The organism is Escherichia sp. WS2035 (assembly GCF_046487065.1).
Classification (GTDB): domain Bacteria; phylum Pseudomonadota; class Gammaproteobacteria; order Enterobacterales; family Enterobacteriaceae; genus Escherichia; species Escherichia coli.
The window spans coordinates 57,672-115,342 of sequence record NZ_JBJQKD010000016.1 but is presented as its reverse complement, the minus strand read 5'-3'; the positions used below and the strand labels follow the sequence as shown (position 1 = coordinate 115,342).

At 43.0% G+C, this 57,671-nt stretch carries 50 protein-coding genes (1 of these 50 only partly in view); 27 read left to right on the top strand and 23 right to left on the bottom strand.

All coding sequences use genetic code 11. The annotated features are described in order from the left end of the window. Nucleotides 1–108 precede the first annotated feature (108 nt). The 9 genes from ACJHX4_RS21900 to ACJHX4_RS21860 form a co-directional block, all read right to left on the bottom strand. Complete coding sequence (locus ACJHX4_RS21900; RefSeq protein WP_000833773.1) at nucleotides 109–717, bottom strand: hypothetical protein; 609 nt, start codon at nucleotides 715–717, stop codon at nucleotides 109–111. A gap of 155 nt (nucleotides 718–872) precedes the next feature. Continuing rightward, nucleotides 873–1,130, bottom strand: a complete 258-nt coding sequence (locus ACJHX4_RS21895) for a hypothetical protein (protein WP_001290637.1) — start codon at nucleotides 1,128–1,130, stop codon at nucleotides 873–875. Nucleotides 1,131–1,194: 64 nt separating this feature from the next. Beyond that, nucleotides 1,195–1,623 (bottom strand): hypothetical protein, encoded by a 429-nt coding sequence (locus ACJHX4_RS21890; protein WP_001133498.1) that lies wholly within the window; start codon nucleotides 1,621–1,623, stop codon nucleotides 1,195–1,197. 94 nt (nucleotides 1,624–1,717) lie between these two features. Beyond that, the gene (locus ACJHX4_RS21885; protein ID WP_000853477.1) at nucleotides 1,718–2,095 is read right to left on the bottom strand and encodes a hypothetical protein; all 378 of its coding nucleotides are present in this window, start codon (nucleotides 2,093–2,095) and stop codon (nucleotides 1,718–1,720) included. A gap of 409 nt (nucleotides 2,096–2,504) precedes the next feature. Then, complete coding sequence (locus ACJHX4_RS21880) at nucleotides 2,505–3,452, bottom strand: flavin reductase (protein WP_164846946.1); 948 nt, start codon at nucleotides 3,450–3,452, stop codon at nucleotides 2,505–2,507. A 242-nt stretch (nucleotides 3,453–3,694) separates the two neighbouring features. Beyond that, entirely contained in the window at nucleotides 3,695–3,991 is a 297-nt protein-coding gene (locus ACJHX4_RS21875) for a type II toxin-antitoxin system RelE/ParE family toxin (RefSeq protein ID WP_000581857.1), read from the bottom strand. A gap of 49 nt (nucleotides 3,992–4,040) precedes the next feature. Then, the gene (locus ACJHX4_RS21870; RefSeq protein WP_000170638.1) at nucleotides 4,041–4,511 is read right to left on the bottom strand and encodes a hypothetical protein; all 471 of its coding nucleotides are present in this window, start codon (nucleotides 4,509–4,511) and stop codon (nucleotides 4,041–4,043) included. A 434-nt stretch (nucleotides 4,512–4,945) separates the two neighbouring features. After that, entirely contained in the window at nucleotides 4,946–7,336 is a 2,391-nt protein-coding gene (locus ACJHX4_RS21865) for an Ig-like domain-containing protein (protein ID WP_000694550.1), read from the bottom strand. Nucleotides 7,337–7,408: 72 nt separating this feature from the next. Then, nucleotides 7,409–7,576, bottom strand: coding sequence for a hypothetical protein (locus ACJHX4_RS21860; RefSeq protein WP_000803860.1), 168 nt, complete (start codon nucleotides 7,574–7,576; stop codon nucleotides 7,409–7,411). 320 nt (nucleotides 7,577–7,896) lie between these two features. Between ACJHX4_RS21860 and ACJHX4_RS21855 the strand changes: the two genes are divergently transcribed. The 5 genes from ACJHX4_RS21855 (at nucleotide 7,897) to ACJHX4_RS21835 (ending at nucleotide 13,377) form a co-directional block, all read left to right on the top strand. Beyond that, nucleotides 7,897–8,661 carry a hypothetical protein gene (locus ACJHX4_RS21855; RefSeq protein ID WP_000277497.1) on the top strand — a complete coding sequence of 255 codons (765 nt, stop codon included), beginning with the start codon at nucleotides 7,897–7,899 and terminating at the stop codon, nucleotides 8,659–8,661. An 80-nt stretch (nucleotides 8,662–8,741) separates the two neighbouring features. Continuing rightward, complete coding sequence (locus ACJHX4_RS21850) at nucleotides 8,742–9,503, top strand: methyltransferase (protein WP_001167416.1); 762 nt, start codon at nucleotides 8,742–8,744, stop codon at nucleotides 9,501–9,503. Between the two features lie 93 nt (nucleotides 9,504–9,596). Beyond that, nucleotides 9,597–9,860 carry a hypothetical protein gene (locus ACJHX4_RS21845; protein ID WP_000149861.1) on the top strand — a complete coding sequence of 88 codons (264 nt, stop codon included), beginning with the start codon at nucleotides 9,597–9,599 and terminating at the stop codon, nucleotides 9,858–9,860. 44 nt (nucleotides 9,861–9,904) lie between these two features. Continuing rightward, nucleotides 9,905–10,492: a hypothetical protein gene (locus tag ACJHX4_RS21840; RefSeq protein WP_000491822.1), complete on the top strand. Its 588-nt coding sequence runs from the start codon at nucleotides 9,905–9,907 to the stop codon at nucleotides 10,490–10,492. A 464-nt stretch (nucleotides 10,493–10,956) separates the two neighbouring features. Beyond that, nucleotides 10,957–13,377: an Ig-like domain-containing protein gene (locus ACJHX4_RS21835; RefSeq protein ID WP_000681217.1), complete on the top strand. Its 2,421-nt coding sequence runs from the start codon at nucleotides 10,957–10,959 to the stop codon at nucleotides 13,375–13,377. A 1,997-nt stretch (nucleotides 13,378–15,374) separates the two neighbouring features. Here ACJHX4_RS21835 and repHI2 read toward each other — a convergent pair. Further along, nucleotides 15,375–16,463, bottom strand: a complete 1,089-nt coding sequence (repHI2, locus tag ACJHX4_RS21830; protein WP_000159529.1) for an IncHI-type plasmid replication initiator protein RepHI2 — start codon at nucleotides 16,461–16,463, stop codon at nucleotides 15,375–15,377. A 1,107-nt stretch (nucleotides 16,464–17,570) separates the two neighbouring features. Further along, entirely contained in the window at nucleotides 17,571–20,027 is a 2,457-nt protein-coding gene (locus ACJHX4_RS21825) for an Ig-like domain-containing protein (protein ID WP_001572417.1), read from the bottom strand. Nucleotides 20,028–20,521: 494 nt separating this feature from the next. Between ACJHX4_RS21825 and ACJHX4_RS21820 the strand changes: the two genes are divergently transcribed. Together ACJHX4_RS21820 and ACJHX4_RS21815 are read left to right on the top strand one after the other, a co-directional pair. Further along, nucleotides 20,522–21,750, top strand: a protein-coding gene (locus ACJHX4_RS21820) for an IS3 family transposase (protein WP_152919722.1) whose coding sequence is annotated in 2 segments (ribosomal slippage) — nucleotides 20,522–20,837 and nucleotides 20,837–21,750 — 1,230 coding nt in all. Because the reading frame shifts where the segments join, the coding sequence is not laid out codon by codon here. Nucleotides 21,751–21,765: 15 nt separating this feature from the next. Further along, nucleotides 21,766–22,362 carry a hypothetical protein gene (locus ACJHX4_RS21815; RefSeq protein ID WP_046788420.1) on the top strand — a complete coding sequence of 199 codons (597 nt, stop codon included), beginning with the start codon at nucleotides 21,766–21,768 and terminating at the stop codon, nucleotides 22,360–22,362. Between the two features lie 57 nt (nucleotides 22,363–22,419). Here ACJHX4_RS21815 and ACJHX4_RS21810 read toward each other — a convergent pair whose 3' ends face one another. The 4 genes from ACJHX4_RS21810 to ACJHX4_RS21795 all read right to left on the bottom strand — a co-directional run bounded on the left by ACJHX4_RS21810 (nucleotide 22,420) and on the right by ACJHX4_RS21795 (nucleotide 26,467). Further along, nucleotides 22,420–22,701 (bottom strand): hypothetical protein, encoded by a 282-nt coding sequence (locus ACJHX4_RS21810; protein ID WP_000535422.1) that lies wholly within the window; start codon nucleotides 22,699–22,701, stop codon nucleotides 22,420–22,422. 490 nt (nucleotides 22,702–23,191) lie between these two features. After that, on the bottom strand, nucleotides 23,192–23,368 hold the full coding sequence (locus tag ACJHX4_RS21805) for a hypothetical protein (RefSeq protein ID WP_000070863.1): 177 nt from the start codon (nucleotides 23,366–23,368) through the stop codon (nucleotides 23,192–23,194). Next, nucleotides 23,365–25,056 carry a DUF4942 domain-containing protein gene (locus tag ACJHX4_RS21800; protein WP_042634269.1) on the bottom strand — a complete coding sequence of 564 codons (1,692 nt, stop codon included), beginning with the start codon at nucleotides 25,054–25,056 and terminating at the stop codon, nucleotides 23,365–23,367. Before ACJHX4_RS21800 ends, ACJHX4_RS21805 begins: the two co-directional genes overlap by 4 nt. A gap of 247 nt (nucleotides 25,057–25,303) precedes the next feature. Further along, nucleotides 25,304–26,467: a hypothetical protein gene (locus ACJHX4_RS21795; protein WP_000114859.1), complete on the bottom strand. Its 1,164-nt coding sequence runs from the start codon at nucleotides 26,465–26,467 to the stop codon at nucleotides 25,304–25,306. A gap of 369 nt (nucleotides 26,468–26,836) precedes the next feature. Between ACJHX4_RS21795 and ACJHX4_RS21790 the strand changes: the two genes are divergently transcribed. Then, on the top strand, nucleotides 26,837–27,649 hold the full coding sequence (locus tag ACJHX4_RS21790; protein WP_001121575.1) for a DNA adenine methylase: 813 nt from the start codon (nucleotides 26,837–26,839) through the stop codon (nucleotides 27,647–27,649). Between the two features lie 8 nt (nucleotides 27,650–27,657). On the opposite strand, the gene ACJHX4_RS21785 is transcribed toward ACJHX4_RS21790, so the two are convergent. The 4 genes from ACJHX4_RS21785 to ACJHX4_RS21770 all read right to left on the bottom strand — a co-directional run bounded on the left by ACJHX4_RS21785 (nucleotide 27,658) and on the right by ACJHX4_RS21770 (nucleotide 30,733). Beyond that, complete coding sequence (locus ACJHX4_RS21785) at nucleotides 27,658–28,512, bottom strand: hypothetical protein (RefSeq protein ID WP_000970403.1); 855 nt, start codon at nucleotides 28,510–28,512, stop codon at nucleotides 27,658–27,660. A 234-nt stretch (nucleotides 28,513–28,746) separates the two neighbouring features. Further along, nucleotides 28,747–29,463: a zinc finger-like domain-containing protein gene (locus ACJHX4_RS21780; protein ID WP_046788421.1), complete on the bottom strand. Its 717-nt coding sequence runs from the start codon at nucleotides 29,461–29,463 to the stop codon at nucleotides 28,747–28,749. Further along, nucleotides 29,460–29,660, bottom strand: a complete 201-nt coding sequence (locus ACJHX4_RS21775) for a hypothetical protein (RefSeq protein WP_000594931.1) — start codon at nucleotides 29,658–29,660, stop codon at nucleotides 29,460–29,462. The genes ACJHX4_RS21780 and ACJHX4_RS21775 overlap by 4 nt, the downstream gene beginning before the upstream one ends. A gap of 17 nt (nucleotides 29,661–29,677) precedes the next feature. Then, entirely contained in the window at nucleotides 29,678–30,733 is a 1,056-nt protein-coding gene (locus ACJHX4_RS21770) for a hypothetical protein (RefSeq protein WP_001065779.1), read from the bottom strand. A 476-nt stretch (nucleotides 30,734–31,209) separates the two neighbouring features. Here ACJHX4_RS21770 and ACJHX4_RS21765 point away from each other — a divergent pair, with 476 nt between their 5' ends. From ACJHX4_RS21765 to ACJHX4_RS21705, 13 genes are all read left to right on the top strand, one after another. Continuing rightward, on the top strand, nucleotides 31,210–32,085 hold the full coding sequence (locus ACJHX4_RS21765) for a RepB family plasmid replication initiator protein (RefSeq protein WP_000594612.1): 876 nt from the start codon (nucleotides 31,210–31,212) through the stop codon (nucleotides 32,083–32,085). Between the two features lie 1,148 nt (nucleotides 32,086–33,233). After that, nucleotides 33,234–33,587 carry a hypothetical protein gene (locus ACJHX4_RS21760; RefSeq protein ID WP_000423602.1) on the top strand — a complete coding sequence of 118 codons (354 nt, stop codon included), beginning with the start codon at nucleotides 33,234–33,236 and terminating at the stop codon, nucleotides 33,585–33,587. A gap of 17 nt (nucleotides 33,588–33,604) precedes the next feature. After that, complete coding sequence (locus ACJHX4_RS21755; RefSeq protein WP_024152015.1) at nucleotides 33,605–33,955, top strand: type IV conjugative transfer system protein TraL; 351 nt, start codon at nucleotides 33,605–33,607, stop codon at nucleotides 33,953–33,955. Nucleotides 33,956–33,966: 11 nt separating this feature from the next. Continuing rightward, nucleotides 33,967–34,755 (top strand): TraE/TraK family type IV conjugative transfer system protein, encoded by a 789-nt coding sequence (locus tag ACJHX4_RS21750; protein ID WP_000783153.1) that lies wholly within the window; start codon nucleotides 33,967–33,969, stop codon nucleotides 34,753–34,755. Continuing rightward, nucleotides 34,755–36,026, top strand: coding sequence for a type-F conjugative transfer system secretin TraK (locus tag ACJHX4_RS21745; protein WP_000592090.1), 1,272 nt, complete (start codon nucleotides 34,755–34,757; stop codon nucleotides 36,024–36,026). The genes ACJHX4_RS21750 and ACJHX4_RS21745 overlap by 1 nt, the downstream gene beginning before the upstream one ends. A gap of 1 nt (nucleotide 36,027) precedes the next feature. After that, nucleotides 36,028–36,489, top strand: a complete 462-nt coding sequence (gene htdO, locus ACJHX4_RS21740) for a plasmid transfer protein HtdO (RefSeq protein WP_000521240.1) — start codon at nucleotides 36,028–36,030, stop codon at nucleotides 36,487–36,489. Further along, the gene (trhB, locus tag ACJHX4_RS21735; RefSeq protein ID WP_000351841.1) at nucleotides 36,479–37,834 is read left to right on the top strand and encodes an IncHI-type conjugal transfer protein TrhB; all 1,356 of its coding nucleotides are present in this window, start codon (nucleotides 36,479–36,481) and stop codon (nucleotides 37,832–37,834) included. Before htdO ends, trhB begins: the two co-directional genes overlap by 11 nt. A 7-nt stretch (nucleotides 37,835–37,841) precedes the next feature. Then, nucleotides 37,842–38,324, top strand: coding sequence for a hypothetical protein (locus ACJHX4_RS21730; protein ID WP_000377633.1), 483 nt, complete (start codon nucleotides 37,842–37,844; stop codon nucleotides 38,322–38,324). Between the two features lie 118 nt (nucleotides 38,325–38,442). After that, the gene (htdT, locus tag ACJHX4_RS21725) at nucleotides 38,443–39,195 is read left to right on the top strand and encodes a protein-disulfide isomerase HtdT (protein WP_183079335.1); all 753 of its coding nucleotides are present in this window, start codon (nucleotides 38,443–38,445) and stop codon (nucleotides 39,193–39,195) included. Between the two features lie 9 nt (nucleotides 39,196–39,204). Continuing rightward, complete coding sequence (gene trhV / locus ACJHX4_RS21720; RefSeq protein ID WP_001022587.1) at nucleotides 39,205–40,155, top strand: IncHI-type conjugal transfer lipoprotein TrhV; 951 nt, start codon at nucleotides 39,205–39,207, stop codon at nucleotides 40,153–40,155. An 8-nt stretch (nucleotides 40,156–40,163) separates the two neighbouring features. Continuing rightward, a complete protein-coding gene (locus ACJHX4_RS21715) occupies nucleotides 40,164–42,845 on the top strand; it encodes a TraC family protein (RefSeq protein WP_000387412.1) in 2,682 nt (893 codons plus the stop codon). Nucleotides 42,846–46,681: 3,836 nt separating this feature from the next. Continuing rightward, entirely contained in the window at nucleotides 46,682–47,935 is a 1,254-nt protein-coding gene (locus ACJHX4_RS21710; protein WP_032084678.1) for a ParA family protein, read from the top strand. Next, the gene (locus ACJHX4_RS21705; RefSeq protein ID WP_032192066.1) at nucleotides 47,932–48,936 is read left to right on the top strand and encodes a ParB family protein; all 1,005 of its coding nucleotides are present in this window, start codon (nucleotides 47,932–47,934) and stop codon (nucleotides 48,934–48,936) included. The genes ACJHX4_RS21710 and ACJHX4_RS21705 overlap by 4 nt, the downstream gene beginning before the upstream one ends. Nucleotides 48,937–48,997: 61 nt before the next feature. On the opposite strand, the gene ACJHX4_RS21700 is transcribed toward ACJHX4_RS21705, so the two are convergent. From ACJHX4_RS21700 to ACJHX4_RS21685, 4 genes are read right to left on the bottom strand one after another with little or no spacing between them, the layout of a single operon-like run. Then, nucleotides 48,998–49,387: a hypothetical protein gene (locus ACJHX4_RS21700; protein ID WP_001572421.1), complete on the bottom strand. Its 390-nt coding sequence runs from the start codon at nucleotides 49,385–49,387 to the stop codon at nucleotides 48,998–49,000. Then, nucleotides 49,384–49,905 (bottom strand): hypothetical protein, encoded by a 522-nt coding sequence (locus ACJHX4_RS21695; protein ID WP_000598516.1) that lies wholly within the window; start codon nucleotides 49,903–49,905, stop codon nucleotides 49,384–49,386. Before ACJHX4_RS21695 ends, ACJHX4_RS21700 begins: the two co-directional genes overlap by 4 nt. After that, on the bottom strand, nucleotides 49,898–50,734 hold the full coding sequence (locus ACJHX4_RS21690; RefSeq protein ID WP_042634275.1) for a hypothetical protein: 837 nt from the start codon (nucleotides 50,732–50,734) through the stop codon (nucleotides 49,898–49,900). The genes ACJHX4_RS21695 and ACJHX4_RS21690 overlap by 8 nt, the downstream gene beginning before the upstream one ends. Further along, on the bottom strand, nucleotides 50,731–51,678 hold the full coding sequence (locus ACJHX4_RS21685; RefSeq protein WP_046788422.1) for a metallophosphoesterase: 948 nt from the start codon (nucleotides 51,676–51,678) through the stop codon (nucleotides 50,731–50,733). Before ACJHX4_RS21685 ends, ACJHX4_RS21690 begins: the two co-directional genes overlap by 4 nt. Nucleotides 51,679–52,041: 363 nt before the next feature. Between ACJHX4_RS21685 and parM the strand changes: the two genes are divergently transcribed. From parM to rsp, 6 genes are all read left to right on the top strand, one after another. Next, nucleotides 52,042–53,079 carry a plasmid segregation protein ParM domain-containing protein gene (gene parM / locus ACJHX4_RS21680; protein WP_000818955.1) on the top strand — a complete coding sequence of 346 codons (1,038 nt, stop codon included), beginning with the start codon at nucleotides 52,042–52,044 and terminating at the stop codon, nucleotides 53,077–53,079. An 11-nt stretch (nucleotides 53,080–53,090) separates the two neighbouring features. Further along, nucleotides 53,091–53,729, top strand: a complete 639-nt coding sequence (locus ACJHX4_RS21675) for a hypothetical protein (protein WP_001107537.1) — start codon at nucleotides 53,091–53,093, stop codon at nucleotides 53,727–53,729. 403 nt (nucleotides 53,730–54,132) lie between these two features. Further along, nucleotides 54,133–54,585 (top strand): H transfer determinant A, encoded by a 453-nt coding sequence (hdtA, locus tag ACJHX4_RS21670; RefSeq protein ID WP_000952689.1) that lies wholly within the window; start codon nucleotides 54,133–54,135, stop codon nucleotides 54,583–54,585. Beyond that, nucleotides 54,575–55,000 carry a hypothetical protein gene (locus tag ACJHX4_RS21665; RefSeq protein WP_000836980.1) on the top strand — a complete coding sequence of 142 codons (426 nt, stop codon included), beginning with the start codon at nucleotides 54,575–54,577 and terminating at the stop codon, nucleotides 54,998–55,000. The genes hdtA and ACJHX4_RS21665 overlap by 11 nt, the downstream gene beginning before the upstream one ends. Before the next feature lie 8 nt (nucleotides 55,001–55,008). Beyond that, nucleotides 55,009–55,563 carry a hypothetical protein gene (locus tag ACJHX4_RS21660; protein ID WP_000235777.1) on the top strand — a complete coding sequence of 185 codons (555 nt, stop codon included), beginning with the start codon at nucleotides 55,009–55,011 and terminating at the stop codon, nucleotides 55,561–55,563. Nucleotides 55,564–55,682: 119 nt separating this feature from the next. Next, nucleotides 55,683–57,671, top strand: partial view of an IncHI-type conjugal transfer protein RSP gene (gene rsp / locus ACJHX4_RS21655; protein ID WP_001232107.1) — the start only. 2,316 nt of this gene lie beyond the right edge of the window; only the first 1,989 of its 4,305 coding nucleotides appear in the window; its start codon is at nucleotides 55,683–55,685; its stop codon lies off the right edge, out of view.

Here is a 57,671-nt window from a genome sequence, read left to right as displayed (position 1 = left end):
AAATCAGACCGATCTGGTTTGTTGAAGACTTTGCCAAATCATGCAGCACAGCTGGGCTTGCACAGAGCGAGCCGGGCTCCTTTAGCGGAGACACCTTCGCAAGTTGGATTAATCAGCCTCAAGATTCTGGAACTCAATGAGCTTTTGCTCACACTCCTCCCTGCCCCACGATCCCTGCCAGTCACAGATGTCCCGGTACTTACTTTCCAGCTTATCCATCTGTGCGAGATTAGCTGTTGCGAAGTCTGTCCATATGTCATGCCAGCAAGCGTTGTACGTAACGCCAGCTGGTGGACAATACTCCATTGCATCAGCATTAATAATTTCAACGCGAAGATCGGTTGCAAACGAGGCTGCAACGAGGTTAATAACATCCTGTTCTTTTTCGATTACCGTGACATGGGTTACATCGTCTTTCTGAAGAATGGCGTGGAGCACCATACCAAGACCAAGACCATTAATGAGCACCCGCCCGGTGGCTCGCTCTATAAAATCCTGGCAGGTTCGGATCTCCATCGGGGTATTGGACATCACCACATCCCAGCCGTTGGACAAGCGGCGATATCTACCGGGCGGGATAAACTCATCTGTATTACCAGTACACTCGGCACGAAGGGCGAGGGTCAGCGCCTTATCTGTGGTAATTTCGAAAGTGTCCAGTTTCCAAGTTCCGGACTTGCCGTCTTTAACGGGTAAATCAGAAAAGCAGCTCTTCATCGAGGCAACCAAAATTCCAGTAGTTTTGTTACGCTGAACCTACCACAAACCCGCTCTTAATGAAGGCATCAGGAGCGATAGCGATCTTTGAGGCATCGTTTAAAACAGCGGCATCCTGTAACAGACACCCGATATTTTTTTTAATGCCGCAGGTGTTAAAGGTAGCGTTGCAAAGTTGCAACATCTTCAGGGGCAACCTCCACGCAGCTCCTGACACTGTAGTGATTTTCGCCGTTGTAGTCATAAACCCCACCGTCTTCAAAACTCAGCTGTTCAACCTCGCCAGCACACTCGGAAATCAGTGCCGTCTGGCAAGCATTTTTCTCACAATCGCTGACGAGTATACGAACATAGCTTTTCTCATGGTCGCCGTTACGGTTCTGGATCTTTACGATAAAGTGTTTTTCAGACATTTGTGCCTCCAGCTCAGGTTGAGGTTAATTTAGCGTTGCCCCGGTTCACCGGGGCAAGAATAAATCAACCCTTAATGAAATTGTGCCCCCAGGTGTTAGGCTTAAATGCCTGCTCTTTGATATATGTTTTCATTACCTTGCAGGTTTTTTTCAGGGCTTTGGTATTGGCATCGGTTACTGGGATAAAATGGCGAGAATGACGGTTTTCCCGGTACTGCTTATCAGCGTTTGGGTCAATTGCTTCGCTTTGCAGGAGCCCTTCGTGCCTGCCAATTACTATTACGTAGTTCATTTCACCTGAAACACGATCCGTGAGTAATTGAAGGGAAATATCAGCTGCTCGCGTGGCCTGGCTTGCAGATATTTTTGCATGCAAGAAAGCCCCCTTTCTGAATTTGGCCGGAGTTAGCCCTGTAATATCCTCAACACTAAAATTAAGTGAGGAAAGAATTGAAAATAAGTCGCAGCTAATGACTTCAGTATTATTAGGCATTTTACCCGTCCCCGTCCATATTCATGATACGGTAATGATACCAGGTCGATATCATTACCTAATAACTTGGTGAAAGAAAATCTGTAATTTTTAGTTAACTAAAATTAATAGTCTCAATACTGCTCAAGAATTCTTTTTTTACGTCCGGTGTAAAAGGTATACGTTCAATGTATTTATAAAGTGTCGCAAATGTTTTGGGTTCAATGTTTCGGGAGATAATGTCATCAATCGGATCTTCGAACATATTGATAAAGATATCGACATGCTGCTCTCCGCTTTCTGATGCCTTTGAAAGAAGACTGACCACTTCAATGTAGCGATTATCCTGCTCTGCAATGAACAACCAGTGCCCTTCGTTAAAGGCGGGTGCAGCGCTGTAGCGTTTAACAACAATTTCTGAAAGATTATATCCTGCCTGATTCAGCAGATTATTAAAGTTGAGTTGAGTTGAAATCACGTCTAACGTTTTCATAAAACCTCCTTTTCATCTGTACTTATTATACTGTTACCCAACCCCCAGCTAATAACCTCCCAGCAAATTTTCAGAAAAAAAAAACACCGCCTTTTATTTAAGATTGAACACATCCTTTTTAAATACCAACAATGATTATGAAACCACAATGTAAGTGAAGCGCCATTATGGAAAAGTAACTTTTGTGCAGCTCATAAATTTTATTTATTAGTTACGTTCCTTTGTCTTGTGGTCGAAGTTCATCAGGCGAGGCCTAAGAAGAATATGTGTGGTTTCAGCCAATGCGGTGATCGGGCATTATAATTTGGTCGGGCTATTATACGTGGGTAAAGGTAGTGGTAGGGAGAGGATCAGGTTAAATTGCATTTTCCCGGTTGCCTTCCCTGGCCTACCGGTTTCAGGTCAGACGCTAAGACCAGCGGTAATACTTAAAGTAGTCCTCATTTACAGCCAAAAACTCCCTTAAACCGTTCATTAATCCCTTTTCAAACGCTGTAACGATAAACCGGTATCCGTCCAGTGTTTCAATGTAGTAGATCCCGCCCGGTGTTATTCCAACATGCAACACCTCGGCTGTCATCATAAACTGGCCTTCCGGAAAATCATGCGACAGGTATATAAAACCCGTCGTGGCCGGTGCGGGTGTGGCATTCACTAAGACACCGTTAAACTGCTGCCCGTGCCTCGCCGGTACAAGCTCACTTCCCCTGGTTGACTTATCGAGCAGCCCCTTAACATCTTTTTGCTCTTTAGATGAGGTATAGCCCCGCACATCACTCCCATCACCTGGGCGAGAGCCGGTGCCGACATGTGCAAGACGACGGTAAGCGCTGCGCATATTGATGTGGCAGGATGCCCCGGCTCTACCCTGAAGCCTTACGCCAAAATCTTCGCAAAGTAATAAAATCTGACGTAGCTGGTGTTCATACACGGACGCAGAAAGTGAAAGGTTGAAACTGGAAAAGGTCAGTTCTAAAACCTTTTCCCGTTTGTCATTGAAATGTGCTTCCAGCCTGATGATTGGCTTTTCCGACATTGCAAAAGCTTTGTCCGTTGCTCTGTACCGGCATTCATCTCCGAAACATTCTTCAACAACGCTGGCTATAACCGTGTCGTGATCGCCATCTTCCGGAGCTGGCACAAAGATTTCAAATTGTGCCGGTGTCTCCGGCTCCAGCAGAACGGGATATAAACGCGGAGAATTAAGCAATGCGCATTCAGAATTAATGAGCTTAACCCAGGCGCTTTTGTCGTCCGGATCCTTAAGCTGCTGTCCAAGGTTATCGCAAAAGTCTACTATCTGACGGGTATGCTCATCCGTGACTGCACAGATCAGGTTAAGACCATGCGTGGCCATACTCAATTCCCGGGTTCGGGACTGGGAATTGATCGACCAGGGGTTAAGTGAAAGCGAAATAGGGCTTATGGAAGGGACGACCGTCTCATTCTGCAAATCTGTAAGCTGGCAGTTCGCAGTAGGCTTCGGGGAAAGGGTACTAAATATGTAACTTGCCTATTGTTTAGTACTGGCCTGGATATAAAACATCGCGTCCATGCTTGTATCCCGGGATGAAATTGAAAATAGCTTCATTTTTAACCTTAATGGATGAGCGATTTATAGTCATGTGCTGACAAATGGACATTATGTGCGCCATCATTCCATTCAAAGAATAATCGATACTTAGAGTTTACTCGAATGGAGGAATAACGGTTTGACGTCATTCTTAAGCGTTCATAACGCAAGCTGTTGGATAATAACTCCCGCTCACTCTGGACATTATCCAGCGTTTCGAGTCGACACAGAATCGCGTTAATAATTTCAGAAGGAATACCTGCCGTTGTTTTTCCATTACGGAAGAACTTTTCAAGCCGTCTGTCTTTAAATGAATGGATCATAGTTCCTCCGTAATAATTGACCTTAAAATTAAATTAAAAGGGCTTTGAATTAATGAATCCCTAAAATGCGGGCGGCGACTGCCAGCTGCTTATCACTTAACTGACGCTGGTGGGTTAAAGAAGACTTAAGGCTTTCCAGAAAATTATTACTGCTGGATTGCTGGGTGATTGCATCAACCATTTTTTGATGAGATCTGCACCATGCATTGAACGCAGAGTTGTGGGCGTTTTCAGTCCTCAAACGCTCGTTTTGCAAGGATGCTGACACTTTGCGGGCAGCTTGAGCATTAATGCGGTACAGCGCATTCAGCGTGTAAGCAGTGCGGGTCGTTTCGAGGCTGTAACCCGTGGCTTTACAAGCCATACAGCGACTTCTATAAAAATGCTTACGCTCTCCCCGACCATTGCATTTATCGCAAAGAATACGAAAAGTATATTCCGCAGTACCTTTTACAGAATCAACACAGCGGATTTTTGCGCTGGAGATTTCAATTCCACTGCGATCATAATATTTGGTCATAATGTGATTCCTCCGGTTAGTTCTGGAGTAATCATGACAGAATGAATCTACTGGCTAATAACCTGAGAGTAAATATTTTAAAAAAACATTGAGAGAGGGTCTGCAAATTTATACACGAAGGATTCAAATATAATTTTGTTTAAAAAATTAAGAGCATTCTGAAGTAAAAGTGCATCAAAAAGCATTCATGGATAAATCATGTACTGGTGCCAGCCATTTAAACGCGGGCATTGTTCCGGAGTGATTAAACGGTTTAGCATCATAGATTAAAACCAAAAGGAAGGCGTCCTTCCCGTCTCGGGAATATTACTTTCCCGTTTGCAATTTAAGAGCCACTTAATGAGAAAGTAATAATTAAGTCATGCTCAACTCTACATATTACATTGAGGATGGCGTAACAGGGTACGGCATACTACCGCACCCTTCTGAAGAGCTTATGTTTGAGGGAATTCTATAGCAAATGTGGCCGTGCCAGATTGACCACTTACAGCGGGAGTAACGGGATACGTGCGCTCTTCACCATTACCAAGATCCAGTGACAGCGATTTAGTTTCACCAGGCTGGACCGTAACTCCGGCAACCGTAACGCCGAACTGGGCATTTTTCTGAACAGTCAGGGTTCCGTTTAACTGTCCGGTAATGATAGAACCGTCCTGACGCCGCAACACACTGGTTCGGATGATGGCCAGCGGCGTGTTGTCCGTTGCTTTCAGTGCTACGGCTGTGGCCAGCGTCTTGAGATTATCCAGCATAATCAGATTCGCAGGCTGGTAGGTAAAATTAAGCGTTTTAGTGGTCCGGTTACCTGATTCGTCAATAGCCAGTGCCTCCAGATGATACATCTGTCCCGATTCGTCAGTGTTGGGGAAGATTCTGGGGTATTCCGGAATAAAGACATCCTTGGATAACGGCGTGAATGCCAGGGTGACCTTTTCAGAGTTAGGTCCACCAGCGAGCTGAAGCGATGTCAGGGAAGCATCCCCAGAGGCATCAGTAACGCTTATGCGAAGGTTCTCAAGCCCTTTAACCAGTTTTCCTTCTGCGTCTGCGCCATTAAAACTGAACGCGATAACCGGAAGCGTTGAGTCAATTTTCAGCGGTGCATTAAGCGTTTTGGTTCCGGTGTTTCCAACAAGATCCGTGGCAGAGACGCTAACCACCGTATAATCCCCGTCCGGTAGACCAGCGTATGAGAAGGTGGCGTTTTTGGTTTTATAATCGCTTTCACTGACGGTCACAGGCTTCAGCGTGAAAGGTTCCCCCCGGGCATTTTTAAGGGTGGCTTCGAAAACTTTGGTATCCCAGTAGCTGATGTTCCAGGCGTTGACGCGATCATTATCGGTGGCCGTCATAGTGATTGTCTTGGAGGCCTTGTTTACCTGAGCGACATTAACCACCGGTGGGTTGTTATCCCAGATAACCGTAAAATTACCAGCAAGCGCATCGAATATGCTGTCACCATCTTTTCCCGAGTAAAGGTGCAGATACTCAAATCCTTTGTCACTGGTGTAGTTGAAGTTAACCGTCATCTCGCATGAACTTTGTCCGATAGGTATAGTGCAGAACCAGGCTGCATTTTTTACCGTTCTGAACTTTTGCACGTATGGTCGGGGTTCAGCGGTTACCTTTATGCGGCTAATGGTGGCGGTTTTAACGCTGATTGAGGCCTGAGTTAACCACTCACTGGTATCACTCCGGTACATCTCTTTAGCCACTATCTTCGGGGCTATTTCCATCGCCGGGGCTGGAGTGAAGTTGAGGGAGTTATGATGAATTCGTCTTACTCCTCCTGCCAGAGTCTGGAATTCATGATAAGTATCCCCCACATTGGGATATATGTATTTGAAAGTATAAATATTATAAGTGCTATCGGACGTCTGGAAATTCGAGTCCGCCCAGCCATATTTGGAACCGTTAACAGCAGTAAAGTCACTTTTTTTCCTTAATACCCGTACGGAAATAGGGTTCTGGAAGACGGTCATGCCAGACTGATAAGTGACCCATGATCCGGTAGTGGCGTCCTGCACCTGGATGATATCGTCAGGCTTAACCCGATCAATTACGCTTCGGCGGCTTAGTTCGATCCTGTTTCCCGCTTTGTCATAAAGGTAGATCCCCACTTTATATTCAGAGCGGTTTTCCGGTGCCAGGGCATTGCTGCTTGCGTCGGCGACTTGAACGGTTACGCTACCTTCCACTGTATTAATTTCCGCTGGCTTTTTACGCTCCACTCCAGCGGCATCGGTTATGAAATATTCAGCATTAGCAAGCCCGGAACCTTTATCACTCAGTCCATTAAAGACCAGTGCCTGGACGCTGGCGTACTGCATACCGGCTGGTACTGAAGTGAAGATCGCTTCGCTGCCAAAGTTCCACCCGTTTCTCGTATAACTTATGGTACCCGTTGCCGGAGGCGTTCGGTCAATTGCAAGCGGGTAATCCTGCCGGGAGACCTCCTTCCCTTGCAAGTCGGTAATCACCTCTCTGAGGGTGAAGCTATCTTCTCCCATCGCTGGTACGGTCAGAGTCTTGCCGTAATAATCAAAGCCTGTCGAAGATGTGGTACGGTCATCTACGGTAACCAGGCTGCTTTTCGTGCTCCAGATGAGGCTCCCGTCACTTTTCAGCAGACTGAGCGTAATATAACGGTCCAGACCGGAAATAACGGCAACGTCAAAGCTCGTTACCGGATTAATCCATACGGATGCAGGCGATACGGTCTTTTTAACGTTCAGGGTATCTTTAAAGCTGAATTCTGCGATTTCAGCGGAAGCTCCTGCGCTGAAACCTGCAAATGCAATAAGCAGGGCTAGTTTGATTTTCATGGGTTGTCTCCTGATCAGGTTCCCCATGATACTTTTTCAGTGTTCGAGATCTTTTCGGGAAAATAGCTAATTTTAATGTTTTTCTTTTCTGCCCGGCGGGACCTGTTTTGTTCCATTTTTATCAGTGAATGTAATGAGACCGATTCGTCCACTGTTAACAGTGTAAAAGCGAGGTTGAAAGCCAGCTTTGAGAAGGTTTTCAATAGCTGAAAAAAAATCTTTTTTGAGCATTGGTTTCAAGATGGTTTTCCTTTTATGCCCGGTGCCGCCGGGACGGTGGCATTAAATATACGCCATGTAAGTAAATTAATTTTTACCCATTTGATTGTCAATACAAACAAAAAATAAACCATGTTTATTATTTTACCAGCGATGCTATTTTAAAGTCCGTCTAAAATAAAAAACCAAAAAGTTAAATTTGAAGCCATCCTTCCTAAATTCATTTCTTGCGCATATTAGCCCCTGCTTTAAGTATATAATTTTTGAAAAAGTTGTCTGGAGGTTATTAGCTCGTGCATCTGGATTGTTAATATAAAGCCAACACAGAAAAGGAAAACAAAATGTATAAATTAGTATCTCCTCGTGAACTGACTGAGATTATTACCGGTTTACTGCTTAAACCTGAACTCCTTGGTGAGCTGGACTCACCAGAAAAGCATCGGATGTTTATGGCAGATTTAGGCCGGGTGGTGGCAGAACATTGTGGAGGTCTGGTAAACAGCGTCGTCTTGCCAGGAGCTGAAGTTACAGTGCCGGATGGGTTACCGCTTAACGGCCAGCCAGTACGTTATCTCGGAATCAAAGAGAGCATCCCTCACCTCCTTGTAGAGCCTGATGCTTCCTTACCTTCGCTCGCTAAAAACGTCTGGATGTATGCAGATCCTGAAGGCTGGAAAGAACATTTTGGAGCTGAGGAAGACTGCCTTACTCATGAAATGATGCAGCTGTTCCGTAAAGGTATCCAGGCTCTTCAGAAGGAGCATGATACCCCTGAAATTAGCCTCACACTTCAGGACTGGCGCCTGGAGGAGGAAACACTGAGAGAAGAGGACAGTCAGGCCTATCAGGTCAGCGTTACCGGCCAACATAACATCCACTGTGAAGTTGTTAACAAGGAAGGTAACCCCTGTTTTGGTGTCATGTTCGAAATCGATCAGGGTGTGCCTGCCTTACACATCAACACCGGCGGGGATATGTTGCTCCACATTCATTGCGCCCATAACGGACTCGTTCTGACCCCTGATGCAAGCGGTCAGCGATTTGAGAAGGCTCCCGTTGACCGCTTCGCTTATAACAGCCCATCCCTGCTGTTGTCTGCCGACTAACCAAGGCCAAATCTGAATTGTCCTGTTTAAGTAACCAACCCGCTGCCGCCAGGCGGGTAAATCCTCTTAATGGAGTTTTAATGCAAATCTCAACTGAAGTTCTGAACGTCTTATCTCGCTGCCGTGCTGAAGGGAACTTTCTTTTCCTGGCCGACCAGCTCGACCGCAGCATTTATGTTAAGACAAACAAAGTGCTGGAAGCTGCCGGTGGCAAATGGAACCGAAAAGAGCAGGCACATATTTTTACGGCGGATGCAGCTGAGCGTATCGAGCAAATCATTCTGACAGGTTCGGTCGACATCCCACGTGATTTGTTCAATTTCTTCCCTACCCCTGAGAATTTAGTCACAGATATGGTTCTACGCGCTGAACCAGCTGCCGGGGAACGTGTTCTGGAGCCTGAGTTTGGTGATGGCCGCATTCTGAAAGCCTTAAAACTGGCGGCTCCGGATGCATTGATTACCGGGATCGAATTGAACGATGAGCGATTCCTTGCAGTGAAGAACGATAGTGTCCTTAGCACAGGGGCCGAGCTGGTGCATACCGACTTTCTTGGGTACCAGCCCGATGAAACTTTTGATGTTATCGTTATGAATCCACCATTCCTTAAACGCTCTGACGTTAAACATGTCATGCATGCCATCGCAATGCTCGCTAAGCGAGGTCGCTTACAGGCCATTCTGTCAGCTGGGGTATTGTTCCGGGAAGACACACTGACAAAAGCGCTCAGGGAGCGAGTCAAACAACTTGGCGGACAAATTTCGCCTCTTCCGGATGATACATTTAGGGAGTCCGGAACAAAGGTCAAAACAGCCCGCCTTGAAATTGATCTTCGCCGCTAACTGACAAGCAACCGGAAAGAAATCTTAATACGAGTAGCCGGTTAAAGTTACCTGACCGGCTTAACTGACTAAATCAATAAAGAGTGAACAGAAATGACGCATACTGCCGTTTCTCAGGCTAATAGTGCTTTGCAGCTACCCACGCTGGAGCATGTCTACGCACTTCTGAAAGCAAATTGTAAACCTGACCGCTTTGACGGGCGTGACGGACCCGTGTGGGGCCAGGAATACTCGTGGAATCTGGCAAAAGATCGCTTACAGGATCTGGAGAAATACGGTAAGGCATATGTCTCCCGTCATGAAGACCGTATGGGGGAAGGATTTAGTTTTGGTCCTGACCTGTTAATTATTCGCTAACGCTCTTAAGGCCTGATGATATGGTAAGCACAACTGGAAAAAATATGTTTTCAAAGCCTATGACCACTTTCACACCAGAACGTATTGAACAAATTTTGGAATTTTCCGAGGGTAGTAACCCAAGCGAAGCAATGAGTCTTAGAGCTGACGAAGTTGCTGTACTGGCACGTATTGGAAAGGCAGTTATGTCGATTGCGCCTGTTTATCAGTGCGAGTTTTGCCACCATGACGCAACCGGGCAACTTCAGTGGCACTGGGAAGATGTGAACAAAGCTTTTTATGATAAATACGATCCAGACAGACGCGGAAGACGTCGAATCCTCTATACCGCCCCGCCGATGCCTTTAGTTTCGGCTGACCTGCTTAACATGGCTTCATCTGCTATTGAAGACTTGCTCACTAACAAAGACAGAAGTGGTGCGGGAATGTGGAATGACATTCCAGAACAGCTACGACGCGCAGCAGAACTGGTAATGGATAATAGCCGGGCCGCTGAAATAGAAGCGATGCTGATGCGTCTTTATGTAGAATGTGACACCGGTGAGCGCAGAGGCAACGGCAGTCAATCTGGCGTAGCAATGCCTTCGTGGCAAACCGTTGAAGAGGCACGTGTGTTGCTGGGGGTGAAATGATGCAGTTCTCGCCAGGGCAGTTTGTAATTCACAACAAGAAGCGCCTTGCGGAACGAAGGTAGACGTACTGACTGAGGTTCACTCCCCTCTCGACTGGTGGCGTAATACCGCCAGGTTTTGATTCATATATGCCGTCCGTTAACGCATTTATATCTGTCATACCTAATTTATCCTGATTCTTTTTTACACAAAGTAAAAGCATCACTTAATGCGATATGTGGATGCCGATAGTTTCAGGCTAATGTTATAAGTTTTGCAATCGTTGCCAGTTTGGATACCACAGCAATGTCAGATGTAATTCCAAAAAGAAAGATTTACGTCCTGAACGCACAATAAGGTTTGTCGAAAGGCAAATTATAGATTTGTAATTTCGAGCACCATATGGAGAAGTTTTTTATACTTTTACGAACATAGTGACCTTTAGGAAAAGCTTAAAATAACACCAAACCTAAAGGGGAATAAGAATGAAACATCTCGCTTTTATTACTGCTGTAGCCGGACTCGGTATGTCTGTTCAGGCCCCAGCTCAGATATATGAATCGGCCTTTAAGGACACGAACGGTATTGAGATCCACGCCCCGTCTTCTCGTCTTATGCTTAATCCGGCATCACCGGTAACTTTGACACTTATTTCAGGTCTTGATCGTTTCGTTAATGTCAAAGTCACGAAAGACACTGGAACTGTCATTCTTAATACTACGACTACACGGACGGGTGTATCAGACCGACTAACAGCTGCTGACGGTAGTGAGTTCTACGGCAAAAAAGTAACTTTGCCTGCTTTGGGTGAAGGCAAATTTGTCGTTCAGATAAACGTGTTAGATCTCAATCAGAAGCCTGTAGCGACCTATAACTATAACTGGCTAATTGATGTCACCCCTCCAGCGGCAAATGCTCTTACCGCTAATACTGGTTCTGGCTCTACCGCTGGTGACGTGTGGAAGCTTGGATTAGAGGCAACGGGGCAGTATGACTTCACCTCTTCGGGCGTAAGTGATGCAAATGGTATTGATAAGGGCCTAATATATATTTACAGGCAGGACGGTAGCCTCTACAGCACTACACAGATGCAGTATGACGTATCCGGCCAAAAGATGTACCACACTTACTCTAAGAATTCAGTTAAGGGAACCGGAATACCAGACAGCAACCTGGATGAAGACTTTACTGCAAAAGTTGTTATCTTCGATAACGCAGGTAATAGCCGAACGCTGCCAACTCAAAAATTTCGCTACGACAACACGCTGGGTGAGATGACACTGTGGGCCGTTCATGATCCAAATACGTCTTCCAGCGTCGTACCCGGGGTTTCTAATTATCCGGCTTACAAAGCCGGTATGGTCGTTAACGAAAACCCTATTCGATTAGTCTACCGGATCCCAAAATCTAACTACCGTGCTTATTCAGAAGGTGGGCTTCAGTTCATCAATCAATATTCCGCCCCCAAAGAGATAGCTGTAGACAGCACTTATGCTTATGTTGAAATGACTCTTCCCTATGGCTCAATTAATGGGGATATGGCTCGTATGGCGAACTTTGGCCAGTGGGGAGGGTATTATCCGTCATACAGCCTCGTTCTAAACCCATCTGCAAACCAAACGCCTGCATTTGCGGGTACCTGGGTAGATTTCCTCGATGATAAGGGGAACTGGGTTAAGTGGAAGGATTTTGAGAGTGTGGCTTCATCACGACTGCCAATTAAAATTTCCCGACTTCGTTTTAACGTTGAAGCCCGGCCCTTTGCACAGGAGATCGGCGGTAAGGCGACCTGCACCATTCCGGCAGGAAAAACCTCGTGTGAAGCGCCTGAGACGTTTGATATGGCCTTGGGTACCCAGGGCTACAATAGAATCCTTTACTTCGTTCGCAGCATCAGCAATCCCATTTTGCGGTCTGAGCAATGGATTATGACACGCTGGAACAATAAACAACTGCCGGTAATAAACTCGATATCATATGACGAGACTAACAAGCAGCTGGATGTACTGGCGTCACTTGAAGGCGATGGTAACTGGTTCGACTCGGTCTCATTGAGGGAATTTTATCTTTCCGATAAGAACACCGGTACCCGGATGTCACCAACAGGCGTAATCAAATCTCGTATCTCAGGTAACTACACGATTGCTTATGATTTATCCCGTCAGTCTGAAGGAAAATACAACGTTGAGGTCAACATCAGGGACTTCTTCCAGAACCAGACCAATAAAACTTTCGGAGAAATTGCTCTGGATAACACTCCTCCGACAGTGGCCATAACATTCGACGGAAAGCCGGTAAAAGACGATACGGTAGTGTACGGCCTGGAGAACCTCAGGATCGCTCTGGCAGATAATCTGACAACCCCGAGGATAACCCGTCTTCAGCTCGTAGGTGGCCCCACAGCTGATAACGTTGAGCTTACGTGGTCACCGGCAGGCAAAGATACATACATGCCTGAGTATCCGAGGCTGTTCCCAAATTTCGAACCATCTGAAAATTATTCAATTAGCGTAACAGTTGCCGATAGTCAGTCGAATACCAAAACCTATACTCAGAAGTTCAGTTATCTACCGAATAACCTTGTGCAGTTACATAATCTACGCACATTGTCGGTCAGTTCACCTCTCAAAACGACAGATGGCGTACCACTTGCGTACCTGTCCACTAACGTTCTGCGTAAGACAAATGGAGAAATTGCTAAAGGGGTCCAGAACGCAACGCTGACTGTGCGGAAGGATGCAGCCTTCGGTATTAAATTTAATGGGGCACAGGCGGCTCCAGGCGAGTCAGTTGAGGTGCAAATAGATATGGGCCAGGGGGATAATCTTCTGTTACCCGTTTATCCTTCCGAAAATGGGAAAGTTGGCACCTCAGAATTCATGATTCAGATCGACGAGTTGAAGTAACTACCCGGAGCCGACAGTAAAACTGACGGCTTCAATTTTACTGCCCTCCTCGACTCCGATCAGCCAGTACGTCTTCAGAGATTCGCAAGGAAGAACCGAAAGAAAAGTTACTTTAATCGTACGTTTCCAGCGATGCTTTCAAAAGACAATGCATACTCGTTGATTACGACAATGGGAGTGAGTGTCGAACCCCTTGAGTAAGGATACCTGGTAAATATACAGCCCCGGGGATTCTCTTCCTTCAACCGGGGATGACAACGGGAGTGAGTCCGGCAACTCACACCTGTTGTCACTTCTCTGACATATCGTCATACGAGCTTACTCAAGCGCATCCACAAAGATGGGATCGTTTTGAATCTAAACTGGTACTGGTTAGCCAGTCACTTGCATCTACTCCCCCGTCGATATTTAAGTGACAATTGTAGTGATCTGCAATACTGGTGTCTCAGAAACACTGACGACGGTAGAGACTCAATACCCTAACCCCTGACAACAGAAGTGAGCTTAGAGGTGTTACGCTGCTGTCACCTAATGCTTGGGAATTGCCTGACTCACAACCATTGTCATCCGGAGCTACTGATTAACGTTGAACCGCTGGACTTTAATGACAGTGGTAGTGATGGATAGGCTCATTTCCATTGTCGTCATTTTATCGGACAAGCCTCTTCGTCCTACAGGTTTAAGCTGACAATGGTAGTGATTGGATGATCTCACTACTGTTGTCACTCAGTTCTTTGAGCGGACCCTTCCCTCGGTTGGTCGGCATTAACAACGGTAGTGACTCGATTGGCTCACTGCCATTGTCATCGTGTAAATGACGTACCTTATCAGCTCAGCTGAAAGCAATGACAACGGTAGTGACTCTAATTGCTCACTGCCATTGTCGTCGTGTCTATTGAGAGCCTTATCAGTGCACCTGAAAAGCAATGACAACGGTAGTGATTCTAATGGCTCACTACCGTTGTCACCGTGTGTATTGAGAGGATGGTCCACTTAACTGGACGTATATGACAATGGTAGTGACTTTAATAGCTCACTACCATTGTCGGTGTGTGAATTGAGAGGATGAGCAGCTCAGCTGTACGTCCATGACAATGGTAATGACTTAATGAGCTCACTACCGTTGTCACCCTGTTAATTAAGAGGCTCATCTGCTCTTCTGGAAGGCTATGACAACGGAAGTGACTTGCTGGGCTCACTGCCATTGTCGCCGTATGAATTGAGAGGATCATCCGCTCTTCTGGATGGCAATGACAACGGTAATGACTTAATAGGCTCACTACCATTGTCACCCTGTGAATTGAGAGGATGATCTGCTTAACCAGACGGCCATGACAACGGTAGTGACTTTCTGGGCTCAATACCGTTGTCACCCTGTGAGTTAAGAGGTTGACCCGCTCTACTGGACGGCCATGACAACGGTAGTCACTTTCTGGGCTCACTACCGTTGTCGCCATATAGAATGAGAGGAGCATCAGCTCAACTGAACGGCAATGACTACAGTAATGAGCTGGATGAAGCATAACCATTGACATCTGGCCCAACCGGAAGCCGTATTCGCCAATCCAATCGAGATTCACAATGGCCGTGACTCGCCGCATTAAGTTCCGGTGTCCTCCCAAAGCTGAACGCACACTCGGAGGACAATGACAATGCCAGTAAGGTACACATCATTACCATTGTCACTATAGCTACCAGAGAAGCCGGGATTTGAATGTCGATGGTAGTGAGTGGGTCAACTCACTGCCATTGTCACCCCGTTACGATATTTTCCGTTGGATGTACTGGCCAATGAAGTAAAGCGTAGAAACCGGGTGTTAACAGGTGACTCAGGAGAAAGCGTTGAATTTCGCAATCTCGATCTACATAGGGTGGTAGAGAACAATGACAACGGTAATGACTTTTGACTCATTACCGTTGACGTGAAAGAGCGGGCTGGGACTAACGAAAATCGAAGAAGTAATTTAGCACCCGGAGCCTAAACCGCCGGGTTAACTTTAGCTGGCGTTGCTGTTCTTTTTCTGGCTTCGAAGACTACGAATATAGCGCAGTTCTTCAGCGGTTAAATCATGGACGGTAAGAACATCATCGCCGTCAATCGGGTCAGCTGGTGGGCATAACTCACCTTCTAAAACAGAAGACCCTGAGTTCTCTTCTTCATCTTCAACCACTTCTAAAGGAGGCTGAGTATTGTTCAAATTCAGATCGGGATCCCGCTTATGAATCTGGAAGTATACTTTTCCGTCTTTCTTAATTTCGGTGTACTTGAGGTATCCTATCGATGCCAACTCTTCAAGAGCCTTTCTCACGGTAGCATTCTGACTATTTGCTCGTGTTTTGAGGTTCAGACGATTTTTCAGCCGAGTAAGGGATATCGGTATAGGATTTGGCGGTAATGACTCTATGAACGTATAGAGAGCCTGGGCGCTTTCCTTCTTGGCCAACTCCTTAATTGCCTTCAGCTGCATCAAAACCTTATGATCGTATTGATAGAGCTCGAAAATCTTAGGATCAACCTGAAGGACAACCTGATCTGATTCCGGGTCTAACAGGGCAGACTGTACCAGATGCGTTGTATAGACTTTGGACGAGTTATTACTGGTGAACGACAAGGTAACGGATGCTAACCTGCGTAAGGAGGCGTCTATACGTTTTCTGGACGCTGTAGATGAGCGATAATTTTCAGGCGTACATAGCTTGAGGAATTCAGTGAATTTTAAGCTTATCGTGTCATTGTTAATCGGATGATTGGCATAGGTTCGAATGATGCCCATCCACGTCTTAAAATCTACTGACATATTAAGACGCTCACCGACAATTGAAATATTGGTGAACCCCTCGCTCTCCATTAAAGAGAGCGTCTGTAACTCTTTCGTTGCGTCAAAGCCAACCGTTTTATATTCCCGATTTTGACGCCCCACACTCTTTGGTGATGGGACGAACAGCCCGAGCCGCATCAAAGCAATAGACTGCACCGTACGGTTGCTGTTAGGACGCAAAATGATGTCTTTACCTGATTCTTTCTCTCTAACAGAGAAAGCCCTGGTGACCAGGTCCTGCTGCTCAGTATCTTTCTCTTTAGTCATAATAAGTTATCACTGAATGTGTAAACAGATTGGTGAATAGTAAGCCCCAGCGAACTCTATGTCACTGGATGGATCATTGTGATGATCCATATCTGTGCATAAGTTCTACCTAAAAAAACGACTCCACTCATTAAAACTTGGCAAAAACTCTTTGCATACAATGACCTGCAACTCTTATCAACAACGGATCAGATCAAGTTAAAAAGATCTAATGAAAAGTCACTACTATTGTCGCTCTGATCACTACTGATGTCAAAAAACTCATTACCAACGTTATAATAATCACTACTAATGTCAAAATAATCACTACTGTTGTCACTGATCACGTCTCAGGCCTTGTGCCGTCTGGCCTGGAGGCAGCGGGGATCTCTTTTGATCTATCAGGAACACTAAGGTACTAATTATTGGAACTACCTTGTGGAAAATGGGGATAAATAAATGCTTAGTTCTTATACAGGTCTCAACTTGCCTCCCTGATAAAAACTGTCGTCAAAGCTAAATCACAGCCACAGGCATTTTCGGTGGATAAATTTTTGAGAAATAGAAGCATACATGCAGACTCGTGTCGCAAGTAATTGAAAGTAATGATTTATTTAAATAATGCGAGTCACCTTACCTCACAGTGGAAGTTTAAGTCTAACCTCACTACCATTGTCACTTAAAATCATTACCAACGTCGAAATAGTCTCTACCATTGTCTTTTAAGTCACTCCCGTTGTCACTTATGTCGCTACTGTTGTCAGTGACAATGCTCCAGCCCAGTAACCATGCGGCCTACAGCGTACCGGGATCTTCTTTGTACTCTCTGGCACCTTTGGGATCATTTATTGGATCTACATGAGGGATAAAATCTTTTGACGATTTCGTAGTGCAGTTATACCAGCGACTTAGCAAGACAAAAGCTGCAATTTAGTGACGAGTTACTAGTCTGCCCAACAAGAGCAATGCAGAGAAGATATGTGGTGAAATGACCATGGTAGTGAGTCTAATCACTACCATGGTCCGCAGTAAGCGTTACTTACGCAATGAACGTCGGACTGATTTGCAACAACATGGGCTACGGCGCATCAGAAGGCGGCCGTTGTGCTTCAGCAAAACAGCCCTGCTTTATTTTAATTCTTCAATGTTAATCATGAACTCAGATCTGCCAGTAAGGCCGGATACAGCAGGGAAAATAGGAAAGCTACGGCTGTCCCCGAGCCCCAAATCCAGTTGAAGCTCTTTGCTTTCACCTGGCATCGCAGAAACGCCATTTACAGTCACGCCGAATGCAGCGTCCTTACGGACAGTAAGCACTGCGTCCTGAAGCCCTGTAGCGATTGAACCATCCTTTTTACGCAGCTGGCTGGCATACAGAACAGCCAGAGCAGTATTGTCAGATGTTTTGAGAGAAGCATTGACAGCTAAGGTTTTCAGATTCTCTAGCCTGACGAGATTGTTTGGAAGGTAGTTAAATTCGACTGAGCTTTCTTTAACGTTGTTCATCTCATCTTTGGCCTGAACTGTGAGAGTGTATGTTTCGCCTTCATTAAGAGACGGAAAGATCTTGGGATAATTAGGTGCATACAGGTTGTTTCCCAGATTCACCCAAGACAATTCCACCGCATCAGAAACAGGGCCACCGCGAAGAGTCATACGGCTTAAGGATGGTTTAGTTAGAGCATCGGTGAGCTGTATACGGACGTTCTCCAGCCCATATACTGTTACGTTTTTGCTGATCGGTTTTCCTTCGTAGCTAATACTTACAGATGGTGCTGTATTATCAACGACAACTGTTTGATAAGGGAGGTTACCGGTATTGTTGAATGTATCTTGGGCATTAATCACCACGTTATAACTGCCTTCTGGTACCTCTTTCATGTTGAACTCATACGTGTAGTTCCCAGACGCCATATTTCTACCTGTTTGTTTGCCGGTTACGCTTATTTCTGCGTTGTTACGGTTTTTATCTGACAACCAAACTCGATTTACATAAACATGGTCGAAATATGAACCATCTCCAGGTTGATTCACGTAAACCTGGAGAATGTTGGTGGTTTCATTGTAATCAAATCCAGTGACGGAGGGACCCAGTGTATGCCAGGCTATATTCTCCCATATAGGGGCAAAGAAGGTTGCTTCGGTGGTTGACCTTACTTCATAGCCACTATGAAGATAACCGGTAGTGCCATTTATAATATCCTGGGGCAAAGAGACGGTACAGGTTGTTGAGCCAGCTGGAATACTGCATGTTGCTCCGCCAGTGATTTTTTGATCATATGGCCTGGCCTGTACATTGAATCGGATATTAGTAAGTTTTATAGGCATATCAGATGCCTTGAACAGGTTCCAGTTTACGCTGTTGAACCATGTTCCATCAGCCTTTTGTCGTTCTATGGGTGAACTTCCCCAAGCCGGACTCTTTACAGAGGCAGGATCCCAGTTGAGCCAGCTGGCATACTGACCAAGATCTCCTCCAGACCATTGATATGTATTCACAGGTCTATAGTAGTTTCCATCTAAGGCACCCTGTGGCAGCTTAACTTCCACGTAGACATAGGTGGCATCTTCGGAAAGGACCTGTACTCCGCCATAGTTATTGGTAATGCTCATGCCACCATTTCGATATGGCTTCCAGTTAGTTCTTGGGATACGTATAACCAACTTGTAGGGGTTTTCCAGCACTGTAAGGCCTCGTTTAAACGGGACGTATCCCGAAGAAATGCCGGGTACAACACTGGTGCTTACACGTGAGTCATGAACTGCAAATGGCGTAAATTCTCCCATTTGATCGTCATATAAAAACCGCTGGGGAGGAATGTTAAGCGTATTTCCTGCCAGGTCCGTAACGATGAAATTGAAGGTGAATTCTTCATCAAGATCACTTGAGGGCATGCCAGCCTGGGTGTTCATATCTTTAATCCACGGATAGAACGCACGTTTATTGGCTGTGTCATAACTCAGGTTATTGTCGGAGACCACAGAACCATTACTTCGTTTAATGACAAGACGGATCTTGTCAATTCCACTAGCATCCTCAATACCGTCTGCAAATATAGAAAACTGGCCACTACCGCCTCGGCCCAACTCCCAAAGTGGCCCAGAAAGTACCATGTCGTAACCTGCGTTTTGACTCGGATAAATACTCTTATAGCGTGGAGGAGTTGTATCAACGATGAAATGATAAGTAGATGTGCTCACTACAGTCTGGCGAATATCCAGAGTTTCATTGACTACAGTAAAGGTCCCTTCTCCGAGCGCCGGTAGAACCATATCCTTTCCATAGTATTCTGTTCCATCGGCAGCAACGATACGATCTGCAACGCTCGTTTTGGTCGAGACGGAGGAATACATAACCTTTTTATCGCTGTCTCGTGTGACCGTCACTCGCTCGTACCGATCAAGACCCGATATCAAGTTCAGAGTCAAAACACCAGCGGGATTAAGATATGTTTGTGTTGCAGGTTTGATATTCCGAACAGCCTTATTGGTATCTGTAAATGAGTAGCTAAATACCTGAGCATGTGCCGAAGATACAGTAGCAAGGGCAGTTGCAACCATGCAGCCAATTAGAGTTTTACGCATATGATGCTCCGGGAATAGGTTATAGCCTTATTCTACGGATTCAGCCTACAAGGTCCGGTCGGATAAAGTGATAATTTGCCTGTTAAAAGAGACATCAAGTGAGAAAGCAACCAACGTACAGAATGCAAAATGGCGGCAGTGCATCTGGATGACGCAAAAGTAACTTTTTGTATCCACTTTTTTGGATTTTAGCCTTCAAAATGAGTATTCAACCAATCATAAAAGTAACTTTTGATAGACGCTGCTCCTTTATGTTTGCCAATTGTGCTGATATGTTTGTAAATTCAAGGAAGCGAGATTTTAAAAGCATCTGTTGAGTCAAATTTATGTAAAATAACAGGGAAACCATCACTTCTAGGTTGAGGAAACCCAATGTTATACATGCTCTTATGCTGTTTTCTGATAGACTGGCCCCCTGAATCTCCAGACAACCAATATCACTTAAATAAGTGATAGTCTTAATACTAGTTTTTAGACTAGTCATTGGAGAGCAGATGATTGATGTCTTAGGACCGGAGAAACGCAGACGGCGTACTACACAGGAAAAGATCGCTATTGTTCAGCAGAGCTTTGAACCGGGAATGACGGTCTCCCTTGTTGCCCGGCAACACGGTGTGGCAGCCAGCCAGTTATTTCTCTGGCGCAAGCAATACCAGGAGGGAAGTCTTACTGCTGTGGCCGCAGGAGAACAGGTCGTTCCTGCCTCTGAACTTGCTGCTGCCATGAAGCAGATTAAAGAACTCCAGCGCCTGCTCGGCAAAAAAACGATGGAAAATGAACTCCTTAAAGAAGCCGTTGAATACGGGCGTGCAAAAAAGTGGATAGCGCACGCGCCCTTATTGCCCGGGGATGGGGAGTAAGCTTAGTCAGCCGTTGTCTCCGGGTGTCGCGTGCGCAGTTGCACGTCATTCTCAGACGAACCGATGACTGGAAAGATGGTCGCCGCAGCCGTCACTCAGATGATACGGATGTGCTTCTCCGTATACACCATGTTATCGGAGAGCTGCCCACGTATGGTTATCGTCGGGTATGGGCGCTGCTTCGCAGACAGGCCGAACTTGATGGTATGCCTGCTATCAATGCCAAACGTGTTTACCGGATCATGCGCCAGAATGCGCTGTTGCTTGAGCGAAAAACCGCTGTACCGCCATCGAAACGGGCACATACTGGCAAAGTGGCCGTGAAAGAAAGCAATCAACGATGGTGCTCTGACGGGTTCGAGTTCCGCTGTGATAACGGAGAAAAACTGCGAGTCACGTTCGCGCTGGACTGCTGTGACCGTGAGGCACTGCACTGGGCAGTCACTACGGGCGGCTTCGACAGTGAAACAGTACAGGACGTAATGCTGGGAGCGGTGGAACGCCGCTTCGGCAACGAGCTTCCGGCGTCTCCAGTAGAGTGGCTGACGGATAATGGTTCATGCTACCGGGCTAATGAAACACGGCAGTTTGCCCGGATGTTGGGGCTTGAACCGAAGAACACGGCGGTGCGGAGTCCGGAGAGTAACGGCATAGCAGAGAGCTTCGTGAAAACGATAAAGCGTGACTACATCAGTATCATGCCTAAACCAGACGGGTTAACGGCAGCAAAGAACCTTGCAGAGGCGTTCGAGCATTATAACGAATGGCATCCGCATAGTGCACTGGGTTATCGCTCGCCACGGGAATATCTACGGCAGCGGGCCAGTAATGGGTTAAGTGATAACAGGTGTCTGGAAATATAGGGGCAAATCCATCTGATGCTCAACAGTACATTCGTTATGTTCAGAGCAATGTCTGCAATAAGTAAAGGATCCGCTAAAGAAAACCGGTCTGAAATATCGCTGATAGTCCTAGCAACACTTGGAATCGCATCACCATTCATTGTCGCAATGATTACTATTAATGAAAGTATGACATCTAAAACAGTAACAGATTTTTCTTTGGGTGCTCAGTGGTACGGAATGGTTTCAGCGGTAGCGCTAATGGGGTTATATGCTCGACGCGTTTGGAAAGAGAAGAAGTCCTTATTTACTGGCGCTTTCCTGGCCTCTTCCTTAATGGCCTTTATTTTTACTGACAGCCTTGTTTTCGTATCCCAGAAGGACACCGGCGTTCTGGCTACTTTCGTACTCGATAAAAACGCTGGAGATATTGATTGTAGTCGCCCGGCTATGATTGTCCATTACAGTAAAGGTGTTCCAACGGACTGGCGTTGCCCAACCAGTATCATGTTGATGGCGTATTCTTCATATCCTTTTTTACCCTGGCCTGAGTATAGCCATGGTACCAGCCAGTCTCTTACGGTTGTTATTGATACATTTATGGAAAACGCTGTTAATCTCAGCCAAAAATAAAAAATAAACCTCACTAGTGAGAGGTTTTATAAACCTGAGCCACCAATCTAATTAACTCTATATTTTTGTTTTAGCTTTTTTAAAGATAGACTTACCGAATAAAACAGCAATTATAGAGCAAAGGCCTGGCGTTAGGACAAAAGCTAATAATGCACTGCCAAAACTTGTCATTTCAGGCACCAGGAACCAGCTGATAGGCCACGTCAGGGCTGGTAAATTTAGCGGATCATAAAGCGCATGTAGAGCGCTTAACACACAGTAAAGTGCTAAAAAGCAAACTAGATAAACAACGATCCACATTTTAATTTGCTCAGCAATTTCAAATTTTGGACTGCCCATGCTTTACCTCAGTGGCTGAATATTGATGGTTAATATCTTTAATCACCCGTAAGCACTTAGTGCATACCTTAGTTCGATTTGTCTGCTTGTCCAGAGTGTATTTAACTTCAAGTTGACCTCCAGCATTAAGCAAAGTGAGCATCTCATCTTCTAACACGCTTCGGTAAATGGTCTTGGCCGAGAGTGTGCCCGGTAACGAGTACTCAACATAATTGTTTGAAACTCTTACCGATTTAGGGATTTTACCACTGAGCTGGGTTTCATTCGTTGAAGGCATTACAGTTACTTTAATCACAGTTGCCGGTGATCAGAAATCCTGATAACGCACTTTATGAATTTTATCAGCTCTAAGGCCTAACCACACATTTCCGGCGATAAGAACAATAAGCAATCCATAAACTGATCGTCGAATGTTACGCCTTTTAATCACAATGTCCCCCATCCCTCAAATATCATTCTAAATAACTGCACCAGGATATCATGAGCGTAATTAATAGAATTCTTCATAACCGGGGTTTTCAGTTGAGTTTGCGGACTCTTTACTTTGCGGTTTCTCACCCTCTAGTTGAGTATCCCTGACAGGCTTGGATTTACCCATGCTCCTCTGAAAGGTATCCATAACAAACTCAATATCTTCTTCTGGCAGGCTGGTGGGTTGGTTGCTCATAGGACTTCCTCTTGTTGAATACGTTCGGCGTACAGGATGCGAACCGAAACGGTCGTGTTTTCAAACTCGTTCTCAAAAACGTCCATCCATTCCGTCCGGAATTCTTCCCCCAAAAGGTTATCGAGCCCCTGAAGAGATAATGGAAGAACGGCTGCTAGAGATCCCCCGGCTGCGAGATGAGATGCAGCTGCCTGGAGATGCAGCCTGGCCCGGTTATCGGCAAAAGGTGGGTTCATCACGACATAATCAAACTTCTTCTGTTGATTAGACTTAGACCATGTGAGGAAGTCAGCTTCTGTCGTATCGTATCCCTTAGCCCGGGAGATAAGGCAATTCAAAGTATCAAGCTCGATGCCAGTAACGATCACACCGGCAGGGAATGATTTAAGCAAATCCGCATGGCCAATATTAGGCTCCAGGAGGGTATCCCCTTCCCCTGCACCAAGCAGGGAAGATACATATTCGCTGATTCGGCAAGATGAAGGGTAAAACTGATGCGATACAATATCAGGCATCTCCCCTATCTGGCCGATGTAACGAATAACCTCACACGGATCATAGGAAAATGTCACATCGTATTTTGTTACTGTTGCCCCTAAGAACCGAAGGGTGTCAGCGGCAACACTCGAAGATTTGCGTTCGGCGAGAGACCCTAAAGATGTCCAGCAACTCCATTTATTGTCCCCGTCATTTTTAAACATCAGTTCAGAAAGCTGCATCCGGGTATCAAAGTCGATGCACTGCTTAAGTACAGGGAATGCCTCCAAAGATTTCTTGCTATGAGCCATACGGTCGGCAGGTAATGCCAGCGGTACGATAGCTGATAAAATATTGTTAAGCCGCTCGGCGATATCAGGGTGGACGTCAATATGCATTGATCCATTTTTGTAAACCCTGAAACGAATACTGTTGCCATCGATGCAGATCCATTTTCTGAACCCCTCATGTTCGACCAACGCCTCAACCAATGATTTGGTGTTATGGATCGCCTTCACCTGTTCGCCACGGAAGAATGCGCATATAACGCGGAGCTCGCTCAGCGGTGAAATGCCAGACTCTTTAAAATCCACCCTTAATTTCTGCCAGGGGTATTTAGACGGCTCGCAAACTCCGGTAGTGATCATGCGGGTGGAGAACCCAAAAGCTTTGTTTGTCTTGTGACTGCGGCTCAGAGACTGGAAGACGTCGTAAACCCTTTCTTTAATAAATTGATTGCGGTCATTAAGCAAAGCAACGACTGTGCCCACTACAGCGTCAGCTGTGAAATCAGGGATCACCTGAGGCGGCATAATATAACGGTCGGCCGTAAACTGCTTATCCCATTCGTTACGTTTGGCATCCGACATGATAGGCAAAACATCAGTGAGTGCCATAACGCATTTCCAGTATTCTGATCTCAGAGCGTTTTCTGCGAACAAAGCATCCGCTTCTGAGATGCTGTGGTTGTAGCCTGAGAGATAAGAATAAAGTTTCTGGTGATTGTGGGTTTTGAACTGGACAGCCATGAGTTTCAACAAGCAGAGTTCATCATTATAGGACTCAACAAGATCCGCGATAATGCCGAGCTCTTTGCGCATATCTGGAAGAAATGTTTCAGGAGAGCTAACCACCAGGCTATGAGAGGTTGTTAAAGCCAGTACGCTGTGACCTGCATTATCGGGTTTAGCTTCAGAATCAAGAGATGACATTTTACCGGTCCTTTAGAAAAAACTTTTACCAGGATAGCAACGTCGCTCAGTAACCTAATAGGTTCAGTGACACGAAAAAGTTTTTTATGTCTCTGAATAAAACTTAAAGATGTCAACTCATAGAAAGAAGCAAAAAAAAAGCCCCGCATAAACGGGGCAAGAACGATACATGGAGGTTTAAAAAAGGCGGGCAAAAAGCCTGAATCCTTAATGACTCTGACAAAACCAGCACTTTGCCAAAAGTAAATTATTCTGCGTCCGGCTGTGGGTCAGTATCCTGATCGGTCTCTTCCCCTGCCTTCTTAGCATTTTTTTTACGTGGGTATTTTGGCTTCTCACCATTAAGTTTTGCCTGACGATTCTCCGCACGGCGAAGCTGCTTGTTCTCTGATTCTGTGATCTCTTTTGAAAGATTTCTCAACATCTCCAGAGTACTGCGGTTCAACGTAATGTTGATTTCTTCGTCAGCACTTGAATCTGTCAGCTCCGGCAATTCAATATCCCCCAGTTTCTGTAATAAGCTGGTGGTGATGAGTTTGACGCCTTCTACGGCTTTTGTGGCAATAACCGGCGGAATCCGTGCTGGCTTGAAGTCTGAAGGTCTGACTCGTACCTGACCATGTTGGGTTTTTTTCACCGTGATGCCATTCGCATCGGCCTGCTCAAGTTCTGCGATCATCTTCTTGATACGTGAAATTGCTTCTGTTTCGCCGAGCTCATCGATCAGTGAAAGCACGTTAACATACGAAATAGCGTCAGCATGAATCCATTTCTTGATAACAACAGAACAGGTTGTCAGGCGGATAAGAGAACTGATGGTCGTCGGGCTTTTATTTTCACGTTGAGCAATTCGTTCGAGTGACCAGCCAGCAAGAGAATGTAGGCGACGATAGGACTCGCCAAGCGCAACAGGAGAAAGCGCAAGACCACGGTTACCATCAATGGTCGCGAGCTCACAGCCAATTTCATCTTCTTTAATCTCAACGCAAAGGATTGTGATGTCATGATCTTCATCACATGCCATCATTGCGGCTTTTAAACGGCAGTGCCCCTGGCGAACAAAAGGTACCCCATCAATGACACGTACTCGGATAGGGTCTACATAGTCACCTCGAATGTAGGCATTCTTGATGTTGTAGATGTGTTCTTCAACCTCAGGGAGCTTATAGTAATCGTCACCCATTCCCATTTCGCGGGAGTTGAAGCCTGGCGTGACCTGAATTACTGAAGGGTGGATAGCCCATGCTTTCTGGTCACTTACTTCAGTACAAAGTTCAGGGTTTGCATCACGGAACTGTTTAAGCCCAGTGACGTAACGGCCTGTGCCAGTAACTACTGAAAAGGCAACATGGGCCGTTTTAAAGACCTTGTCATTAGCTTGCTGTGTAGGTTCTGTCAGTAAAACACTCATAGGGGCTCCGTTACATTTTTCTGCTTACTTTCTGCGTAGCGGGGATACTACCGAAAAAAAAATTCATAATTTTTCGCAAAAAAGGTACTTTTTGAGCCTATTCTGATTTTTTACAAAAAAAGGTGGCTCCCCATTACTTGTGATGGCATAAAAATCGCTTCATAAACAAATACATAAATCCAAAACATAAAGTTCAGGTATAAGTGAGGAAAAATCTTATAAATCCGAAATGCTGAAAGTCAAAACTGTGCGTCTTAAACAACTTTTTTTTGCTCCCTAAGTTATTAGTTAAAGCCCGTGGTTAGGTACGATACCAGCACCTAAATTTCTCTCTCAGGTATAGACACTTTGACTCGACATCTCAGACACATGCCGATAATCAAATGGGCTGGTGGAAAAACGAAACTGATGCCTTTCATCAGCCATCACTACCCACACGATCATAGTTGCCGGTGGGTAGAACCCTTTATAGGCGGTGGTGCCGTTTTTCTGAACATGTTTGCACAAAATGCATTGCTTGCAGATAGCAATCCAGACTTGATCAACCTATACAGGACTATTCAAAGACAGAAAACTAACTTTATAAATCAGGTCCAAAACTTGGCGGATAAAACCTTTGTCGAAAAGGACTACTATGAGATGAGGGACCGTTTCAACAAAACCTGTATTTCTGGTCAATCGCTTCAAAGAGCGGCTTTGTTTTACTCCCTGAATCGCCTGGGCTATAACGGTATGTGCCGCTATAACTCAGAAAGAATCTATTCAGTGCCGTGGGGGAAACATACAGAACTGAAGCTTGACCTCAATAAAATAGACTACCTTTCATTTCGTCTTTCAGGTATTGAACTGATCACCGCTGGTTTTGAGGAGACTCTGGCCGCAACCGGTGAAGGAGATCAGATTTACTGTGATCCGCCATATGACAAAACAAGCAAAACTAGTTTTGTCAGTTACGATGGTAAACCGTTCAGCCAAAGCGACCACGTGCTGTTAGCAAATATGCTCGTTGACGCTCACAGAAAAGGCGCTGCTGTTGCGATATCAAATAGCCTGACATCATTCACTTTGGGCCTCTATGAAGAGCGTGGATTCGTCATACACAGACTCAGCGCTTACCGATCCGTAGGAAGTAAGCCGAATACACGGAAAACGGAAACAGAAATACTGGCCGTGCTGAAATAGAGTAAATTCTAATCAACTAGGCTAATCCATTCCTCAAAAGTTAATACCTCAGGGTAAGTTCGTTGAACATAAGGTATAAACTGAAGCTCTTCTATTCTCCGGTCGCCCCTCTTTCCTTCGCAAATAAATGAAATGAGTCCTTGCTGAGAAAGGCCAGTAAGGACGCTCATAAGTCTTATATTTAGACTTTTAAGCTGTAAGTCGTTATTAATGTCCTCCACTTTATGAGAGCTCTGGCCTGAACGTTTAAGATACTCGTAAACCATGAAATTCGAATTTCGTCGTTTTAACAATTTTTCGGTTATGCATTCCTGAATGAAGTCGCCAAGAGCATCTAAAAGCGGACTGAGAACTACCGGGAAAGTTAATGTGTAACTTTGAGAAGTTTTAGACAAAGTGAATGAGTTTAGAAAGCTAAAGTTTAGTCTCTTTTTTGAATATGGAACATAAGCGACAAGAGTAGTCGACATAACAGTAAGTAAAGCTTCAAGATGGTTCACTGTTATTAAAGTGGTTTTATCTGTATTTCTAAGATTATGGAAATCAATAAACGCTACTCTTGAACGGCTAAGCCAATCTTGTACTTTAATGTCGATAGAAAATTGCGAGATATGATTTGAACATTCATTTTGGGTGATAGGGCATGCAGACGAAAGATGGTTATGGATTATCATGCATAGCACAAAAAAAGGAAAACGGCAGGCTGTGGGGCATTGAAAACCGGTTAAAGAAAGCTTAGACGTTTCATATGCGCTTACCGGAAAAGTAACTTTTCTTAACGTTGGCTTTGACGATGTTCTTGCATTTTTACAAATGAAACCGAGACCCAGATCATTGTGCATTTTAAAGTCCATCTCCATCATCACCTTTTAGCCTTAACTGTATGGTATTGGTATACAAAAAATTAAAATTATAATTAATAAGATTATCATTTTTTTACAATAGAAAAGGTTCTGATAGAGGGGAATTTAAATGTAAAAGATTTATACTCGCAGATCTTTATGAGGGATAAAACCCATTGCGTAAGCAACAATATTACGTGAGTGAGTCCTAACGACAGTTAAAGTCTTGGCTCTATATTTAAGCAGCAAAAACATTTAACTGTCTTGGAGTTTATTTAACTTAAAAACTGTTATTGCAGCATAATTTTTCGAATCAAATTCATAGAATTTTCTGACTTTTCCAGTCAAATGATAACGTTCACCCAATAAAATGTGATCCTGTTTATCGGCCGTTAAAGCGATCCCGTCATTTCTAACTTTACCAGTAAATGTAAAAAAATAACTCCCTTTACTTTTTGCGTACGCGGCCCTGACTTCAGTAAATGTTAGTTCAATGCTTATGACCTGGCCGATATTGTAGCTATGTTTTAAAATTTCTTGTTCATTTTCCGGAGTTTCAGACAACATCACATCAAAAGTTGTAAATAAACAATCCAGCTGGCGTTCTGTCAAGAAACGGTTATTGTCTAATTGCGCCAATATACTATTAGAAAACTTAGTGTTAGCCTTTTTTGCTTTCTCAATAAGGACGTGGTTTCTGGATTTCCATGCTTCGAGTGTTGGGTTAACACGCAGTTCCGGAATGTTATCGAGAAAGGTAATTGGCTCTAGTGCCACTAATTTTTCAATAATGGGTCCAACTGTTTGTACCCCATGACACTTTTCACATAAATCAGCCCCTTTGTGGCCTGTGCCCGCACATTCGTTACATTCTCTTTCGATAGGTGCATAATAATTTCCATCTCCGTTAAGTGATACATTCACTGAGGCTGGTACCATATGACCATCAAGAGTAAAGAAAAGAGATTTCATTTTCGAAACACCTCCAAACGTGCCTCTACGATTGCTACAGCTTCTTTCACAGTTTTTTCATAGTGGTCATGCCCTTCAGGAAATTGATCAAAACGTTTACCGTGTTCTAACTCTTCCATGTTGCGTTTAAGGACTTCATGAGTTAGAAGCAAATCACTATAATTATCGATAAGAGTCAGCTTTATAGGTTTAATCACTCAACTAATCCTCGTTTTTAATATTCCTTAAGGAGATCTCGAATTTCCAGAAGCTCTTCTAATTTTGGTTTAGAAACAATGATTGCTGTATTTTCGTCGTTAAGTAAAGACAATAAAATATTTAGCTTTTCATCATTCAAGATTATTTGAACACCATCATTGGAAAATATTACATTATTACTATTAACATTTTTGAACAAGTGTGCACTATCTCTACCAAATTTTAGTTCTGTTTGAGTATTCGTTATAGATTCCGTATGTGTACTTTCCACAAGCTCAAGAAATTCAGATTTTAGCCGTTCTGTTTTCTTATGCGAGAGGCGCTTAATACCCAAAGTCTTACGAGTGACTGCCGAATTTTTCTTTTCTGGTCCGCCTTTATTTAAGGTGTCTGGTCCTGCTCCAGCTGCATTGTGTTCAGGTATGCCTACAATTTTGCTCGTTGTAGTCTCAATATTCTTAACGCCAGGTAAGAAACCTTCTATATGTTTTAAAACCATTTTGTGATCGTTGGAATATTTTAACATTATTTCAATGGCGAGCGTTTTTTTGATTAGATTTAGGCTAATCAAACGTTGAAGCTCTAATGGCATATCAAGGATTTTTAGCATATTACGAATTGCGGTAGTTGATCGTTGATATCGCATTGCTAGTTCTTCAACCGAATACCCGAGACTAACAGCATGAGCTAATGCATGAGCTTGCCCAACCGGATTTAGCCCATTGCTTCTGTTACCATCGAGGTTCTCAAGGTATTCTTCAATTTCGTTTTTATAATCGATTAGGATAACAGATAATTTTGGAATATTAGCACCTTCAGAAATTGCTAATTTTAAGCCATGAAAACGAGTATGACCTTGACGAACTAAATATTTACCTTTTCTTTTTACGACCTTGATCATATCAACCTGCCTTCCTTCCTTAAAGGCTTGTTTGATTGACACAATCATCGACTTGACAGGTTCTTGTTCGTAACACAAATCTCCGATTACCGCCTCTCGGGGATTAAATCCCTTTTCAATTTCAACTAGATTAGTATCCACTTCAATGACTGTATGTTTGCTGTTGTTCATATCTTCCTCCTGTTTACTACATGATACATGAACCTCAAATTTGCCAAATAGGGCTGATACATCTAAAAGGTAAACTCAAAAAATTTGCTTAATAAAATTAAAATAAAAACTGTCTTGAATAAAACAATGATAGTAGACCCTCGTTCATTTCCGTTTGCGATCTGTAGATATTGTTAAAGGAGCGCTATTCCTTGTTTTATATGGACTTATCATTGTTTTCAACAGGATAGATCAATTCTTTAGATCACTAAAGATCAATAGAGTTCAAGTAAAGATCACGGCATCTTTAACTCATTGATTATAGTGACTTTATGAAAGGATCCGGCATTCGGATGCATGCGAAAAGCATTTGAATGAATAAGGAAGGCATTTACTGGAATGCTTATGGCATTTAGGTTAATGCGTAAAAAGCATTTGCAAGAATATGTTATAAACAGTTTGCCAAATGAAAATCTTATCACCGACGAGTTAAGTTAATGATTAAAAACAACGAGTTAATCCATCCTTTTGACGTAACCAGTAATGAATCAGGTAAGACTTATCAACTGACGCCTAACTCGTCCAAGTCGGTTCAGCCCGTGGCCCTGTTGAGATTGAGTGTATTTACCCCTGTCGGCACAAAAGAAAACCGCGACCGAAACTTTGAAGTTGATGCCTCTGATGAGCTTTCGTGTATGGAAATTGCAAGATCGGAGGGTTATGACGACATCAAGATAACTGGTGTCAAACTATCTATGTCTACCGACTTTAAGTGCTGGCTCGGGATCATCATGGCTTTCAGTAAATATGGTTTTACTTCCGAGAAGATTACCCTGACTTTTAACGAGTTTGCGAAGATGTGTGGTATCAGTTCAACAAACATCAACAAACGAACTCGTGCGCGCTTTAAAGAGTCATTAATGAACCTTGCATCGGTAGTGCTTGCCTTCTCAGACTCTCGGAGTGGTCGGTTCACAGTAACGCATCTGGTGCAGAAGGCTATGATTGATCCAAAAAGCGATACTGTTGAGTTGGTTGGGGATCCTTCTATGTGGGAACTGTATCGTTACGACCATAAGACATTGTTAAGCCTTCAGGTTCTATACATTTTGGCTAAAAAAGAAGCTGCGCAATCTCTCTATATTTATTTTGAAGCAATGCCAGCTGGTACGTTGTTCGTTAATATGAAACGGTTGAGGGAAAGGTTGCTTCTTACAACCCCTATTCGTACGCAAAACCAGATAATTCGTAAAGCAATGCGGGAACTTGAATCTATCGGATATCTCGATTATCAAGAAGTTAAGAAAGGTCGCGACATACAATTTCAGATCTTCAAAAGAAGCCCTAAGCTGGCCCTCGCCAAACAAGGTTGAAAGCTACCAGGTATGCACTGGTTATAACATGCTGAAAAATAAGTTATTTATCAGTGCTATGCTTAGTGCTTCTTTTACTACTGGTCTTACATCTCGGCTTAATGTGCAAAAAAGTAACTTTTCAAACGAACTCCTGACTATTCATCTGTATGCCTTTCTGGCTCAAGCGTACATGCTAGCCCATTCATTAAATGCCGTGGAGCAAGATGGTTTCGTGCGCACTCTATTCACGTGAATGCCTTTTGTGGATTACGCCTCTTACATTCATACAAATGCTTTTGATGTCGGTATCCCAAAAAATCATTCATTGAAATGCTTTTGTTTGCCACTGTATCCCGAGCATAGCTATGCAGTGGTATAAAAAGGCATTTTGGTGAATGGCATTAGGTCGAATGACACACAGTACAGCTTTGTTAAGAGCGAGAATGGTCCAAGACATCTATGACATTGGGCATCAGAAGGACTATGTGTTTGATATGAGATCAAAAAAATATCAGAAGCATCACAACTCCAATGGCATTCAAAGAAATGCCTTTGTTTTGTTAGTACACCAAACAACCCAAAATTCATGCAGTTATATCAAAGACTCATTCGCAAAAGGACTCAGCCAGAAAGCATTTGCTTAAATAGCATTGGCCAAAAGCATTCGAATGAATGATGTTCATATGGACAAGACAAAGTCCCACTCACGCCCAGAGGTGTAAAAGGCATTTAGATGAATGACGCACCGGCCGAGGATTGTATGTAGTTTCTCCAACTGATAGTTGCCGAACCAGGGAGCACAGTGATATGCGGCCTTCTCAGAATCAAGAGATAGATATTAAGGGAACAAAAAAGATTAGATATGAAGCTTAGTTACCTGCCCGATATCTAGTTAGAGCTTTTCAAACCATCAAAAGTGACTTTTATGCTTGAGGAGTCTCATCAGCTTCAGGATTGAGCTTAACGTAATCTTACCCCCTCCCCTCTTTCAAACTTTTACTAAGCGTTCACTGGTACTTTTCAAAGATTATGCTTTAGGCCCCTTTGCTTAAAAATTCACCAATCGCTAAACGTTAAAAAAAGGGGGTTTATGCGAACGGAAGGATCGGAATAAAAAAGTATTATTCATTCGCGTTTACGTGAACTCAAATCTACACGGAGTAATTATGGAACTTTCTTTAAATATTGGCCTTAGTGAAAAGAAATCTAACACGGCTGCACTTTTTAAAACAAAAAGCGCAAAAGTGATTTTGTTTGTTCTGCTGACCGTGCTTTTTTGCGGTCTGGCATATGCGGGTTCAGATGATGGGGCACTGGGAGATATTTGGTCATACATGAGTGAAAGTATGACTGGAGCTCCGGGCAAAATTCTGGCAGCCGCGATGTTGATCTCAAGCGTATATTTCTCTGTCCTTAAGCCTAACCCGGGCCTGGCACTGGTTTCATTATTCATGATGCTGGTAATGGCCAACGGCGAGAAAATTATCAGCACCTTTATGGATGCTGGCGTACCGCTGTAATTTATTGTTAATCATGCATGAGGGGGTTCATCCCCCTCTCTGGATTTTTAATGAGTAAGCAGAACGACGTTCCTCAGCATACCTATAGATTCCCTTTCAGGATCAACATGCCTCTACTGATTTTGTTTTGGGATGCAAAAAAAATAGGGCTTGCATTCATTCTGGTTGCATTTGGGAATATCTTCGAATGCTTCGGGTTTTCTGTTGTAGTAGCGGTTGTATATTGGATTGCGTATAACAAAGCAGCTGAGTCAGGAATAAGAGGATTGCTAAAACACAGACTCTGGTGGCTCGGTTTTTTGCCAGGTAAAGCAGTTTTTAGTAGCCGTTATTTCAACGATCCATTTATCAGAGATTTGTATTCTTGATGGAGCTATGAATGAAAATGCTAAGTGGCATTAACATCCCTTTTTTCAAAAAATCTAAAAAGGATGAAAACGGTGATCTTGAACAGTCATACGTAAAGAAAGATGAAAGTGCTAAGGGACGTTTTTTGGACATTAAAAAACGATTTAGCCCACAAGCTGAAGCGTCAGGTGCTGGAATTACATACAGCGCCCTGATTAATCGTGATACAAAACTTATCCGCATTAATACTGTTTCAATAGCCGTCATTGGGTTATTGGTTGCAAAGATTCTTTTTTTCACTGACCCAGTGACGATTGTTACCCCTCCAAACATGAATGAAGAGATCACGGTTGTTGGTAACAAAGCATCGGAATCTTATAAAACACAATGGGCTCTCTTTTTTAGTACCCTTTTAGGGAATATTAATCCAACTAATATTTCCTTTGTGACGGCCTATGTCCTCGATGCCCTTTCACCTGAACTACAGGCTAAAACGAGTGAGTCTTTACAGGAGCAGATAAATATCATGCAGGCTCGTGGTGTTGAGCAGACCTTTAAGCCTAATGATATTTACTTTGATCCAAAAAATGACATGGTCTATGTCTGGGGTACCAAAACGACTCGACTTGTAAATGTTCCGGACAAAACTGAATCATCGAAATGGACTTATGAATGGGTTCTCGGGATGAAAAATGGTCGCCCAAGAATTGCATATGTAAATCAATATTCCGGAACACCGAATATTAAAAAAATTACGATAAACGGCAAAGAGCAACTGGCAACGCTGGATAATCCGCCACCGTCTACAGGTAACAAGTGATGATTAAAAAAAAGGGCTTAGGGTTCAACGCAATTACCGCATTGATCATGCTCACGACTTCGAACTGCGTAATCGCTGAAGAATACCAATTGCCAGCAACAATTAATAACCCGGTTGTAATGCCAGTTGGTGCTGACGGATTTCAGAATGGAGCTGCAAAAGCCATTATTCCGGGTCAAGCTGGTTCTGAACAGTCAGGTGCACAAACAAACCTTAGTGAAGCCGGTAATGCGCAGGGACAAAAACCTACAACTGATCTCCCTACCGTGCAACTTTCCCCAGCCAGCAATGCTTCGCCTGCGGTAAGCGCTATTACTGGAGCATTATCAAATAATCCTAGTCTCCCCGGATTTGACGCACAGACCCGCTCTGGTGCAATTGATAGCTATGGGAGACCAACAGGTACCTCTTCCCAGCAGAATGCAACCAATGCGACCGCCACGTCAAAAGCCGATGAACTTTATGTCGAAGCTCGTAACCGATATAAAGAAGTTCAGCGTGTAAATGTGCCGCCTGGTGGGAATGTGGTACTGCCAGTTTCACGAGGACTTCAAAACAGAATATCGACCAGCTTCAAGAATGCTTCTGTCAGCACTTCTACCCCTGCTGAAGAGGCAAGCATATTTGTTAATGGTGGCGATGTCTTTATTTCAACTAATACCGATAAACCAATCGGGATTATGTTGTCGGAAGATCAGGTACCTGAATCGACCTATAACCTGACCCTGGTACCGCTTGATGTTCCCGGTGCGATGATTTCAGTTACTACATCTTTAAGCCCATCTATGCAAGCCAAACGTGAAACCTCATTGGATAAGCAAAACTATGAGGAAATGTTGGCCCGCTCCCAGTCAGAAGAACTGGCTCCATCGGATCCAAAACAAGACGATCATAAACAAAGAATCATTGATTTATTGACTCCTGTGGCTCTTGGTGAGGTCCCTTCAGGATTCAGTTTACAACAGGACCGACTTTCTCGTATTCCTGCGTCAGAGCAGTCCCCATGTAACTTTAATATGTATGCAAAGCTCGGTCAGAGACTGGTTGGCTCACGTGAACTTATTGATGTAATTCTTGTGAAAAACGATAAACCATACGGTCAAATCGTTGCTGATCAGCAGTGTATGGCAGAAGGCGTTATTGCAAGTGCTTTATTTGATAAAGCATACCTGCAACCGGGAGAAGAAACAGAGCTTTACATAGTCCGGGATAAATTGTTCAAGGAACGCGAGGCCCGGGTTACAACCAGACCAAGTCTAATCAGAAAATAATATGGGAAAAGTTACTTTGCCTGCTCTGCTTGGGGCCACCGTGATTGGTTTTGTCGTATTTGCTTTAACCAGCTTTTACTACAGGTCAGAATATATACCAAAAAGGAGTGTATTAATCGTTCCGGACGCACCCATTAGTATCGAAGATGGCAGTAACGCTTTTCCCGTTCAGACAGTAATAATGAACGATCCAACTCTTATTGATAAATTTGTAGGAGAGGACAATATTAATGAGGAGAATGCTTTTGACTATCACAAAAGTAACGTTTTGGAACCTAATTACAAACATGAAATATCTAGAACGAGCCAGATAGATAAAGCTGAAATGAATCATCCATCTGTTCGTGAAAACTGGGCCAGAGCAGGTGATCCCTATATCGTTCCTCAGATGTCTGACAGCGAACGAAATCTAAAAATTAAACGATTCCAGAAACCTACAAGTGGAGCTAATCATGGACATTAAAAAGGCCTGGGAAAATAAGACCGTCAGACTTTCTGTTATTGGCGCTCTGCTGGTAGTGATTGTTTATATTATTAGCCAGTCTATTTTTTCCACACCAGTTAAGAAAGAAAAGAAAACACAGAAAAAAGACATGCAGACCAATTTGTTGTTAGATGATTCGCAAATGAACAAATTGAGTAATGAAGAAAGCCAGAAAGTATATAAGGAAATGGTTAAGCAAAACCGACTTGATCAAAATGCGGCGAAAGAGGACCGCGAAAAAGCAGAAAAAGCCCAACAGGAAACTAAAGCCCAAGTTGCAAGTTTAACTTCTCAACTTCAGCAACTGTCTCAGCAAATTAATGATATGCAGACTAATCGAAACGGCAATCGTAACTTGGATGCTGGTAGTTCGCGTAAAACGATTAATGAGCAGGCACCGGCAGCTCCTTATCAGCTTAATGCTAATGCGCCGATTAATGGCGTAAACCCTAATTACGCGTCTATCACACCTACGCGTAATAGCCCGATGAGAACAATCACACAAAGTTCCATTAAGACTAATGGTACCGATGGTGTCATTCAGGTTATGCCCGTGTCTGAAAACAGAATCAAGGAAGGCAGAGAGGTCATTGCAGGAGATAAAGCGCCTACTCGGACTGTACGAGGTGATGGTACTGCGCCAGTTGATAGCAAAGCGCGGCATGCTGCCCGAAAAGATGAAATGTTTCTTCCGGCAACATCTATTATCACTGGTGTTCTGATTACCGGGCTTGAAGCGCCTACAAGCCTTTCTTCCAAATCAGAACCAATGCCAGTAACAATGCGTATTAAAAAAGATGTCATCATGCCCAATAATTTCACCATGGATTTGCGTGACTGTAACCTTCTGGGTTCAGCTGTTGGTGATTTGGCGTCACAGCGTGCTTACATACGTGCCACTTCTATCTCTTGTGTTAATTCAAAAGGGAAAGCTTTTGACGTAAAACTGGAAGCATATGCTGTAAGTGAAAATGACGGAAAAAATGGGATCCGAGGCACGCTTATCAGCCGAAATGGTAACGCAATTGCAGGAGCTGCATTTGCCGGTGGACTTTCTTCACTTGCCGGTAGCTTAAGCCCCAGTAAGGTATCTTCACTTAACATCGACCCTAATTCACAGGCTCAGTATCAGTCCCCTAATTTTGGTGCACTTGGGGCATTAGCCGGGGCTGGTGCAGCTCAAGGTGGCCTTAATCGACTCGTCGATTACTACACCGCAATTGCAGAACAACAGTGGCCAATCGTAGAAATTAGCCCTGGCCGAGCTATTACATTTGTCGTTCAGACCGGAACTACAATTCCAACGAATCTGACCAGTCGCTGAGGTTTAAATGGATAGTTTAGAAAAAAAAGAATCGACTGAATCAGCTGGACCTGAAATCACTAAAAAAATGGTGCGAGAAAGGACAACAAAAAAAATTACCTTCGAAATTGATATTGAAAAAATATTGAAGTATTTATTTTTCTTCGCCTTTGCCGTTTTGGTCATTATTTATGGTTATAAAGGCTTTATGAATGTTTACGATTACTTCAATAAACAATCACAGCCTTCGTACAAGATTGCAGTGCTTGACATGCCTGAATTACGTAAGGAATTTTTCAAGCATCACGGAGGCCGTACTGCTGACAATGATAGAACTCAATTCGAAGAATATTTCAGAACATTAATGAAGATCTACCGTGACCGTGGCTATTTAATTATTGATGCAACGCTTGCCGTTACTGTACCGGATAGTGTTGAAATCGTCACTTATATGGAACTTGAAGATAGCTCTGAAGCGGTACAATCAAGTTCTTATAATGCAAAGAAGTAGAGGGCACCCAATAGTGAAAAAGTTACTTTTCCCTTTAATGGCGGCTTTCGCCATTATGGCGAATACGGTCACTTATGCTTCAGAGCAGGTCCTAACTAATAGTGATGCTGCTGCGTTAATGGCAAAGGCAAAGGAAGGCGGCGTTTCACCCAGTCAGATCTCGGGTGCGTTATCAAAAATGAAAGGATATAAACCTAAGGATGCCATATACATTCCTTCTGGTGGGCTATACCTCTTTCAGGACGAGCGTTCGCAGCTAATGGCAGTAACGACCGATGGCCGATACTCCCTTACTGGGGGAAGCCTTGTTGATGTAATTAAACGTAAACCTGTTCTGACTGTAGAAGAAATCAGAAATTCCTATTTTATTAGTCTTGATGAGGCCCCCTTCCCTCTGGAAACTGTAGCGTCCATTCATCTGGGAAATTCAAAGCTTAAGAGACAAGCAGCCATTTTCTTAACACTTGATTGTGACGGTTGCATGGAACTTGTTAAGAAATTTTATGCAGATCGGGACAAGTATCGGATAGATATTGTTTTAGTTCCCTCACCCGGTGAGCCAAAAGAAGAGCTTAGAAGGCTCTGGTGTAGTAAAGAAAAAGGAAAAATAAACAACCTCGATATTCTTCGTTGGCTAATGGGAAGCAAATCCGACATTGAAAAAAGATTGCTCTCTCAAAAAGAAGCAGAAGAATGTCCGGCGGAACCTTTGGTAGCGTCATTGATGCTCGCAGGAATTTATAAATTGCAGGGTGTACCTTCAGTTGTCAGACAGGATGGTTTGGCTGGTAATGGCATTCCAAAAGATTTCGACTACTGGTTGAACCAAAGCGTTGAACCTCTCTTAAAAAATCCATTTGAGACAAATTAAGGCTAGTTTATGAACATCAAAAGATTGGTACTCAGTGCTCTGGTTGTAGGTACATCCTCATATCTTACGGGGTGCTCCATCGGGAGTTCCGAATCCGAATGTCCAGGCATTGAAAAGGGCGTTATCTGTAAAGGTCCTCGCGAAGTTATGGAGTTAACTAATAATCGAGATGATCTGTCTGCACTTGCGGGGGAAGAGTCGGAATCGGGAAAGGAGAAATCGGCTGTCAATGACAGCCGTTATCCAACTGAAATTAGCCCTCCAGGGGAAGTCAAATATCCACAGTCTACAACCCTTAAAAATCAGCCTGTGGCTTATTCAAAAACCGAAATTAAGCCAGTTGGTCAGTTACCTGTCATGTACGATAAAACTTTAAAAATGGGTGCCCCTACTTCATCCATTGGACCACGGCCTATTTCTGGTGTACCGGTTAATTCAAACGTAAGGATGACTAGCAGTTATAGCACTGCCTCTTCAGCTGGTAACCCTTTCGTTCATCCGGCTGCGGAAGTCGTTAAACAAACAAGCTATCCGGTTTCTGCTGGAAATGCACCACGCTACGTTGCACCTAATTCTGATATCAGCCCTGGCAAGGATATGTACTCTCTTTACAATGGCCAGCCCGTTAACCCTACTCTCAACACTGGGCAGATCCAGCAATACCGTTCGCAAGGTTATAAACAAGCTGTAGTGGCTCCTGAACCACTTGCTGTTCTGCAACAGGGGAAAGTAATGAGAATTACTTTTGCACCTTATACCGATGATAACGATGCGCTTAATCTTCCCGGCTACGTTTATGTCAACGTAAAACCGCAAACATGGATTGCTGGCAAGAATTCGACCTCAAACCCAGCTCGCATAGTTCCTTTAGAAGTACAGGATGCGGCCCGGGAAAATATGCAGCAGCAACAAAAAGCAACTAAAGCTGTCTCTTCGAACGGCATTGTTAGACAACTGTAAGGTCAAATATGGAAGCTATCAATAATTACAATAGCGGTTTAAATCGCCATCAATTAGGTGGGTTTATCCCTGTTTACGATCAATTAGCAGGGACTCACTATTTTTTGATTGATGGCAACAGATTAGGGTTTATGTTTATCTGTAATCCATCACCTGGAGTTTTTGATAATCAGCAAGATGTTCTTGCTGAAATGTTCAAAATGGATTTTCCTACAGATACTGTCTGTCAAATATCTCTGACTGCATTGCCAGACTTGACTTTACAGCTTAGTGCTTGGTCAGCTGTGCGAGGTGGGCGTATGACTGGGAACGATAAGCTTAAAGCAGATCTGCTTAATGGTTATCAGTTGGACTACTACGACAGAAGTATGCATAAGCCTTTAAAACCTGATCATGATAACCTTATGTTGAGGGATTTTCAGGTATGGATCTCGCTATCGATTCCTTTACAGTCTGCCCTTCCTACCGAGCTGGAACATTCGCGTATCGATTCACTTTACTCTGAACTTGTAAGTAAGTTAATTACGATTGGACTGCATCCGTTTAAGGTCGATGCAGAAAACTGGCTCTATTGTATAGATAAGGTCGTAAACCCCGGAAAGAACTCTCGGTGGGCTGAAGGTTTTATAGACGTTAACACTATGAAAAGGCTTAATGAACAAGTTAACGTTCCCGGCCGTAAGTATACAGTCACAGAAAATCATTTCTCATCAGTCACACAAAGTGACGACGAATCTGAGCATCGTTACTTCAAACAACTTTCCGTTGTAAAGTTTCCTGAATACGTCAATTTCGGTTGTATGTATGAGTTAGTAGTTAACTGGATGCATGGACGTAAGACAATTTTCAGCCCATTTATGATCACTCAGACTGTTCAGTTTGCCGATCCGCTCAAGTTGTCAAAAGAAAACGTCCGCTACAAAGCAATCACTAATAAACAGGCAAGTATACCTTCAGTTGTCACATTCTGCCCTCGCCTGCGGGATATGGATAATGACTACATGGCCGTAACTCGCGAGCTTGAGGATGGCGCAAAGCTTTTAAGAGGGTATCTTACTTTCACTGTTATGGGTAGTAATGCCAATTCTGTGCAGACAGCAGCTAACGATCTCAAATCCTTTTACCTCGAAAGCCGGGTCAAAGTAGCAGATGATTCCTTTATCGTTTTCCCGTCATTTATGTCATGTCTGCCAATGTGCAATGACCCAAAGACAATTTTCGACCTTGACCGATCCGAAGTAGTGAGCAACACCGGAGCGGCTCATATGACGCCGATCTTTGGGCCCTGGAAAGGTAATACAGATAGACCAGTACTGAGTTTAGTTTCTCGTGAAGGTCAACTCATGGGACTTGATATTTTCAAGACTTCTGCAAGCTATAACATGGTTATTGGTGCAACGTCAGGTGCAGGCAAGTCATTCTGGACAGCATATCTAATCAATAACTATCTTGGAGCTGGACCGCGATCTAATAACCTCGTTCATTATCGCTCAACATTTAAGCATTTTTTAGAAAACGAATACCCAGATGATGATCCTGATGGTGCTCAAGTTTTTGTAGTGGACGTGGGGCGTTCTTACCAGGGGATTGCGGAACAATATACAAACAGTCAATTTATTGATTTCGGTAAAACCCCTGACTTCACCCTAAATCCCTTTGCCTTCCTAACTGACATCACTGTTAACGACGATGTATTTAACGAAGCACCTGAATTTACCGGTGAATCAACTTCAAACGATGCAGAAAAAGACAAAGTTGCTCAGACCATAATGGTTCTGAATCAGCTAAAAATTATGGCTTCAGAGAAAGGCCTTATCGATGATTATCAACAATCAGTGATGCTTCAGCTTATTGCAGAAGAGTACCAGGAATCCAGAAAATCAGGTCGGACCGGTTCAATAACCGGCTTTGCTCTGCGTTGCAAGAAGCATGAAGACAAACGTATAAAGGATATTGGGGAGCAACTCGGAGCATGGTGCGAAGGTGGAATTTATGGGCACCGGTTTACCGATACGTTGCCTCCAATCAACTTCGACAGCAGATTTATTGTTTTGGAACTGGAGGAGCTAAAAGGCACCCCCCACCTTCAGACAGTTGTTTTAATGTCTATCATTCAGGCTGCTCAGCATGCAATGTTCATCAAAAAAGATGGGCGTCGTCGCTTGTTCATCCTAGATGAAGCTTGGGAGTACATTCGTCCTGATAATTCATCAGGTGCCGGAAATCAATCAAACCAATTCTTCTCTTCCTTCCTCGAAGCGGCATGGCGTAGGTTCAGGAAAACAAACTGCGCTGGCATCTGTATCACACAGTCGTTTGAAGATTATTTTACTTCTTCTGTTGGCCGGGCCCTGACTGCTAACTCGCCTTGGAAGATAATCATGAAACAAGAAAAAGAAAGCATTGAAGCAATGAAGGCTAATAAATATTTTTCTACTTCAGATGCAGAATATGAACGAATGAAAAATATTCGTACAGTCAAAAAGGTGTTTTCAGAGATGTTAGTCAGGTTCGAAAACTTCCAAGAGATCTGTCGGTTATACGTAGACCGGAAAATGGAGCTTTGTTTTACTACGGATAGTGCTGACAGGAGTAAATTATGGGAAATTCAAAGCCGCGAGAATTGTAGCTATGGCGAGGCAATAGAAATTCTCTATGCTCAAGAAGTAGCAGCGGGTTTGGCCGCGTAGAGTAAATATCTTCAAGCAAAAACAATTAAACCAGATGTCTCATAAGAATCTGGTTTTTTATTGTATGCCTTAAGTAAACAAATGAGGTTATGACTTAATGAGTTCATCACTGTGCTGCAAATTTTGGTTTTATAATTAATATGGCTTAAAAACAGTGACATAATTACAAATCGCATTTAGGTTGTGTACGCATTAAGTAAACAAAATTTATAACATCAATACTGACTTTATAAGATGAAATTCACGTAAATTACATTTTTGTTTACCAAAGGTAATCAAAGGAGCGCGGCATTATTAGTGAAAACAGATCACTGGTGTCATATTGCATACAAAACTTAATATCCTTTAATCATTCTTCTAAAAGTTTAATATTAACGCTTTGGTTTATGAAAATTTATCCAATTTGCTCACCGAAGACTTTTAACTTATTTAACCCCCTTTATCGCCAATCTGTGATTTTCTAATGTTAGCCTACAGTTCTAGGGCCCTTGCTCCCATGATGCGAATCCTTCCACCTAATAAAGATTAACGCCTCATTCCTGTATGCCGGTCTTACGACGCCAGTGCACGGACAATTTTTGGTCATCACAAGGCCAGGCGGGAGATTTAATCAGGGCGTGGTGTTCCTTAGCAGCAGCTGCGGCATTGTAAGCCGAAGGCGGAATTAACTCCTTTATCGCCATCTGGGGACGTCATTAGGGGTACCCCTTTTAACTTGCTCAGGACCATTAAGCTAAAATTCCGGATAGTGATTGACGTAAGATTTAGGCTAAGCAGGTAAAGTGATCCCCGCTCCCGGGGTGACCACTTTATACAAAAGGCCGATCGGAAGATTGTCCTTAGGGAAATATTCCTTTAACACAGCACGGGCACTTACTGCCGCTGCCGGATTTAACCCCCTTAATCGCCAAACTGGGGTACTGTCCTGATGCTGGCCTTCAGTTCTGGGCTGGGTGGCTATCACTTCCTCCCATAATGCGAAATGTAACTGCTGATACAGATTAACGTCATATTCCTGCGTGCCGGTCTGCCAACACCAGTGCACGGGCTTTTTTCGGTCATCACATTACCGGGCAGGAGATTTTATCAGGGCGTGGTGTGACTGAGCAGAAGCTGGGGCACTGTCAGCAGCTTGCAGATTTAACCCCCTTAATCGCCAAACTGGGATTCTGGTCTGATATTGACCTTCCGTGCTGGGCGGGGTTCGGTTTGCTAACACTTACTCCCATGATACGAAATGTGCCTGCTGATACAGATTAAAATCACATTACTGCATACCGGTCTGCCGACACCGGTGCATGGGCGATTTCCGACGATCTCAAGAACATATGGGAGATTATATCAGGGAGAGTAGTATGCCTGAGCAGCATCTGAAGGCACTGTCAGCCGCTGTCAGATTTAACCCCCTTAATCGCCAAACTGGTGTTCTGTCCTCATGCAGGCCTTCAGTTCTGAGCTGGGTTGCTATCACTTGCTCCCATAATGCGAAATGTACCTGCTGATACAAATTAACGTCGTATTCCTGTATGCCGGTCTGCCGACACCAGTGCTCGGGCTATTTTCGGTCCTAACAAGACCTGGCGAGAGATTTAATCAGGGCGTGGTGTGACTGAGCAGCAGCTGGGGCACTGTTATCCGCTTGCAGATTTAACCCCCTTAATCGCCACACTGGGGTTCAGTCCTGATAGTGTCCTTCCGTCCTGGGCTCGGTTGCTAACACTTGCTCCCATTGCGCCTGCTGATACAGATTAAAGTCACATTACTGCATACCGATCTGCCGACTCCGGTGCATGGCTTTTTCCGATAATCACAAGGACGGACGGGTGATTTTATCGTTGCATAGTATGTCTGAGCAGCATCAGAAGGCTCTGTCAGCCACTGGCAGATTTAACCCCCTTAATCTCCAAACTGGGATCAGTCCTGATAGTGTCCTTCCGTCCTGGGCAGGGTTGCTAACACTTGCTCCCATGATACGAAATGCGCCAGCTGATACAGATTAACGTCTCATTACTCCATGCCGGTCTGCCGAAACTGGTGCATAGCTTTTTTCGATATTCGCATGAACAGACGCTTGATTTTTTCAGGTTGTAATATACCTGAGCAGCATCTGAAGGCACTTTCAGTCGCTGTCAGATTTAACCCCCTTAATCGCCAATCTGGGATTTTCTGATGTTAACCTACAGTTCAAGGCCCTTGCTCCCATGATGCGAACCTTGCAACCTGATAAAGATTTAAGCTTCATTCCTGTATGCCGGTCTTACGACTCTAGTGCACGGGGACTATTTTCGGTCATAATAAGACCTGGCGGGAGATTTAATCAGGCGTGGTGTGACTGAGCAGAAGCTGGGGCACTGTCAGCCGCTGGCAGATTAAAACCCTTTATTCGCCATCTCAAGACGTCATTATGGGTAGTCCTTTTAACTTTCTAAGGACCATTAAGCTTAAACTCCGTTTAGAGAATGACGTAAGATTTAGGCTAAGCAGGTTAAGTGATCCCCGCTCCCGGGTTGAACACTTTATTCATCGTACGAGCGAAAGATTGTCCTTCGGGAAATATTTCTTATACACCGCTCGGGCACTTACAGCCACTGGCGGATTTAACCCCCTTAATCGCCAAACTGGGGTACTGTCCTGATGCTGGCCTTCAGTTCTGGGCTGGGTGGCTATCACTTGCTCCCCTAATGCGAAATGTGTCTGTTAATACAGATTAACGTCATTTTCCTGCGTGCCGGTCTGCCGACACCAGTGCACGGCCTTTTTTCGGTCATTACATTACCGGGCAGGAGATTTTATCAGGGCGTGGTGTTACTGAGCAGGAGCTGGGGCACTATCAGCAGCTTGCATATTTAACTCCCTTAATCGCCAAACTGGTGTTCTGTCCTCATGCTGGCCTTCAGTTCTGGGCTGGGTTGCTATCTCTTGCTCCCATAATGCGAAATGTATCTGCTGATACAGATTAACGTCATATTCCTGTATGCCGGTCTGCCGACACCAGTGCTTTGGCTATTTTCGGTCATAACAAGACCTGGCGAGAGATTTACTCAGGGCGTGGTGTGACTGAGCAGCAGCTGGGGCACTGTCATCCGCTTGCAAATTTAACCCCCTTAATCGCCAAACTTGGGTTTTGTCCTGATGCTGGCCTTCCGTTCTGGGCGGGGTTGCTATCACTTGCTCCCATCATGCGAAAAGTGCCTGCTGATACAGATTAACGTCATATTCCTTCATGCCGGTCTGCCGACACAAATGCACGGGCTTTTTTCGGTCCTTACAATACCGGGCAGGAGATTTAATCAGGGCGTGGTGTGACTGAGCAGCAGCTAGGACACTGTCAGCCGCTGGCAGATTTAACCCCCTTAATCGCCACACTGGGGTTGCCTCCTGAAGTTGGGTTTCAGTTCTGGGCTAGGTTGCTAACTCTGCTCCCATAATTCGTAGTGGGCCTACTCAAGAGATTAACACCTCATATCTTTAGACTGGACTGACGACAACGATTCACAGTTAGGAAACGTAAATCAGCACACCGGTGAGATAGATTTTAGGGTCTAAGCAAGAAATAGGGTAGGCGTGAAGATTCATTAATGGAGCTCATAACGTCAAAGCGTAGAGAAGTCGACAAGAATCGTGGTTTAAAAAGAATGAGCATTAGGTATGGACTAGAGAGTCTGAGCTCTCATCTGCAAGTTAAGCTCACAAAAAATCATAAAAAAGTAAACAAACATTAGCTTAGGATTGAAACAAAGGATAGAATTGTACGTATAACAATGAAATGGACGCATTATGCGTAAAGTTTACATATATGCGTAAAAGTCGGTTTTCAGTGCAAAAAGGTCATAACCATGAATTTACTTGAAAAGATCGCCCTCGTTGGTCAGCGCATGAAAAGCGAGCAGATTTCTCTTAAGGAATCTCTGATGGCTTCATCAAGAGTATCTGTTTCTGATGATAGTGTTGATGGTGTTGATAGACTGATCTACAACCACTGTTTAAATAAAAAAAATCTCTCTGATTTTTTTGGGAAGTCACGAGTAACGTTCAATAAAATACTTTCGGACTTAGAAGAAAAAGAAGTTGTTGGTGCACCTATTTATCAAAACAAAAATCATCTTTACACCCGCTGGGATGTTCAAAAAATAATGGATGCCCTGGGTTATCCCAAGTACCGCGATCATTACTTTAGCAGAGCTATTGTTACTCAGAATCATAAAGGCGGTACAGGGAAAAGCACTACATCTGTAGCTTTAGCAGTAGCAGCTGCTTTAGATCTACAACTGAATGCACGTGTATTAATGATCGAATGGGACCCACAAGGTTCGATTGGAAGCAGCATGATTCAAAGTGTCTCAGAAGATGATGTCTTCCTTACAGCAATTGATGCAATCCTTGGAATTTATGAAGAAAATTCTGAGTATAAAAAATATTTAGATTCAGGATTCTCTGAAGAAGAAATCATCACTAATATGCCTTTTTCAACGCATCTGCCAAACTTGGACGTGATAACGGCATTTCCGACAGATGCTCGTTTTAAAGATAAATACTGGCAATGTTCTAGAGAAGAACGAACGTCTTTGTTACTACGTTTCAAGGAAGTTATCTTACCGGTACTGAAGCAGAACTATGATTTGATTATTATAGACACTCCACCTGAAGATTCACCTTTGATCTGGGCTGCTGACGAAGCGGCCGATGGGATTCTTGTCGCAGTGTCACCACGTGAATATGATTACGCCTCTACTACAGACTTCATGCTTACAATAAGTGAAAGGTTTAAACAATCACCAAGTAAGGGCGATAATTTAAAATGGTTCAAAGTTCTTGCTGTCAATGTTGATGACAAAAGTCCATATGAAAGAATAGTTTTGGATAAATTAATCAGAACTGTTCAGGACCTTTTGATGTCCGCTAACATAAAAAATTCTGAAGCATTTAAGGCAGCTGCTTCCAAAGGGCGTACAGTGCTTGATATCAAAAAATCAGAGGAACTTTGTTCCGCAAAGCAACTTGATGTCGCAGAAGAATCTGTATTACAGGTATATCAACAATTTATAAATGAAATAAAAAGTTTTTCAGCTAAGCAAGGAGTTAACGCATGAGCGATGAGCAACATATCGGGAATGATAAATCTCGATATTTAAACGCACCAAAGCGGACAGAAGTCGGTCACCGTTCAGGTCTTGCGGGTTTGAAAACAGCACCTCGCATAAAAAAGTTATTCACTCTTCATAAGGGCCGAAGACTTGAAGCGGAACATGTGATTGTTCCAGCCCAGAGAGTGGAGAAGGAGACCTTAGTCCATCCAGCAAACCCACGAAATCAAGAAGCCCTTACAGATTATTCTGTTAGAGATATTCTTAAGCAGATTGAAGAAAGAGGGGTCGATACCGAAGGGATCGCTGTAAAAAGAGATGGGGTTTATTTATTAATAGAAGGAAGTCGCAGACGTTTCTGCTGTATAAAGGCAGAAAAGGATCTCCCCCTGTGGGTACTACCGGATGAACTAACCGAAGATGATATAAATTCAATTATATCCGCAGCACAAACATCTCGAAAATTTTCATATAGAGAAGTTGGGTTTCAATTTATCAAGAAAATGGAAGAAAAGGGATTTTCTACTAATGAAGAACTCGCAGCATATCTTGGGATTAGTCATGTATCGGTAGCCAAAAGAATCCAGGCGGCACGTATTGACGAAACATTGATCTCTTTATTCCCGGATTATGAAGGAATACCGAACTCCTATTATAGTCGCTTGTCTCGTTTACAGAAATATGTGCAAAAAAATCTATTTCCTTTAGATGAAGTAATAGATAATGTTAAAGAGGAAACAAAAGATTTAGACATTGGAGATCTCCAAGTTGCCCAAAAAGTTGTAATGGAGAAAATCACACAATCTGTGGAAAGTGTTTGTGAAAAATCTTATTCCACAAAATGGGAAACAAGTGATCTTATTACTTTTGATAACAAAGATAAGTATGCAAGAATCAGTAAAAACAATACTGGAAGAAAAATTCGCATTGAATTCAATAGGATAAGTGCGGGTTTTATTAAGGAGCTAGAGGAGTTCATAAAAGAAAAATTAAAAGTATCAGAATAAATATTGAACTGCATCTTTATGATGCAGTTCATATGATTTATATTTTTAATTTCTTGTTATATTAATATGGGGTGTGCGCAGGTTCAGACATATAAGGTCTTAGTTCTATATGAACAGAAGCGCCATTCCCATCATTTACTACGTTTAAAGGTGCTTTGCCCGGCAATGACATAGTTGCAACGTCAGGTCCAGAAACAGCAAAATTATTTTCTGCTGAAGGCATTACTGTAAAAATCTTTATAGCAACATTTTCATGTCTAAATAAAGAAATCCCAAAAGTAGAACCAGCTTCGGTATTGCTCACGTCCACAACCACAGGGGTTTTTCCTAGATATTCATTAGTTAGTATGTTTTTTACTAATGCCCCTTCCGGGACAGTATAGATACGGTATGGATATGCTAAAACTGAGTGACAAAAACATAATAAAATAACAATTAATGTTTTTTTCATAGATTATCCTCATTCAAAAATAAAAGATATAACTCTTGAAAATCGTGGTTATTAATTAGGTCCGCTTTTCCGGGAAAATCGTAACTAACAGAAAATAAAAGAGAAAGAGAATCTTTTCCTTTTGCTTTGGGAGAGATTCTGCTAAAAGCACGGTTAATAAACATAAGTTGATCTTCATTGTTGAAGCAAAGTCCAAGCATTCCAACCGTAGGAACTACGAATGTGCTTACGCTGCCTGGGGGCAAAAGTTGCTTACTACGGGCATTGTAAGCACAACGACTACCACCTAGCGTTAGGCCTGAAAGCTCAATAAAACTTCTGGTTCCATTCTTGGCGACAAGCCAAACATCAGTTCCTGAACTTTCGACACGTAAAGTAACTTTTCCGTCAGTAAAGGCCTCACTTTTATTGTATAGAATAGGGTCAAAACCAACTGTCGGGAGTTCTTCGATTTTACTTTCTACTGACTGACAACCAGTCAGTAATGCAAACAATAAAAGTGTGATAACTTTAATCATCCCGCTTCCTTAGATTGTTTTTGGCGCTGGTTATAAAAGATAATGATTCACCGGGGTAGAGAATTGTTTCTTTCGTCCAATAACGATAACCACCGAGGATATCTTTTCTTTTCTCAATATAAACCGGTTCAGAAAATTCTAAATGTTGATATTTCGGAAGAGATAAGATTTTATATTTTACTTGTCCAACTAAGAGGTAATTCTTCTCTTTAGGATTGATGGTTACTGAATTACCAACACTTTGAGGTATGTTAAGTTTTTTTATATTTAGATCAGAATCGTCAGGAACGGACACTTGATCATTAGATGTCTTTCCGGGAAGAGTAAACCCTTTACCCTGATCCGGTCCAAAGATGGCAATTACATCTTTGTTGTTTCTTGTGATCGAAACGATAGCCTGAAGGGGCGTATTAGCAAGGTCATTTATAAACGATATAGTTATACTTGATTTAGGCTCGACCCAAATAATGCTTTTTCCGGATGTGCCTTCGCTTAATGCAATTTTTTCATTTAGTAAGATTTTATTTTTGGCAATGATATTATACTCAAGTTTCGGTATCACCATAAAAAGTGATTCTTTATTTGAAACATTCATGATTTCTAAGAAATTGGTTTTGGTCATGCTGGTCTTTAGAACAGGCCTATATTTACCATTTATAAACCACCTTCCGTTTATAAGCTCCGCTTTAGCAGATATAAGTGAATCACTTTTCTGAGCGGCAGAAGAAAAAGCATCTTTTCTTTGCTCTTTCTCTTGATGTGGTGCAGCTGCTGCGTGAAGATGCAAAAGTAATGTTGAAATTGAGATAATCTTCCATTTTATCTTCATCTTGTTACCTCAATGTTGTTTTCAATCGAATCGAGTTCTAACGGATAGGTTTTAAGTGAATAAAACTTGTTTGTTGTTTGTATTAGCTGATGACACAATAAAACTGGATTGTTCTTCATGATTATTTCTACTAATGTAAGTGCTGGTGAGTCAGTTGGCGGTATACCCGGAGCAACTATTACCTGGTCTTCTAATTTTGACATATAGAGTGATCCAGTATTTATATGTAAACAATTACCGATCAGTACTGGAAGATTGTTTTGAGTACGACCATGGGCTTTTCGAATGCTGTTTACAGGATTCCTACCTAGGACCATAAGGTTGACGTCATTTATCATCATTGGTATTACGGCATGGTCCATACCGAATAGAAACTGGCTCTGAAAAATATTCACATTGGCATAGTTGAATGCTTGAAGCGCATTATAAGTATCAGTGAATGATGTGCGGATAGGGGCGTAATCAGAAGGGCAAACCCCAATTTTTATATCGCCTTTGAGTAAAATCTGCATCATCGTACCAAGCTGGGTATTAAGAAGTTTTTTTATCTCTTCCTCTAAATAGTAACGATTTACAGCTTTATGCCACTTTCCGCCCATTACACACCATCTCTCATTGAGGTATGTGCTGGGGTAAAATGTTCTCCGGTCTTTGTTTAATGGTAACAATTTTTTTAACATTTCTTCTCCGGCTCCGGCAGCTGAGAAATGCCTCACAAAACGTCCATCGAAAAAGCCACTGTTTATCGCCTTCATCAACTCTATGGGTTCCGGCCCATAGTCAAACAAATTTCCAGTAGAGAAAATTACTATCTCTTCTTCTGGCTTTGTAACTGATTGAATCAAGTTGCACAGCGCAGAGTAATGTCCATGAGGATCTGCCAGAAAGAAAATCCTTCCCGAGAAGTTTGTAAGGTCTATAGTTTGGACGTGCTCAGCTGCCATAAATTCCTCTACGTATGTTTACATCGATGATACGGTATTTCGAGCTATGATTTTTTTACATAAAGGCGTCATTTTGGATTCTAAGCCTAAGGACCTTTGTTACTTACTGGTAAAGGCTCCAGTCCTGGCTCTCAAACAGTTCATACTTAGGATGCAAAGTAACTTTCTGATTATAATTGGCTCCTTTATAAACATGTTTACTTCATGAATACAGGATATTTAACGGTAATGTATTTAAAATGGAAGGATGCTGAAATAACATAGAGTTACGTATTTTTTTAATAGTGTTGATGTTGATAATAGGTCACCATTAATGTATAAAGTTAATATCTAATATGGTCCTATTAATAAAAGAGAGTTTTTATGGCTGAACTATTAAAATCTGAAAGTCCTGTTTCACAATCATTGCAGGATATCACTGAAGCTTTAAAAATCGTTGTCGATGATGGAAGTAAAGCTGCAAAACTGGTTTGTCTTAATGAAAGAAACGAATTAGTTCCCTTGCTCACACAAAATAGTTTTGTTCCAGATTTCCGTGTTCGCCATGAGGGTCTCAATCCTTTTAACTATCTTATTGATGGGCTGGAAAGGTTTTCGCATCACAGCGAATCTAGTAACTCACTGGAATCGACTGATGTATCTCACCAATACGATGAAATTAGCCGGTTAAATGTTCACCATGCACTTCATGCTTCTGGTTTAGTTCCTCAGGATGTTCACCTCTTTGTTACTTTACCTCTTAGCCAGTTCTATACTGCTTTAGGGGAAACGAATATTGAAAATATTCAGAGAAAAAAAGATAACCTGATGAAACCAGTTGAGCGTTATCTTGACGGTAAACGCTATTCTTTCAACGTTTTGTCTGTGACTGTTTTCCCTGAATCTTTACCAGCTGTGACCCGGGCAGATGAAATTGAGGATATTGCTTCATTTGAATCAAGTTTGGTAATTGATCTTGGTGGTACTACTCTTGATGTTGCAAGTATTACTGGGCAATTAGAACAGATTTCGAAAGTAAAAGGTTTTGACCGTATTGGTTGTTCTATTGTTTACGATGAGATCAGCAGGTATCTTGAATCTGAGAAACTGAATACGAGTAATGCTTACATTCATCATCTTGTTGATAATCGTCATGATAAATCAGCTTTGAAGGTTGCAGAGGACAAGCGTGACGGTGTTTTTGATGCGGTAAACTCTGCGGTACAGAAGTTGCAAAGTAAAGTAATCAGAGCGGTTACACAAGTCGAAGAGAGGCCTCATAATGTTTTCCTTGTTGGGGGAGGTTCATATCTCATCGAAACAGCTATTCGTAAACATTTTGAAACGGCTAAAGTTATCATGGTAGACAATCCGCAGTTCGCATTATCTTTGGCAATTGCTGATACTATTTATTCAGAATAATGAGCTAGAACATGGCTAAAAACCCTATCTCAAATAAGGCAGATAACGACCGGATTCAGATCCGGTCTTTCTGGATATCCGAAAGAAAAGCACCCTATGTTTATAGTTTCTTGAAAAAAACAGAACTTTCTCATAGGGGTGACCAACTGGATTTAATTAGGTCGGCTATTAGTACCGGGTTGGTATTGAATAATTTATTTCCTGACTTGGCAAATTTTATAAATGGTTTAAACGAAAGATTAACACTTGCAGATCTTAATAGGTTTCTGAATGATGGAAATACTATAGATACTGAACCTAAGCCTCCTATTAATGTATTGCTAGAGAATGTCTTAGATCAAAAGTTTAAGGAGTATTTAACACCTCTACAATTAGATAATTCAAAGCAGGATTCTGTTTCTGTAAAAGAAACCTTCCTTGTACAAAAGGAACATGCCTGCTTTGGTGTGAAGATTGAAAATGAGGGAAGCGATACCTCTATACCATCTGAAAGCCCACTTTCTTCAGATGCATCCAAAATTTCAAAAGAAAAGTCCATTTCCGCTGTGGTGCCAGTGCTAGAAAAAGTATCGGATGAAAATCAAACCGCCTCCATAAGCATAAAATCTAAAGCTAAGGCAAACAAGCGACTGGCAACTTTGGCAAGATAGGTGAGAGACAGTACAATCGACTTCTGAGTTCCAACTTGTCTTACCAGGAAAGCCAGCATACTTGCTGGCCTTTTTTTTGTTATAATAATTTCAGGCTTCACCTGGGTATGTAAAATTACTGTTAATGAAACGGTATTTTAGGTTAATTTGGGTGCTGTTACAGGAAGTGCGGATTTTTCCTAAATTTGTAAAAAACCTAAGAATTATCTTAATAAATCTGGTACTTAATTATTATTTTACTTATAAAGTCTCTGTGCTTTAATGGTTATGTAAGGATTTTTTGATACCCTTATACCCGATGGACCTAAGGTCACTGACAACGATGTTCATGTAGAATCTTCGTTTCTGTAATCCCTTTTGTTCTTGTCCCAAATGTTTGATTATTATAATAAAGGCTGATCGAATGCTATCTCGCAACTCACTAATACATGGTTTACGCCGAGACCAGTTAATCGGAGTTCTGACTATTTCAGAGTTTCCGGTAGTTATGGTAGAAAGCCACTTCATTCAGTCTGAGGTTATGGGAATAAAACCCGTAATTTTTAATATTGATGAGCTTCTTGTTTCTATATCCCCAATTTCCTCTCTTAAGTTCGATTGGGAGTGGGCCCCAGTTGATACAATACTCATTGAAGTTATCATTCCACCTGTAGAGTCAGACCTTGTAAGTGCAGAAAATGACTTCCTCCGTGATTCTGGTATCGGCCATATCCAGTGCGAGCCTGGCGGAGCATCAATACGACGTACAGTTACCTTCGTTGGTGGAATAACCGCTGATAACTTACTGTATCAGTTGAGGCTTATGTGCGTAAGTGCGTTAAAACTTTTAGGAGAGGAACTGGGGGATGAAGTCTAAGATTAGATATGTTTTATCTGGTTTTGTTGTGATATGTGCATTTGCTGGAGTTTATAAAATCCTAAACAATGTTCCGGTTAAACCTGACCTTTTGGACTTCACTGGAAACACATTTAAAAAGACATCACTCTTCCTGCCATGTGATAAAAGCTCGCCTTCTTTAAACATTAAAATTGCTGATAACGAGAAAATCGTGATCAACGGCATCGCTTCAAAAGTAACTTTTGTTGAAAAGGCTGACCCCGTCAAAAGCCCTGGTTTTTGTGATGATCTTGATCTAAACAATTCTCGCCTTGTACATACGGCATCTTACAGCATGGTGATTTCTGAAACCAAAACAGGATATACACTCTCAAATTTCAAGCATCTTGCCGATGATGAATCATTAGGTGGTATGTGGTTTTATCAAAAGTGACTTTTTATATGGCAACTTCAGACTTCTCTCTTAAAAACCATAATGTAAAAGCTTTTGGTCAGGATGCAGCACTTGTCATTGAGATGAACAATGAAGATGTTAGCTCATCAAAACCTTCACCTTTTTCAAATGAGATTGATAATTATTATCTTACATTGCACGTCGCTCCGAGGAACGCCAAAAAAGATTATGACTGGGGCTCAAACCGTTCTGTACTTCTAAAATTGTCGACGAATGAAGTTATGCAGATGGCATCTGTATTTCTTAGAATCATGCATACTTTAAAAATTGATAAGAGGAAAACCTCACATCATGGCCACGTCGTATACAAAAATATAAGCGTTACCCCAAACGAGAGGGGCGGTTTGTTGTTATCAGCAGGGATAGTTCCAGTCGATAAAGACGGCTTAAAACCCTTCATGCACATGGTCCCCGTCTCACAAATGGACTGCGTTAAAATTGGCCTCTACATACTTGGATATCTTGCTCAAAAAACGCCTTGGGTAAGCTCCGAGTCTATAATTACCGCGCTTCGCTTATCTGAAGCCAAGAATTCAAAATAGCGTATTAACATACGGTATACATGGAAAAATACAGGTTTTTTTAAATATTATACGAACGGATATTTCTGTTTTTCATCGTAAAGTGAGTTTAATTTTGCTCAGAAAAACAGGTATTCGTCATGAGAAAATCAGGTTTAGGTTTAGCCCTGTTGTTTTCTTTAATTGCTCCGATTAAAGCGGTCTATGCCGAAGCGATTATGATTTCAGGAAAGCTACAGGCTGATTTGCCAGCCGTATCCTTTGACCCGGGGCCGGGCGACTTTGTTGCATACGTTAATTCTAACACTATCACTGCCTCAGGTGCAGGCACAGCCTGTAATGTAACGGTTGATGATCGAGCGACTTCCTCTGTTGATAACCTCGTTTGTTTTTTTGAGTGGTTACCCAATACCTTGGGATTTACTTCTAACGGTTTCACTCTTTCAGGCGTTCCCAACACCACCGGTGATTTAAAACTACCTTACAAGATTTCTTACTTCTCTGGTTCTGAACGGAAAAAAGTTGAAATAGTAAAAGGTGAATATTCAATCAAAAGTGTGGCACCGGTAAAACCTACTATCACCGGTCTTAAATCATCCCTGAACGGATTAGTCTATGACGGCTTTTCTTTCAAATCGTATTTAAAGGATGAAGCGATCAAAGATATCGCTGTTTCTGTTGAGCCCCGCAATTATATTCAATACATCTCAATAGGTTCAGGCTCCGCCTGTGAAGTTCCTATTGGCGGAACTTCCTGTACCATTGAAGTTGGAAGCATTAAGGCCAGTGATACAGATGAACTTTTGGGTTCACGTGATATCACAATTACAGCAAACTCTAAGAATAATTATTTCGCACCTCCTGAATCCAAAAAGCTTGTTGTTAACTGGGATTATCGGCCTCCTGTAGTAGACCATACACTTTGGAATTTTACCGATGAGGCTAAAACAATCAAAGTAGGTGGCCAGGACATCTATACCGGAGCCAAAACCGTTGCTGTGGCCGTTAAGGTACCCCAGCAAGAAACAGAAGGTGAATGGTGGCTCCCAACAGCTATGTCGCTCACTATGACTCCGGATGGCGTGTTTAAACCGACGACTAAAGTGACTTTAGATGATGGCACTGAGATTGATTTCAAACAGTCCTGGGCAACCCCTTTACGTAGAACTTTACAGCCGGTAAGTGGACCTCAAAAAGTCGGTGATGAGTACCTCTATATCTTCGACTTAACGGATCTTATAAACGGGTCCTACGCAGCGACTTTTACAGTAGAAAATACGAGCAAAAACTCTTCTACGTACACTGAGCCTGAAAGCAAACTGATGCTGTCTGATAACCCAACGCTTATGGTTCTCAAAGATGGGCAGGTATTAACTAAACGAGCACCCGTATACTTCCTGAACGAGATTATCGTTGCAGCTTTCCAGGGGCAGGCTGGGGTTGCTGACATAAAATCAGTAACAATAGACAACAAAGTAGTTTCGTTAACACCTACAAATTATAGAGGTATTTACTACCTGCCGGTTGGAGACGATTTAGCAGTTAATTCGGATCACGAGATTACTGTGGTGGCTGAAAACCTTTATGGAAAAAACGTTAATTTCAGTACCGTTTTCACTTATCAACCTACTGGATTCACTCTCAAGAATCTGGAAAAAAACGTAACTCTTTACTCGCGTGTACGTCAGTATACGGACCTGCTTAGTCAAACAGCTGGTGATAAATGCACTCTGTTTACCACAGAGGAAAATGCGAATGCTTACCTCGCCTGGTATGGGGAAAAATCAGATGTTACAGCATGCTACCCTCAGTGGAACAATGTCCCTGATGGGTTGGAGTTCTATTTTAAAGGACGTACCCCGGGTCTAACTGGATTCTTTAATAAAACAGGTGAGAATCTGCTCGACTATCAAGTCTATATGATTAACGGGAAGGGCTCTAAAGCGGTATCCGCAAGGAATCGCCGTACTCTGACCACACAATTACCATACAACCCGATCATCTCTTACAAAAAGAATAAAGTCATAGCTGGCATCAATCCGAACACTGCTCTGGCTTATACGACCGGGGGGGAGGCCGCTCGAATATTAGCGAAGGTGGTACCAGCTGACGTTACGATGATCGTCTCT

Coding starts and splice junctions, on each gene's coding strand:
- ACJHX4_RS21690 (WP_042634275.1), bottom strand. CDS start 50,734: ATGAAGATAAAATGGAAGATTATCTCAATTTCAACATTACTTTTGCAT.
- ACJHX4_RS21705 (WP_032192066.1), top strand. CDS start 47,932: ATGAGCGATGAGCAACATATCGGGAATGATAAATCTCGATATTTAAAC.
- trhV (WP_001022587.1), top strand. CDS start 39,205: ATGAACATCAAAAGATTGGTACTCAGTGCTCTGGTTGTAGGTACATCC.
- ACJHX4_RS21850 (WP_001167416.1), top strand. CDS start 8,742: ATGCAAATCTCAACTGAAGTTCTGAACGTCTTATCTCGCTGCCGTGCT.
- hdtA (WP_000952689.1), top strand. CDS start 54,133: ATGCTATCTCGCAACTCACTAATACATGGTTTACGCCGAGACCAGTTA.
- ACJHX4_RS21785 (WP_000970403.1), bottom strand. CDS start 28,512: ATGATGGAGATGGACTTTAAAATGCACAATGATCTGGGTCTCGGTTTC.
- ACJHX4_RS21890 (WP_001133498.1), bottom strand. CDS start 1,623: ATGCCTAATAATACTGAAGTCATTAGCTGCGACTTATTTTCAATTCTT.
- ACJHX4_RS21840 (WP_000491822.1), top strand. CDS start 9,905: ATGTTTTCAAAGCCTATGACCACTTTCACACCAGAACGTATTGAACAA.
- trhB (WP_000351841.1), top strand. CDS start 36,479: ATGGACATTAAAAAGGCCTGGGAAAATAAGACCGTCAGACTTTCTGTT.
- ACJHX4_RS21875 (WP_000581857.1), bottom strand. CDS start 3,991: ATGATCCATTCATTTAAAGACAGACGGCTTGAAAAGTTCTTCCGTAAT.
- ACJHX4_RS21825 (WP_001572417.1), bottom strand. CDS start 20,027: ATGCGTAAAACTCTAATTGGCTGCATGGTTGCAACTGCCCTTGCTACT.
- ACJHX4_RS21675 (WP_001107537.1), top strand. CDS start 53,091: ATGGCTAAAAACCCTATCTCAAATAAGGCAGATAACGACCGGATTCAG.
- ACJHX4_RS21805 (WP_000070863.1), bottom strand. CDS start 23,368: ATGAGCAACCAACCCACCAGCCTGCCAGAAGAAGATATTGAGTTTGTT.
- ACJHX4_RS21900 (WP_000833773.1), bottom strand. CDS start 717: ATGAAGAGCTGCTTTTCTGATTTACCCGTTAAAGACGGCAAGTCCGGA.
- ACJHX4_RS21870 (WP_000170638.1), bottom strand. CDS start 4,511: ATGACCAAATATTATGATCGCAGTGGAATTGAAATCTCCAGCGCAAAA.
- ACJHX4_RS21800 (WP_042634269.1), bottom strand. CDS start 25,056: ATGTCATCTCTTGATTCTGAAGCTAAACCCGATAATGCAGGTCACAGC.
- ACJHX4_RS21885 (WP_000853477.1), bottom strand. CDS start 2,095: ATGAAAACGTTAGACGTGATTTCAACTCAACTCAACTTTAATAATCTG.
- ACJHX4_RS21745 (WP_000592090.1), top strand. CDS start 34,755: ATGATTAAAAAAAAGGGCTTAGGGTTCAACGCAATTACCGCATTGATC.
- ACJHX4_RS21790 (WP_001121575.1), top strand. CDS start 26,837: ATGCCGATAATCAAATGGGCTGGTGGAAAAACGAAACTGATGCCTTTC.
- htdT (WP_183079335.1), top strand. CDS start 38,443: ATGGCAAAGGCAAAGGAAGGCGGCGTTTCACCCAGTCAGATCTCGGGT.
- ACJHX4_RS21765 (WP_000594612.1), top strand. CDS start 31,210: ATGATTAAAAACAACGAGTTAATCCATCCTTTTGACGTAACCAGTAAT.
- ACJHX4_RS21795 (WP_000114859.1), bottom strand. CDS start 26,467: ATGAGTGTTTTACTGACAGAACCTACACAGCAAGCTAATGACAAGGTC.
- ACJHX4_RS21835 (WP_000681217.1), top strand. CDS start 10,957: ATGAAACATCTCGCTTTTATTACTGCTGTAGCCGGACTCGGTATGTCT.
- ACJHX4_RS21665 (WP_000836980.1), top strand. CDS start 54,575: ATGAAGTCTAAGATTAGATATGTTTTATCTGGTTTTGTTGTGATATGT.
- ACJHX4_RS21730 (WP_000377633.1), top strand. CDS start 37,842: ATGGATAGTTTAGAAAAAAAAGAATCGACTGAATCAGCTGGACCTGAA.
- parM (WP_000818955.1), top strand. CDS start 52,042: ATGGCTGAACTATTAAAATCTGAAAGTCCTGTTTCACAATCATTGCAG.
- ACJHX4_RS21880 (WP_164846946.1), bottom strand. CDS start 3,452: ATGGCCACGCATGGTCTTAACCTGATCTGTGCAGTCACGGATGAGCAT.
- ACJHX4_RS21865 (WP_000694550.1), bottom strand. CDS start 7,336: ATGAAAATCAAACTAGCCCTGCTTATTGCATTTGCAGGTTTCAGCGCA.
- ACJHX4_RS21895 (WP_001290637.1), bottom strand. CDS start 1,130: ATGTCTGAAAAACACTTTATCGTAAAGATCCAGAACCGTAACGGCGAC.
- ACJHX4_RS21815 (WP_046788420.1), top strand. CDS start 21,766: ATGCTCAACAGTACATTCGTTATGTTCAGAGCAATGTCTGCAATAAGT.
- ACJHX4_RS21780 (WP_046788421.1), bottom strand. CDS start 29,463: ATGAAATCTCTTTTCTTTACTCTTGATGGTCATATGGTACCAGCCTCA.
- ACJHX4_RS21700 (WP_001572421.1), bottom strand. CDS start 49,387: ATGAAAAAAACATTAATTGTTATTTTATTATGTTTTTGTCACTCAGTT.
- ACJHX4_RS21660 (WP_000235777.1), top strand. CDS start 55,009: ATGGCAACTTCAGACTTCTCTCTTAAAAACCATAATGTAAAAGCTTTT.
- ACJHX4_RS21855 (WP_000277497.1), top strand. CDS start 7,897: ATGTATAAATTAGTATCTCCTCGTGAACTGACTGAGATTATTACCGGT.
- ACJHX4_RS21685 (WP_046788422.1), bottom strand. CDS start 51,678: ATGGCAGCTGAGCACGTCCAAACTATAGACCTTACAAACTTCTCGGGA.
- ACJHX4_RS21760 (WP_000423602.1), top strand. CDS start 33,234: ATGGAACTTTCTTTAAATATTGGCCTTAGTGAAAAGAAATCTAACACG.
- ACJHX4_RS21810 (WP_000535422.1), bottom strand. CDS start 22,701: ATGGGCAGTCCAAAATTTGAAATTGCTGAGCAAATTAAAATGTGGATC.
- ACJHX4_RS21695 (WP_000598516.1), bottom strand. CDS start 49,905: ATGATTAAAGTTATCACACTTTTATTGTTTGCATTACTGACTGGTTGT.
- repHI2 (WP_000159529.1), bottom strand. CDS start 16,463: ATGACTAAAGAGAAAGATACTGAGCAGCAGGACCTGGTCACCAGGGCT.
- ACJHX4_RS21845 (WP_000149861.1), top strand. CDS start 9,597: ATGACGCATACTGCCGTTTCTCAGGCTAATAGTGCTTTGCAGCTACCC.
- ACJHX4_RS21755 (WP_024152015.1), top strand. CDS start 33,605: ATGAGGGGGTTCATCCCCCTCTCTGGATTTTTAATGAGTAAGCAGAAC.
- ACJHX4_RS21715 (WP_000387412.1), top strand. CDS start 40,164: ATGGAAGCTATCAATAATTACAATAGCGGTTTAAATCGCCATCAATTA.
- ACJHX4_RS21770 (WP_001065779.1), bottom strand. CDS start 30,733: ATGAACAACAGCAAACATACAGTCATTGAAGTGGATACTAATCTAGTT.
- ACJHX4_RS21750 (WP_000783153.1), top strand. CDS start 33,967: ATGAAAATGCTAAGTGGCATTAACATCCCTTTTTTCAAAAAATCTAAA.
- ACJHX4_RS21710 (WP_032084678.1), top strand. CDS start 46,682: ATGAATTTACTTGAAAAGATCGCCCTCGTTGGTCAGCGCATGAAAAGC.
- htdO (WP_000521240.1), top strand. CDS start 36,028: ATGGGAAAAGTTACTTTGCCTGCTCTGCTTGGGGCCACCGTGATTGGT.